Raw genomic sequence first — 56,339 nt, 5'->3', positions numbered from 1 at the left:
GTCCCAGGTTTCCTTGCGGATTTCCGGGTCGGGGGCCAGGGCCACTTGCAGCAGGCGGATGTACCAGGGCCCCTGCATCGCCTGGTACTGCTTGTCCAGGGCCAGCTGGCGGCTGAGCAAGCCGCTCAGGCTCTCGGCATCGCTGCGAAACACCGGATCGTCGCTGGCCCGGTAATGGGCCACCAGGGCGTTCATGTCGCCCTTGAAGAATTGCTGCGCGGTGCCCTGGAAGCCCTGCAGGCTGTGCTGCGACTCGATCAGATGCGCCTCGACGCGCTTGGCGTAATCACTGATGAAACCCGGCACTTGCACACCGATCAACAGGCCGGCGGCGAACAGCACCAGCCGCAGATAACTGAGCAACATAGGGATGTCCTTATTCGGTCTGGCCATGGCTCACGCATTCACCGCGCCGCCACAGGCTCCACTGGCCCGGCTGGTAGCGGGTCCAGGTTTCGTTTTCGGTCAAGGGTTCAGTGGCGATCACCGTGACCACGTCGTTGGGCGTGGTTTCGGCCTGGAAGTCGACGATCACATCCACATCCTTCAGCCGCGCCGGGCCGAATGGGGCGCGCCGGGTGATCTGCGCCAGTTTGGTCGAGCAATAGCAGAACAGCCAGTCACCGTCGCTGAGCAGGCCATTGAACACACCCTTGCTGCGGTATTCGCTGCAGGCCTGGATCAGGGTCGGCAGCAGTTCCTCGATTTCCACCGGCTCGGGAAAGGCGGCCCGCACCCGGTTCAGCAGGTCACAGAAAGCCGCTTCGCTGTCGGTATCGCCTACCGGGCGGTAGAAGCTGGCCTGGGGCTGGAAATCCGCCAACTGGCCATTGTGCGCAAAGCACCAGTTGCGGCCCCACAGCTCGCGGACAAAAGGATGAGTGTTGGCCAGGCAGACCTTACCGACGTTGGCCTGGCGGATATGGCCGATCACCACTTCGCTCTTGATCGGGTAACGCTGAACCAGGTTGGCCACTTCCGACTCGCTGCTGGCCGCCGGGTCCTGGAACAGGCGCAGGCCGCGGCCTTCATAGAAAGCGATGCCCCAGCCGTCGCGATGGGGGCCGGTGCGGCCGCCGCGCTGCATCAGCCCGGTAAAGCTGAAGACGATATCGGTCGGTACATTGGCGCTCATGCCCAACAACTCACACATGCTCGGACTCTCGCTTCAATGCCGGGGGCAGCGTTACAAACGCGGTTCGACCCGCGTATTCAGGGGGGTGCCGGCTGCAGGCTGGCGGCCGTAACGGTCATTGCCGGCGCCACCGAAGGGCTGGTCATCCTCCACTTCGGCAGCCTTGGCGGCAGCTTTCGCCGCTTCGTTGCGTTCCCGGCGCTCCCTGGCCGCGCGCTCAATGGGCCAGCGGATCAGCACGAACAGCAGGTAGACGCCAAAGGCGATCATGCCGTACATGAACAGGTCGGATACCGCACGCCAGGCGTTGTTGCCGACCTTGAAGGCTATATCCAGGGCGGTGATGGCCACGGCCGGGGCAAATTTTTCCTTGACCGGGTCGATGATGGTCGGGCTGAACAGCAGCACCGCCACCAGCACTCGCAGCGGTTCGCGCAGCCAGCGCCACATCCAGCGGGTCAGGCGCATCCACACCAGCAGGCAGCCCAAGGCGGCGAAGGCATAGAGCCCCCAGGCGATCAGATAGTCGTTCTCGGTCATGGTGTCCATGGCAAGGCAGGCAAAGAGGCGCTTATGATAACGACTTTTGCCGTGTCAGGCTGCACCGCCGTCTGCCCAGCCCTCATTTGTCATCGCCCGAGAGCCACCCATGCCCTTAACCGCCAACGACAGCAACGCCCCGATTGCCCACAAGGCCGAAGGCGCTGACCCGTATGCCTGGCTGCAGGAACGCGACACCGACGCGGTGCTCGATTACCTGAAGGCTGAAAACAGCTACCTGGACGCCCAGTTGGCGCATCAGGGGCCCCTGCGTGAAACGCTGTTCCAGGAGATCAAGGGGCGGATCCTCGAAACCGACCTGTCCCTGCCCTCGCCCTGGGGCCCGTACCTGTACTACACCCGCACCACCGCCGGCGACGAATACGCCCGCCACTATCGCTGCCCGCGCCCGGCGGACGACAGCCTGACGGTGGACGAAAGCCGCGAGCAACTGCTGCTGGACCCCAACGCCCTGGCCAATGGCGGCTTCTTCTCCCTCGGGGCCTTCAGCATCAGCCCCGACCACCAGCGCCTGGCCTACAGCCTCGACACCACTGGGGAGGAAATCTACACCCTGTTCGTCAAGGAACTGGCCAGCGACAAAGTCAGCGAGCTGTCCTTCGACAACTGCGACGGCAGCATGACCTGGGCCAACGACAGCCTGACCCTGTTCTTCGGCGAGCTGGACGATACCCACCGCCCGCACAAGCTGTTGCGCTACCGGCTGGATGGCACCGCCGCCGAGGAAGTGTTCCACGAGCCGGACGGACGCTTCTTCCTGCATTGCTACCGTTCCAGCTCCGAACGCCAACTGCTGCTGTCCCTGGGCAGCAAGACCACCGGCGAGACCTGGGCCCTGGACGCCACGCAGCCACAGCTGCCGTTCACTTGCCTGGCGCCGCGGGTCGAAGGCCATGAATACGATGTCGACCACGGCCTGCTGGACGGCCAATGGACCTGGTTCATCCGCAGCAACCGCGACGGCATCAACTTCGCCCTCTACCAGGCCGCGGACAACGGCGCGATCCCCGAGCAGGACGACTGGCAACTGCTGGTGCCGCACAACCCCGAGGTAATGCTCGACGGTGTAACCCTCAACGCCGCAGCCATGACCCTGAGCCTGCGCGAAGGCGGCCTGCCGATCATCGAAGTGCACCCCCGGGACCTGCCGGTGTACCGCGTGCAACTGCCGGATGCGGCCTACAGCCTGCACGTGCAGAACAGCCTGGAGTTTTCCAGCGAGCGCATCCGCCTGCGCTACGAGGCCCTGAACCGCCCGGCCCAGGTGCGCCAGCTGCAACTGGCCGACGGCCAGCAGCAGGTGCTGAAGGAAACCCCGGTACTGGGCCCGTTCGACCCCGAGGCCTACGTCAGCCAGCGCCTCTGGGCCACCGCCGCCGACGGCACCCAAGTGCCCATCAGCCTGGTGGTCAAGCGCGACTGCCTGGGCCAGCCGACGCCGCTGTACCTCTACGGCTACGGTGCCTACGGCGAAAGCCTCGACCCCTGGTTCTCCCACGCCCGCCTGAGCCTGCTCGATCGCGGCGTGGCCTTTGCCATCGCCCACGTGCGCGGCGGCGGCGAGCTGGGTGAGGCCTGGTACCGCGCCGGCAAGCAGGAACACAAGCAGAACACCTTCAGCGACTTCATCGCCTGCGCCGAACACCTGATCGCCCAGGGCCTGACCAGCGCCCAGCAGTTGGCCATCAGTGGCGGCAGCGCCGGCGGCCTGCTGATCGGCGCGGTACTCAACCAGCGCCCCGAGCTGTTCAAGGTCGCCATCGCCGAAGTGCCTTTCGTCGATGTGCTCAACACCATGCTCGACCCGGAACTGCCGCTGACCGTCACCGAATACGACGAATGGGGCAACCCCGAGGAGCCCGAGGTCTACGCACGGATCAAGGCCTACGCGCCCTACGAGAACGTGCGCGCCCAGGCCTACCCGGCAACCCTGGTGATCGCCGGCTACAACGACAGCCGCGTGCAGTACTGGGAGGCGGCCAAATGGGTGGCCAGGTTGCGGGCCACCAGGACCGACGACAACCCGCTGCTGCTCAAGACCGAACTGGGGGCCGGCCATGGCGGCATGAGCGGGCGTTACCAGGGATTACGTGACGTAGCCCTCGAATACGCCTTTATCCTGAACATTCTGGGCCTGGCCTGAGGAACTCCCGGCGGCGTACCTGTCTTAACCCAGAACGCCGCCGGCAACCGCCGGACCGGGCCTGCGCCCGTGCAACAGACACAAGAAAAAGACCGTGATCCCATGTCCGAACCCACCTTACTGAACAACGAGATCCGCGACTGGCTGATGGACTGCGGCCTGTTCGACCAGTTGTTGCCCGCCGACTTCAACGCTGCGGCCGGCTACTTCAGCATCAGCAGCATCGCCGAGGGCGAAGCGATCTTTCATGAGGGCGATGCCGGCAGCTTCATGTGCATCATCCACAGCGGCCAGGTGGCGGTGCAAAAGCGCAACCACGACGGCCAGCCGCTGACCATCGCTACCCTGCGCAGCGGCCGGGCCTTTGGCGAAATGGCGGTGCTCGATGGCGAGCGACGTTCGGCTACCTGCGTGGCCGCCAGCCATTGCCAGTTGCTCAACCTGGGCAAGGACTCCCTGGAGAAGATGCTCAACGATGCGCCAAAGATCGCCGCCAAGATCATCCGCGCCCTGGCCGTGTCGCTGTCAAAGCGGCTGCGCATGGCCGACGGCCAGTTGCTCGCGCAGCAGATCTGAGCCCCGGGGTACCCTCGCCCGCTACATCCATCAACCCTGAACCTTGGGTTTGCTGTCGTTCTGCTCCAGCCCTGGCAGGGTCTGGTCCTTGGGCGGCTTGGGCATGTCGATCGGCGGCAGCAGGGGCGCGCTGCCACTGCTGCCGGCTTTCGGCGTGCTGGGCGGGGTGACTTGCGGATAAGGCGTAGGGGTCGCGGTGCCCGGGGTGCCGAGGGTCGGCGCCGGGGTCACCACCGGGGCACTTTGCGGCTCGTCGGCCAAAGCCGGGCCGGCACCAAGCGCCAGGGCAGCGGTGAGGGCGAGCGCCGCTTGGGCAATCACCGTTAGAATAGTGCGCTTCATCAATGGCTCCATTGCTATTGTCTGGCGTCAGGCTACTCCCAACCGGGGCGTTTTGCCTTCCTCAATGAGATCTCCATGAAACGTTTCGTACTGCTGGACACTACTGCGATTCCTGAAAACGGCGGTGCCTTGTGCCTGTTCGAATACGGTGAGGATTTCGTCATCAAGATCCAGGGCGGCGACGGCGGCCAGTTGATGAACACACGCATGCACGGTTCCGAGGACGCCCTGGCGCAGATCCCTTGCAGCAAGGTCGCCGGGCGCCCGAACTCGCGGGTGCTGATCGGCGGCCTGGGCATGGGTTTCACCCTCGCCGCGGCTCTCAAGCACCTGGGCAAGAGCGCCGAGGTGGTGGTCGCCGAGCTGGTGCCCGGGGTGGTGGAATGGAACCGTGGCCCGCTCGGCGAAAAGTCCGGCCGGCCGCTGCTGGACCCGCGCACGGTGATCCGCCTGGAAGACGTGGCCAAGGTCCTGCAGGCCGAGCCCCAGGGCTTCGACGCGATCATGCTCGACGTCGACAACGGCCCCGAAGGCCTGACCCAGAAAGCCAACAGCTGGCTCTACTCCAGCGCCGGCCTGGCCGCCTGCGCCCGGGCCCTGCGGCCCAAGGGCATTCTTGCGGTGTGGTCGGCCAGCGCCGACCGGCAGTTCTCCGAGCGCCTGCGCAAGGCCGGCTTCAAGGCCGAGGAAGTGCAGGTCTTCGCCCATGGCAATCGCGGCACCCGGCACACCATCTGGATTGCCGAGAAGCTCAAGGCCTGAGCTAAACTTTGTCCATTACCGTCATTAGTCCTTCTACAAAGGTGAACCCATGAGTTCGTCCACTCCTCCGTCCAACACCGCCAAGCTGGACCGTATCCTTGCCGACGCCCAGCGCGACCGGGAAATGGGCTACCGCGACAAGGCGCTGAAAATGTACCCCCATGTCTGCGGCCGCTGCGCCCGGGAGTTCTCCGGCAAGCGCCTGAGCGAGCTGACCGTGCACCACCGCGATCACAACCACGACAACAACCCCCAGGACGGTTCCAACTGGGAACTCTTGTGCCTGTACTGCCACGATAACGAGCACTCGCGCTACACCGACCAGCAGTACTTCGGCGAAGGCTCCCTGAGCACCCCGAAAGTCGCCAAGGCGACCCACAACCCGTTCGCCGCCCTGGCCGGGTTGATGAAGAAAGACCCGGAGTAAGCACCAGCCGCCGGGCATATTGTGGCCAGCGAGCGTGCTCCCGTTCGGCGGCAAGGCAGCCGTAAACCCTGTGTCCCCGGCCGGCCCGCTACACTGCATTGGCCGGCGTCGGGAGCAAGCTCCCTCGCCACAACAAGCCACCGAGCCGTGGGCAATCCCCGTATAATCGCGCTCTTTTCCCCCAAGGCGCTTTGTTCGTGGCAAACAAAAGGTACAGTTGCATCGGTTTGTATAACCCCAAGTCACCGGAGAACGTCGGTTCGGTGATGCGCGCCGCCGGCTGCTATGGCGTCGCCTCGGTGTTCTACACCGGCAAGCGCTATGAGCGGGCCCGCGACTTCGTCACCGACACCAAGAAGGTCCACCAGGACATTCCGCTGATCGGCATCGACGACCTGAAGAAAATCCTCCCCCTGGGCTGCATTCCGGTGGCCGTGGAACTGGTCGAGGGTGCCCGCCCACTGCCCGAGTACACCCACCCGGATCGCGCCCTGTACATCTTCGGCCCGGAAGACGGCTCCCTCGACAAGGAGATCCGCGACTGGTGCGAGGACGTGGTCTACATCCCCACCACCGGTTGCATGAACCTGGCAGCGACAGTCAACGTGGTGCTCTACGATCGCCTGGCCAAGGGCAACAACACCCGCTCCGGTCCCAAGTTCTGAGCACACGCCGGTCATTGCCCGGGAACCTGTGACGCCTTCGTGCAGTCAGCCTTGTATCCCTTACCGCCCTTGGAGACAGATCATGAGCGAGCGCAAACAGCTGCAAACCATCGAATCGACCCCGTTCCAGAGCCAGCCCACCCAGAATGTCCAGGGCTGGGAGCGCATCGGCTCGCTGGCCGGCGGCGTGGTGATGATGGGCAAGGGCCTGCGCCGTGGCGGCGTATTCGGCCTGATCCAGGTAGCCATCGGCGGCGTGGCCCTGGCCCGGGGCATCACCGGGCACAGCTCGGCGAAAAGCCTGCTGGAGAAAAGCCGCCAGGACATGAACAACGTGCGCAACAAGATCGAACGCGCTGCAGAAGAGCTGCGCAACCTGAAAGCCGATGCCGAAGCCGCCGGCCGCAACGCCAAGGCCGCCAGCAATGATGAAGTGAAGGTGCCCAAGGCCTGAAGCCGGGGCGTCCTCATGGACGCCTGGGGCCAACCGCGCCGGGTCAGCGCAGCAGGCTGGTGTCGAGGACCCTGGAGGACTCGCCCAGCACGCTTTCACTGAGCTGGATGAATTCGGCGGTGCTGACGCTTTCCAGGCGCATCGCCGCTTGCAGGACATCGTCCAGGGAACGCTTGTTGCGGGTCTTGAGGCGAATCTCCCGATCCAGCTCCTGCAATAGCAACACCGCCTTGGCCACTGTGGCGCTGTCCACCTGTTCGCCGCGCAGGCTGGTGACCTTGTGGCCGTCCCGGGCCAGGCGCTTCTCCAGCACCTGGTAACGTTCATCGCTGATGCCACCGGCACGGCGCAGCAGCTCGATGGCGTAGTACTGCGCCAGCCCTTCACTGATCCAGTCGCTGCGCTGGCTGTCGTTGATCCGTGCCAGAGATTGCACCAGCTCCCGCAGCAAGGGGCTGGCGCCGCTCTCGCTGACCAGCGGCAGGCGGCTGTGCAGGAACAGTGAATCGCGCCCGGCCAGGCTGCCGCGCCACATCGGATCGGCCGCGCCGACGATCAACAGCTTGCTCGGCTGGCGGGGAAACACCGCCTGCACCTGCGGCCAGACAAAGGTCAGCAGGGTCAGCACATCCATGCGCCGCATGCCCTGGCCCAGTGGCGAGACCACGCTGACGTCGGTTTCCCCCAGGCGCGTGCGGCGGCTGCCCAGGGTGCCGGCGAGCATCCAGCCGGCGGGACGGTCGAACAGCCGCGAGGGGTTGTCGATGCGAAAACGGTGCTTGCCGATCCGCGGCCAGGCGGTCTCGATGCTCTTCCAGCCGGCGGGCAGTTCGAAATCCAGGCGCGCCACCAGCTCGATGCCGTCCTGCTGGTCCAGGTGCGCCGGCGGCACCAGGGTTTCGCCGCGCAGCAGGGCCCAGTTGGCAGTACTGCGGCTGTCATAGCTGCCCTTCTTGATGCTGTGGTTCAGGCGTACCCGGTAGCTCAGGCTGGCCTTGCCGCTGGCCGGGCGCCAGACCCCACGCTGACCGCCGGCACCGGCGGGGGCGGCCTGCCATTGGCCGTCGGCCTTGAAGTCGCTGTAGTCGCCGGTCGAGCCCAGATCGAAATCCAGGCTGCGCAGCGCCGCGCCGTCGGCCAGGGTCAGGCGCACTTCGGCCTGATCGCTCTGGGGCAGGAAGCGCACGTGATAATCCAGATCGACCTTCTTCGCCGCAAACGCCGATGCACTCAATGCCAGCATCGCAGCGGCCAGCGCCAGCTTCGCCCCCACCCTCATACCCTCTCCTTGCTATTGAAACCTCGAAGCCGGCGCGGCGAACCCTCAGCCTGCGCGGAAAATCAGATGATCCTCCCAGTCCTCTTCCGCCACGCTGCCTTCGGCGAGCATGCGGCCGGACTGGGAAATACGTTCGTGGTGCACCGCATCGCGGTCGCCGCACACCAGGTGGTGCCACAGGGGCAGGTCCTTGCCCTCGCTCACCAGGCGGTAGCCGCAGGTGGGGGGCAGCCACTTGAATTCGTCGGCCTTGCCCGGGGTCAGCTGGATGCAGTCGGGCACCGAGTCGCGGCGGTTGGGGTAATCGCTGCACTGGCAGGTCTTGAGGTCCAAAAGCTTGCAGGCGATGCGCGTGTAATAGACGCTGTTGTCGTCCTCGTCTTCAAGCTTTTGCAGGCAGCACAGACCGCAGCCATCGCACAACGACTCCCATTCGTCCTGGTCGAGTTGTTCGAGGGTTTTGCGTATCCAGAAAGGTTCGACTTTGGCGGCCATGGCTCAAGCATCAATATCCGAGGGTGAAAAGGCCGCCAGTCTAGTGCCGAAGAACCGGCGGGCCAAGCGCTGGCGACTGTCGGTAGGCCGGGACTTGTCAGCGGGCCATGGGCACAGTAGCTTTGCCCCTCGGACCGACCCGCGTCCGTGTGCCATTAACGCTTGACCGCGTTGCACCCGGCAAACCGCACGGGGTCAGGAATACCCCTTCGCTCAGCTCATCTGCGCTTGCCGGTTTATTCCACTCATCTCACATGCTGCCAGGAGTTTTTCCATGAGCGCCAACACTCGCGTTGCCGACTACGCCATCCACCCGCAGTTCACCCAGCGCTGGTCGCCCCGGGCCTTCACCGGCGAAAGCATCCCCGAAGAAACCCTGCTGAGCTTCTTCGAAGCCGCACGCTGGGCGCCTTCGGCCTACAACTCGCAGCCCTGGCGCTTCCTCTATGCCCGCCGCGACACGCCGAACTGGGAACGCTTCCTCGGCCTGCTCAACGAATTCAACCGTGGCTGGGCGCAACACGCTTCGGCCCTGGTGATCGTGATTTCCAAGACCACCTTCACCGTGCCCGGCGCCAGCGAGGAAACCCCGGCCCTGTGGCACACCTTCGACACCGGTTCGGCCTGGGGCCACCTGGCCCTGCAAGCCAGCCTCAGTGGCTGGCACACCCACGGCATGGCCGGTTTCGACCAGGAACTGACCCGCAAGGAACTGAAGATCCCCGAAGGCTATGCCGTGCACGCCGCCGTGGCCGTGGGCAAGCTGGGAGACAAGTCGACCCTGGCCGACTACCTCCAGGCCCGGGAAGAGCCAAGCCCGCGTCGCCCCCTGAGCGAAACCGTGGCCGAAGGCGATTTCAGCCTCTAAAGCCGCGATCGCCTCTGTAGGAGCGAGCTTGCTCGCGAAGCCCTGAAGGCTGCCGCGCTTGCCTGGCAAGCGCGGCTTTCGCGAGCAAGCTCGCTCCTGCGATCAGGTCCGTTTCAATAGCCCCGGGCGAAATCCACTTCGCCGCGCAGGGCCTGCCCAGCCTGATAAGCCCGCAGGTTGTCGACGAACAACTGCACCATCAATTCCGGCGAGGTCGGCGCCGAACTGTGGCCCGTCAGCAGCAAGCCCCAGGCGGTCCAGAACGGATGCCGTTGCGGCAAGGGCTCCTGGCGGCAGACATCGATCACCGCCCCCGCCAGATGCCCATCCTTGAGGGCCTGCACCAGGTCCGCATCGACCACCGCCACGCCCCGGCCAACATTGATGAACAACCCCGTGGGCTTGAACTGCTTGAACAGCGCCGCGTCGTACAGGTCGTGAGTGCTCGGGGTGTTGGGCAGCAGGTTGACCACGTAGTCCACCTCCCCCACCAGGCGCCCCAGGTCTTGCAGGCCGGCCACTTCGATAAAGGGCGCCTGCTCCCGGGGCTGGCTGGCGATGCCGTACAGCTTCACGCCAAACGGCAGGAGGAACTGCGCCACGCTCTGGCCGATGTCGCCGGTGCCGACGATCAGCACCTTGCGCCCCACCAGGCTCTGGCCCAGGCGGTTGTCCCACTTGCGCTCGACCTGGCTCACCAGGCGCGCCAGCACCTCGCGCTCATGGCCCAGGATGTAGGTCAGCACGTACTCGGCCATCACCTGGCCGAAGATGCCCACGGCCCGGGTCAGGCGGTAGTGCCGCGGCAGGCCGTCGGCCAGCAGCGGGGTAATGCCGGCCCAGGTGGATTGCAGCCACTGGGGCTGGTGCCCCTGGCGCAGCAGGGTGGCCAGCAGGTCCGGCTGCCCCAGCCAGACCGGACAATCCGCCGCCAACCGTGCCAGCTCGGCGGAGTCGCCACTGGTCAGCACTTCCAGCTCCGGGGCCGCCTGACGCAACAGGCGGGCATAAACAGCGTGATCGTGTTCGGCAATCAGAACGCGCATGGCTCAAACCTTAAAAAACGGTGCAGGCAGCCGCCGACGGAGAATCGCTCCATCGATCAAGGCGGCTGCCAGGTCAGTCAGTTGCACTTACAAGGACGCCCGGGACCGGGCGCCTACAGGTCAGACCGGATCATTGCGACGCAGCAGCTCTTCGGGCAAGTGCTCGATATACTCGTCTTCTGCCGGTGGCATCTGCAGGTGGTAGCCCTGCTTGTCGAGGTTTTCCAGCACCTGGTGGATGTCCTCGCGGGACAGCTTGCGCTCCGGGCTCAGCACCAGGTCGAAGGCATGTTGCGGCTTGCCGAAGGCCAGCAGCAGGTTTTCCGGCACGCGTTCCAGAGCCTCGCTTTTGAGCACGTAGAGGTACATCTCGTTCTTGCGCGGGCTTTTGTAGATGGAGCAGATACGTTTCAAGGCTGTTCTCCGGCGGTGGCCAGGCTGTCCAGCAGCGCCTGGCCCATCAATTCGCGGCGCCAGCCACGCAACGAATCAGGCAATTGGTAAGGCCCGTTGGGGAAGCCGCTCTTGAGCAGGCTCTCCAGGGTTTTCTTGCGCAGCATCACTTCCGGGGCGATCCCCAGGCGCTCGGCCTGGGCCTGGCCCACGGCCTTGAGGCGCTTGAGCAGGGCCGCGGCTTCGATCGGCAGGGGTTCGGGCACGGCCGGCGGCCATTGATCCGGGCCGACGCTGGCGGTGCGCTTGATCAGGTCGAGGAGGAACTCGCCGTCCTGGCGCACGGTACGCGGGTGCATGTCTTCGATCTTGGCCAGCGCCGACAGGTTGTCCGGCTGGGTCTTGGCCAGGGGCCACAGGGCATGCTCGCGCACGATACGGTTGCGCGGCAGGTTGCGGGCACGGGCCTCGCGCTCGCGCCAGGCACACAGTTCACGCAAGACCGCCAGCTGGGCGCGGGACAGTTTCCAGGCCAGCTTGGCTTCGCGGTAGACCTCGTAGGGGTCCACTTCGCGGCGCAGGTTGGCCACCAGCTCGGCGCCGTCTTCCAGCACCCAGCGGTACTTGTCCTCGGACAACCTGGGCCGCAGTTCGGTGAACACCTGGGCCAGGTGCACGGCGTCTTCGGCGGCGTAGCTGACCTGGGTTTCCGACAGCGGGCGCTGCAGCCAGTCGGAACGGGTCTCGCCCTTGGGCAGGTCGATGCCCAGGACTTCCTGCACCAGGCGCGAATAGCCCATGGAGAAACCCAGGTTCAGGTAGGCGGCCGCCAGTTGCGTGTCGAACAACGGCGCCGGCAGGCTGCCAGTCAGGCGCAGCAGGACTTCAAGGTCCTCGCTGCAGGCGTGCACCACCTTGACCACTGCCGGATTCTCCAGCAGGGCCGCCAGTGGCTGCCAGTTGTCGATGGTCAAAGGGTCAATCAGGTAGGCGCGCTGCCCATCGCCAATCTGCAATAGGGCGGCAATGGGATAGAAAGTGTCGACCCGCATGAATTCGGTGTCGAGGGCGACGAATGGCAACTGCTGCCACTGGGCGCAAAGCTGACCGAGGCTATCGTTGTCGCGAATCCAATGTATATCGATGGCCACACGGCTCTCCCTTGAAGAATGGCGCGCAGTATATATCGCCTCCGGCGATTTCCGAGCATTCACCCGACAAGAGCAAGTGAGAAACCATCTGCCGGAGGGCAAGAATAGTCCGAGACTCTGGGCTAACCCTGTTTTCTCAGCACATAGACCCGCGAAGGCGCCCAACCGGGCAGCAGGTCCCGATGGTCGAGCACTTCAAAACCGGCTTCGCGGAACTCCGCTTCCAGCTGCACCTTGCTGGCCAGCGGCAGCATGCCGGAGCTGGCAGAAGCGGGTCTGGCGATCTGCAACAGCGGTTCGATCCGCGTGGCCAGGATCACCGTGTCCCGGCTGACCCGGTAGAACTCGCGCAGCAGGGCCAGGCGATCCTCGCCCCGGGTCACGTGGGCAAAGAGTTGCATGCAGATGATGCAGTCCACCGCATTGGCCGACAGGCCGATATTGAACGCCGAGCTGTGAAAGGTCTTGACCCGTTTCAGCAGGCTGGCCGGGTGGTGGGTCTGGGCATGGTTCAACATGTCCTGGGAAGGGTCCGCCGCCAGAATCACCCGGTTGCCGTGCTCGCCCAGCACCGGCCAGTAGCGCCCGGCGCCGCAGGCCACATCCAGGATCAGCCCCGGCTCGCCGGCTTCCTTCAGGGCGTGACGTACCAGGCGCGCCGTGCGCCAGGCGGCCAGGCGCGCGCCGATCCCGGCTGGCCGGGGCTCGCGGCAGACGCGCGCGTGCTCCTGGTCGTAGCGCCGAGCGAACTCAAGTTCGATGGACGGTGGGGGATGGGACGACATGAACGGCGAACTCTTTTTGGAATCCAGGGGCCACAGGTTAACGTGCCATTCGTGAAAAAAAGGTCGAAAGCCCGCATCGCCTTCCAGCACCGGTACTTGCCTTGCCTGGCCGGCGGCTGGCGCCAATAATGCTCCGCCCCCCTGCCCCTCAAGGAACGATTCCATGCTCCCGCGCCTGCTGTTGTGTACCCTGCTGGGCCTCAGCGCCCCAGCCCTGAGCTTCGCCCAGGAGCCCACCTCGCACCTGGACCAGGTGATCGAGCGCGGCCATCTGACGGTCTGCACCACCGGCGACTACAAGCCCTACAGCTACCTGCGCGACGACGGCCACTACGAAGGCATCGACATCAGCCTGGCCGAATCCCTGGCTGAGAGCCTCGGGGTGCGGGTGAAGTGGGTCAACACCACCTGGAAGGGCCTGATGGCGGACTTCCAGAGCCAACAGTGCGACATCGCCGTCGGCGGTATTTCGGTGTCACTGGAGCGGCAGAAAAAAGCCTTCTTCAGCCAGCCCCTGGGCATCGACGGCAAGATCCCCCTGGTGCGCTGCCAGGATCTCAAGCGCTACCAGACCCTGGAACAGATCAACCAGCCCGAGGTGCGCCTGATCGAGCCACCGGGCGGCACCAACGAAATCTTCGCCCGGGCCCACCTGCCCAAGGCCAGCCTGACCCTGTTCGCCGACAACGTGACGATCTTCGATCAGTTGCTGACCCACCGCGCCGACGTGATGATCACCGACGCCTCGGAGGCGCGCTTCCAGCAACGGCACAAGCCGGGGCTGTGCGCAGTCAACCCCGAGCGCTATCTGCAATACAGCGAGAAGGCCTTTCTCCTGCCTCGGGACGATGTGGCCTGGAAAAGCTACGTCGACCAATGGCTGCACCTGAGCAAGGCCACCGGCGCCTACGACCGGGTGGTCAATCAGTGGCTGGCCGCGCCCTCGTCCTGATCCAGCAGCAACTGCCGGAAAGCCTGGCAGGCGGCGCTGCGATAGGCGCCCTTGCGCCCCAGCAGCACCACGCTGCGCGGCGCCGGTGGTGACTGCAAGGCCAGGGTGCGCAGCCCCGGCTGCTCCCGGGCAATGGAGCTGGGCAGGATGGTCGCCAGTTGCCCGCGCCGGACCATCTCGACAATCGCACTGACCGAATTGGCCTCGGCGGCGATCGGCGGGGCAATGCCCTGCTGCCGGCAATACAGGTCGATGTGCCGGCGGGTGGCGAAGTCGGCGCTGAGCAGCACCAGGGGCTGGCGGCCCAGGGCCTCGGCACTCAAGGGCAGGCGCTCGGGCTGCGGATACTGCGGGCCGACCATCAGGCTCAGGGTCTCGATGAACAGCGCCTGACTCTCGATCTCCGCCAGGTGCTCGCCGGCGAAGGCGATACCCAGGTCCAGGCGGTCTTCGGCCAGGGCCGCCTCCAGGCGGTCCTGGGTCATTTCCTCGATGCTCAGGCCGATTCCCGGGTGCTGCCGGTAAAAGCGGCTGAGCAAGGGCCCGGCCAGGTAGGCGGTAAAGGTCGGGGTCAGTGCCAGGCGCAGCGAGCCGCGGCTCAGGTCCTGCACATCGTGGATCGCCCGCCTGGCCGCCTCCAGGTCCTGCAGGGCGCGGCGGGCATAGGCGACATAGGCCTGGCCGGCATCGGTGAGGCGCACGCTGCGCCCGGAACGGTCGAACAGCGGCGCCCCCAGGCCCTCCTCCAACTGCTTGATCTGTTGCGACAGGGTCGGCTGGGACACATGCAGCGCCTCGGCAGCCCGGGTGAAGTTGCAATGCTCGGCCACGGCCAGCAGGTAACGGATGTGACGCAACAGCATGGGGAATTCCAACTATAGGCTGTACTTATGGAAAGCATAATAAGCCGGTCTTGGACGCTATAGCTGAAAACTTCCATCCTTGCCCCATCAGCGACGCAAGGAGAACCCCATGCAGAACATCATCGACGGCTTCCTCAAGTTCCAGCGCGAAGCCTTTCCCCAACGCAGTGAACTGTTCAAGCAACTGGCCAGCACCCAGAACCCCGGCACCCTGTTCGTCACCTGCTCCGACAGCCGGGTGGTGCCCGAACTGCTGACCCAGCAAGAGCCCGGCGACCTGTTCGTGATCCGCAACGCCGGCAACATCGTGCCCAGCTATGGCCCCGAGCCGGGCGGCGTATCGGCCACCGTGGAATACGCGGTGGCAGTGCTGGGGGTGAGCGACATCGTCATCTGCGGCCACTCCGACTGCGGCGCGATGACCGCCATTTCCACCTGCAAGTGCCTCGACCACCTGCCCGCCGTGGCCAACTGGCTGCGCCATGCCGAGTCGGCCAAGGTGATCAATGCCGCCCGCCAGCACGCCTCGCCCGCCGAGCACCTGGACGCCCTGGTGCGCGACAACGTGATCGCCCAACTGGCCAACCTCAAGACCCATCCTTCGGTGGCCCTGGCCCTGGAACAGGGCCGGCTCAACCTGCATGGCTGGGTCTATGACATCGAGAGCGGCGCCATCGTCGCCCTCGACGGCAACACCCAGCGTTTCGTCTCCCTGGCCGAGTACCCGCACACCTGTGCCCTGGCCAGCCAAGCTTCCAGCGCTGCCTGAGCAGCCCCCGTTTCGTCACTCAAGAGGAGTCACCCCATGCTGCAATCCCAATTCGCCCAAGCTCCACGCCTGGCCCTGGCCGACACCATCATCGACGCCAAGGCGCGCAAGAACCTGTCGTGGCAGGACCTCACCGACGGCACCGGGCTGAGCCTGGCTTTCGTCACCGCCGCCCTGCTGGGCCAGCACGCCCTGCCGGCCACCGCCGCCGACCTGGTGTGCGACAAGCTGGGCCTGGACCAGGACGCCAGCCGCCTGCTGCAGAGCATTCCCCTGCGCGGCAGCATCGCCGGCGGCATCCCCACCGACCCGACCGTGTATCGCTTCTATGAAATGCTCCAGGTCTACGGTTCGACCCTCAAGGCCCTGGTCCACGAGCAGTTCGGCGACGGCATCATCAGCGCCATCAACTTCAAGCTGGACATCAAGAAGGTCGAAGATCCGGAAGGCGGTTCCCGCGCAGTGATCACCCTGGACGGCAAGTACCTGCCGACCAAGCCGTTCTGACCCCGGGTTGCAGGTTGCTTCAGCGGTAGGTGCCTGCCGGGCGTGCGTATCGTCCGGTTTGCGGCCCTGCGGCCCGGATCGCAGCCTGCGGCAGCGGCTACAGGTCCGCGGTGTTATTTAGTTTTTAAATAACACCGCGGACTTTCTGATTTGCCCCCACTCCAGACCGAGCCGCCTAATCGGGTCCTTGTTTGTTGAAGGTCCGACCATGGAAAACGTTCGTGCAACTTCCCGCCCCGCACTCTGGCTGATGGTCAGTGTGATTCTGGTGGCGCTCAATCTGCGTCCGTCGATGGCCGCCGTCGGCCCGCTGCTGTCGGGCATTCGTGGCGATATCCCCTTGAGCTTCAGCCTGGCTTCCCTGCTGACCATGCTGCCGGTCATGGCCATGGGCCTGGCGATGTTCTTCGGCATGGGCATCAGCCAGCGCCTGGGCGAGCACCGCACCGTGGTCCTGTCGCTGCTGGTCATCGGCCTGGCCACGGTCTCGCGGCTGTTCATGGACTCGGCGGCCGAGCTGATTCTCAGCGCGGTGCTGGCCGGCATCGGCATCGCCCTGATCCAGGCACTGCTGCCGGCGCTGATCAAGTCGCGCTTTGCCGACAATGTCTCGTTGTTCATGGGCCTGTACGTCACCTCGATCATGGGCGGTGCAGCGCTGGCCGCGTCGTTCTCGCCCCTGGTGATGAACCACAGTGGCAGTTGGCGCCTGGCCCTGGCGATCTGGGCCGCCCTGGCGCTGCTGGCCCTGGTGTTCTGGTACGCCCAGCGCGCGGCCCTGCCCAGGCTGCCGGGCAAAGGTGGAGCACGGGAGTCCTTTGCCGGTAATCGCCGGGCCTGGCTGCTGGCGGTGTTCTTCGGCCTCGGCACCGCTTCCTACACCTGCGTGCTGGCATGGCTGGCGCCCTACTACGTGGAGAACGGCTGGAGCGAGCAGAACGCGGGCCTGTTACTGGGCTTTCTCACCGCCATGGAAGTGATTTCCGGGCTGGTCACCCCGGCCATCGCCAACCGCAGCCAGGACCGGCGCCTGGTGCTGGTGGCCCTGCTGGTACTGATCATCGCCGGCTTCTGCGGCCTGATCCTCAGCCCCAAACACCTCAGCCTGCTGTGGCCGTGCCTGCTGGGCCTGGGAATCGGCGGGCTGTTTCCCATGAGCCTGATCGTCTCCCTGGACCACCTCAGCGACCCGCGCCGCGCCGGTGGCCTGACCGCTTTCGTGCAGGGCATCGGCTACCTGATTGCCGGGATGTCGCCGTTGCTGGCGGGCATGATCCGCGACCAGCTGGGCAGCTTCGAATGGGCCTGGTGGTCACTGGCCGCGGTGATGCTGGTGATGATCCTCATGGTGCTGCGCTTCGATCCGAAGCATTACCGCCAGCACATCCGCTGAGCCGGGAGAGGCCATCATGAACCCAGTGAACTTCACCCAGGCCAACCTCGGCATGCTGCTGTGGGCGGTGCTGATTGCCGCTTCATTCTTTGCCGCCGCCGAGGTCAGCCAGGCCATCGACCCGGTGCTGCTGACCGCCCTGCGCCTGTTGTTCTCGGCGCTGATGTTCGTGCCTCTGTTGTGGCTCAAGGGTTCGGCGCCCATGACCCTGGCCGGCTTGCGCGCCCATGGGCTGCTGGGCCTGCTGCTGGCGCTGTATTTCGGTTCGCTGTTCGAAGCCCTGCGCTATACCTCGGCGGTCAACACCGGGACCCTGTTCACCCTGGTGCCGCTCCTGACCCTGGTGTTCGAAGCCTGGCTGCTGCCTGGCAGCGGCCAGCGGCGCCGCCTGCTGCCGATGCTGGTGGCGGGGGCCGGGGCGCTGCTGCTGATCCTCAAGGGCGGCGCGCCAGGGCAATTGCCGTCGCTGTACGCCATGGGTATCTACGCCCTGGGCTGCCTGGCCATGGCCGCCTACTCGCCGCTGAGCCAGCGCTTCAAGGCCGGCAGCCTGCAAGGGCGCAGCCCGGCGGCCATGACCTTCTGGAACATGCTGTTCGGATCGCTGTTCCTGTTTGTCGCCAGCCTGGCCAGTGGCGGCTGGCGCAGTGCCGCGCTACTGCGCGGCAACGACCTGCTGTGGCTGCTGTACCTGGCGCTGTTCGCCACCCTGGCAACCTTCTGGCTGCTGCATCGGGCCATCGGCGTCATCGCCCCGTCCACGGTGATTTCCTACATCTACCTGAGCACCCTGTTCCTCACGCTGTTCCACTGGTTGTGGCTGGGCCAGGGGCCACAGTTGACAGAAATGCTCGGTGCCCTGCTGGTGGCCCTGGGCATGCTCGGCCTGGTGCGCGGCAGCCGCCCGACAGCCGCGGCGGCCTGAAATTTACCCGGGACAAGCACCATTGCAGTGCGCGAAACTGCGCAGGTCGTGTTATCGGACATTTATGTCCCGATGCTGTCCGCGAATCCCCGCCCCGGGCATTTAATTAGGACGATCGTTCCGCTAGCATCGATCCGGTTTGCGCGCCACCGGCGCCAGGTGCTCAGCGGGATGGAACGGATGCTCATCAGCAATGTGCTCAGAAAACTCGACATGCAGGACCTCATGGTCTTTATCGCGGTGTACGAGCAAAGCAGTGTCACCGGGGTTTCGGAAACCCTCTGCGTCAGCCAGTCGACCGTCAGCTACTGCCTGAAGAAACTGCGCAACGGCTTCGAGGACGAACTGTTCATCAACACCCGCACCGGCATGCGCCCGACCTACAAGGCCACCAGCATGTACAACCACGTGCTGAGGATCCTGGAGAGCATCAACCTGTGCCACAGCGGTGTGCCGGCCTTCGACCCGACCCGCCAGGCCGTGACCTTCAACCTCTGTGCCCCGGAATACTTCGAGCTGTTGATCCTGCCGCGCCTGCTCAAGGGCTTCGACTACGCCGACCTGCCGGTGACAGTCAACGTGCAGAAGCTGGAAAGTGATATTCCCGCCGAGGACCTGCGCGATGGCAGCGTCGACCTGGTGATCTGTTTCGGGCCCGACTTCCATCGCCGCCACGCCGACTTCAAGTCGCAGATGCTGCTGGAGGACGACCTGGTGTGTGTCTTCGACAAGCGTGCGACCCCGCCCAGGGAACCGCGCTTCAGCCTGCAGTCGTTCATCGAGCGGCGGCACGTGTTTCCCACGCCCTGGACGTCGGACAGCAACATGGTGGACGGCTGGCTGGCGCGCCAGGCCCACAAGCGGCAGATCGTCGCCCGCTCCAACAGCTACAGCGCAGCGCTGAAGATGATCACCGGCACCGACTTCCTCCTCACCCTGCCCCGGCGCATCCAGGCACTGCTGGCCAACGAGGCAGTGTTCAACCATTGCGAGGCCCCCAGCGGCCTGCCGGGATTCAGCCTGGACATGCAGTGGAGCCAGCACACCGATCAGGACAGCGCGCAGACCTGGTTCCGTGAACAGATAGTCAAGGTCTGCGCCGAGCAGGGGCTGGCCTGATCCTCAGCGGCCGACGGCGGCCTTGCTGTAGGACGCGCGGTCGATATCGACGATCTCCACGCACAGTTGCACCTGGACATCCGCCGGCCATGGCGCCAGATCCTGCAACACCGCCAGCAGGCTCTCGGACAACTGCTTCTTGACCTCTGGCGAACGGCCGCTGAGCAAGGCCAGCTTGACGTGGACAAAGCCGCGCTCGCCAATCCCGGTGCCGACCCGGAACGCTTCGACCTTGACTGCGCGGCTCTTGATGTCGAACTCGTCGGAGAACTGCCCGGACGCCACCAGCCCATGATTGAGTCGCAGCAGCGCCTTGTCGACGTCCAGTTGCGGCAGGTTGGCGGTGTATTCCATATGCAGGTGCGGCATGGCAAAGCTCCCGGTCAGTCAGGGGTAAAAAGGCGCTCCATACTACACAACCCGCCCCACGCCGCCGCAGTAGCCGTTAGCCTCATTGCCTGGACGCCGCCCTTTCCCGCAGGGCCAGGGTTTCCCAGGCCGCCACCAGCAGCATCACCAGGGTGGTCAGGCTGCCCAGCGCCAGGGCGGAAAACCACTGGTTCCAGGCCGCAGGCAACAACAGCAGCAAGGCCGCGAGCCCGGCCAGGTGCGACAGCGGCGGCAACGGCCGCTCGTTCATCACCCACTTGAACAGCGCGCAACCGAGCAGGAACAGCCAGGGGCCGCCGACGATCACCAGCACCGCGGCCTGGCTGGCATGCTGCGGGTGCACCAGCACCAGTTCGTCGGCCACCGCACTGACGATGATCCCGGCGACGATCAGCACATGCAGGTAGGTGTAGGCAATACGCGCCTGGCGCCCCGGGTCGCTGGAGTGGGCGATGCGGTGGTGGGCACGCTCGGCGCCGCTGTCGAAATACACCCACCACATGGCAATGCTGCCCAGCACCGCCACCACGAAAGCCAGTACCCCTTCGGCACTGGTGGCCAGCTCGGCGAAGGTGGCGCCGGTGACCAGCAGGGATTCACCCAGGGCGATGATCACGAACAGAGCGCAGCGCTCGGCCATGTGGTTGCCTTCGACATTCCAGTCTTCCAGGGTCGAGCGGCCGAGCCCCGGCACCCAGAAATACAGCGACGGCGACAGCACCTCGATGGCCAGGGCCAGCCCCCAGCACGCCAGGCGCTGCGGGCCTTCGAGCAGGCCACCGGTGATCCAGAAAACGCCCGAGAACATCAGCCACAAGAGGATCCGCTGGAAGTTGCGGGTCATGTTCAGCGGCTCGCCGCGCACTGCCCACAGTGAATAGGCGGTACGCCCCACCTGCATGAACACATAGGCGCCGGCGAACAGCAGCCCACGCTCGCCGAAGGCCTGGGGAATCGACGACGACAGCAGCAACCCGGCCACCATCAGCACGAACAGGCCGAGACGGATCGGCAGGGCTTCCGGGTCCAGCCAGTTGGTGATCCACGAGGTGAAGATCCACACCCACCACACCGCCACCATCAGCAACGCCACCTGCAGCGCTCCGCCCAGGGACAGATGAGCCAGCAGGGAGTGGGACAGTTGGGTCACGGCAAACACGAACACCAGGTCGAAGAACAGCTCGACCATGCCAACCTTGCCGCTGTCGTGGCTGCCACGCCCACGCAACAGGGAACGGGAACGACTCATGGGCACACTCCACCGATCAATGTTTCAACAGACGATCCACACAGCAAAGCAGCCGCCTGTGCCTATGCCAAGCTGGCGGCCTCCGTTCACTGCGCCGCTGTAGCCGCTGCCGCAGGCTGCGACCCGGTCCGCAGGACTGGCAAGGCCCCCACCCGATCCGCCAGGCATACCGCATGGGCAGGTTTGGGTCCCGCTGCGCGGTCCATCGCAGCCTGCGGCAGCGGCTGCAAGGCACGATTAGCTCGCGAGGGGCGCCCGCTCGCTCATGAAGGCTTCCAGCCGCGAGCGCAGCCAGCGTTCGGCGGGGTCGGTGTCCACATGGCTGAGCCAGACCATGGACAGGTCCAGGGTCGGGGTCTTGAACGGAAACGGCTCGCAGCACAGCTGCCCCGAGGCGGCCATGGCGGCGGCGGCATAGTCGGGCAGGCTGGCAATCAGCTTGGTGCCGGCGAGCAGGGCCGGCAGCGAGCTGTACTGGGGCACCGACAACACGACCTGGCGGGTGCGGCCGATCTCCGCCAGCCACTCATCGGCGAAGCCGGCGACATTGGCGGTGTGGGACACCAGCACATGGGGCCGCGCGCAGTACTCATCGAGGGTCAGCGGTGTATCGCTGGCATCGGCCCGCAGCACGCTGGGCTGGATATGCCGCAGCAGCTTGCGCTTGGCGTTGGCCGGCAGGCCGCGGGTCTGGCTGATGCCCACGGTGATATCGCCGGACGCCAGCAGGTCGGGAATCCGCCAGTAGTCCACGTGCTGCACCACGACCACCACTTGCGGCGCTTCCTGGCGCAGGGCCCGCAGCAGGGGGGGCAGCAGGCCGAACTCGACGTCGTCGGACAGGCCGATGCGAAAGGTCATGGTGCTGCTGGCGGGATCGAAATCGTGGGTCAGGCTCAGGGCCGAGGACAGCGCGTCCAGGGCCGGCGACAGGTGCTGGATGATCTGCTCGGCACGAGCCGTGGGCTCCATGCGATGGCCGACGCGAATGAACAGCGGGTCGTTGAACATCGCCCGCAGGCGGTTGAGCGCGGAACTGATGGTGGGCTGGCCGAGGAACAGCTTCTCCGCCACCCGGGTGACATTGCGCTCGAGCATCAGCGCCTCGAACACCACCATCAGGTTGATATCGGCCTTGCGCAGTTCATTGCGATTCATTGATGTTGCCCCCGGTCCCCAGACGGGAAGCAGTGTAGAAAGGCCGGAGGGCTGGCGTCCAGGCAAGATCTGCCAAGCGACGCCAACCCCGGGCAGACCTCAGGCGGAGTTTCTCGCCAGCCCACTCGCCCTTTGCTCACAGCGGTCCTCCTGGCCCTGGCGCAAACGCAGGGCCGCCAATGCCGCCACCAGCAGCACCAGGGCAATCACCTTGAGGCCATTCATGGCATTGCCGGTGCTCATCTCGATCGCGCCCATCACCGAAGGGCCGACAAAACCGCCCAGCAGCCCGCAGGAATTGACGAAGCCCAGGCCACCCGCCAACGCCGCGCCTTTGAGCCGTGAAGCCGGGTACAGGAAGATGATCGACTGCACCACGAAGAACATCAGCGCCGCCACGCAGAACCCCAGCAGGCTGAACACCGGCCCGGAAAACGCCGCGATCGACAGCCCCGCCGCCATCACCAGCAAGCCACAGACCAGCAGGCGCCGCGAGCGTTGCGGGCTGTTGGCCAGCCGGGGCAAGGCGATAGCCCCGACGGCTGCGGCGATCCAGGGCAGCGAGGTCAAAAGGCCAACGCTCATGATGCTCAGGTTGCCGTACTTGCCGATGATGCTGGGGAGGAAAAAGATCACGGTGTAGATGGTGATCTGATGGCAGAAGTAGACAAAGATCGCCAGCAGGATCTGTGGCGTGAAGCATTGCCGGAACGAGTGCCCGCCCTGCCCCGCGCCCTCGTCGGCTTCCCGGGCCAGGCGCTGTTCGATGGCCGCCGCTTCCTCGGCGCTCAGCCAGGGAGCACGGCTCGGGCGGTCCGGCAGGCGCCGCCATACCACCCAGGCGAAGAACACCGCCGGCAGGCCTTCGAGCAGGAACATCCACTGCCAGCCGTGCCAGCCCAAAAGGCCGTCCATCTTCATCAGCGCCGCGCCCAGCGGGCCGCCAATGATATTGGCCAGGCACACCCCCAGCAGGAAATAGCCGGTGGCCCGGGCCCGCTGCTGGCGGTCGAACCAGTAGGTCAGGTACAGCATGACCCCGGGAAACAGCCCGGCCTCGGCGATCCCCAGCAGCAGGCGCAGCACATAGAAGGAGGTCTCGCCCTGGACGAAAGCCATGGCGGCGGAGATCAGCCCCCAGGTCACCATGATCCGGGCGATCCAGAAGCGCGCGCCGACCTTGTGCATGATCAGGTTGCTCGGCACTTCGGACAGCGCATAGGTGAGGAAGAACAATCCGGCCCCCAGCCCGTAGGCCGCAGCGGAAATCCCCAGGTCCACATCCAGCTGATGCTTGGCCAGGGCGATATTGGTGCGGTCGAGAAAACTCAGGACATAGGCCGCGATCAGCAGCGGCATCAGCTTGAGGAACATCAGCCGGGTCAGTTGTTGCGGGTCCCGGGGCGGCGCGGCGGTTGCAGTGTTCATGGGCATATCCCTTTGTAATTGTTATGCGGGATCGCCAGCGCCCGGAAGGCGCCGGCAGCGGGCCTGCGGGGCTTAGAACGCGACCTGATCGCGCCCCTTGAGCCCGAGCAGGGTGCGGGCTTCGTCCGCCGTCGCCACCCGGCCGCCCAGGGCCTCGATGACGCTGCGGATGCGTCGTACCTGGTCGGCGTTGCTCGCCGCCAGCTTGCCGGGGCCGTCCCACAGCGAGTCCTCCAGGCCGACCCGGGCATGGCTGCCCATGGCCAGGCCCATGGTCGCCAGGGGAATCTGGTTGCGCCCGGCGCCGAGGATCGACCAGTGATAGGCATCGCCGAACAGCCGGTCAGCGGTGCGGCGCATGTGTGCCAGGTCCTCGGGGTGGCCGCCGATGCCGCCCCGCAGGCCGAACACCGACTGGATGAACAGCGGCGCCTTGAGCAGGCCGCGCTCCAGGAAATGCGCAGCGGTGTAGAGGTGGCCGATGTCGTAGCACTCGATCTCGAAGCGCGTGCGGTTCTCGGCACAGGCACTGAGGATATGGGCGATATCGCGGAAGGTATTGCGGAAAATCCGGTCGTCGCTTTCCTCCAGGTACGGCCGCTCCCAGTCGTGCTTGAACTCGGTGAAGCGGTTGAGCATTTCGTACAGGCCGAAGTTCATCGAGCCCATGTTCAGCGAGGCCAGTTCCGGCTTGAACTCCAGCACCGGTTGCAGGCGCTCCTCGACACCCATGGTCGGCGCGCCGCCGGTGGTGAGGTTGATCACCACGTCGCAGGCGGCCTTGATCTGCGGCAGGAAGCGCCGGAACAGCTCGGGGTCCTGGCTCGGCCGGCCGTCCTCCGGGTCCCGGGCGTGCAGGTGGACGATGGCCGCCCCGGCCTCCGCGGCGGCGATGGCCTCGGCGGCGATCTCCCCGGCCGTGACCGGCAGGTGGGGTGACATGGACGGGGTATGAATGGCACCGGTAACGGCGCAAGTGATGATGACGGGTGTTTTTCCAGGCATGACGGTACTCCGACTTTTATTCTTGATGAAAAAAATCCCAGGGTGTCGCTACAGGTTTCAGCGCCGGCGGTCCTCGCCGGCGCGGCCGGCCGGCGGGAGCTAGAGGTATTCGACGTTGCCGTCGACGCTGATCGCCTGGCCGGTGACGTTGCATGCCGCCGGCGAACAGAGGAACAGCGCCATGGCCGCCACGTCTTCGGCACTGACCATGCGCTTGAGGGAGATCTTCTCCAGGTACTGCTCGCGCATCTGCGCCACCGGTACCCCGGTCTGTTCGGCCCGGGCCTGGATCACCGCCTCCATCCGCGGCCCCTCGACTATCCCCGGCAACAGCGCGTTGACCCGGATATCGCTGGCACCCAGCTCCGCCGCCAAAGACTTCATCAACCCGACAATCGCCCATTTGGTAGCGGCATAGGGCGTGCGCCAGGCGTAGCCCAGGCGCCCGGCCACGGAGGCGATGTGCAGCAGGTGGGCCTTGTCCGAGGCCTTGAGCAGGGGCACCGCGTGGTGGGCGAAGCGGTATTGCGCGGTCAGGTTGATATCGATGGTGCGCTGCCAGTCGGCATCGCTGACGGCATCGATGCCCGCGGTCGGCCCGGCAATGCCGGCGTTGTTGACCAGCACATCGAGGCCACCGAAGTGCTGCACCTGAAGCTTGAACAAGGCTTCGATCTGTGCCGGGTCGGCGACATCGGTACGGGTTGCCAGGGCCTCGGGGTAGCGATCGCGAAAGGCCGCCAGGGCCGCTTCACTGACATCGCACACATGCACCTGGGCGCCGGCTTCAAGGTAGGCAGCGGCCAGCACTTCACCGATGCCCGCCGCGCCACCGGAAATCATCACCCGCAAGCCCGGATAAGGCTGCAAACGCTGAAGGATGCTCATGCCCGGCCTCCTTTACGCTGTGCTGCACCGTCGCTCTTGGCCAGCAGGCGGCCCAGGGAATCCGCCGCCTGCATGATGTCGTCGGTGACCGCTGCTCGCGCCGCCGGGCCATCGCCGGCGACCAGGGCCTCGACGATTCGGTTGTGGGCTTCCATGGAACGTTGCAGGTGGGCCTTGTCCGGCGCCACCAGGGCGAAGCAGGGGCCCATGTGCAGCCAGAAGTTCTCCACGGCGGCCATGGTCAGTTCGGCCCGGGCCACCGCATAGATGCGCCGGTGGAAAGCGAAGTTGGTCCACAGGTAGCGGGAGACATCCACCTCGTCGGCGGCCTTTTGCATCTGCCGGCAGAGATCGGCGATCTCCTGCATATCGGCCTTGTGCAGATGCTGCACGGCCTTTTCCGCCAGCAGCCCCTCCAGGGCCACCCGTGCATCACGGATTTCCCGCAGGCGCTCCACCGTCATCATGCGTACCCGCAGGCGGGAGGTTTCCGTGACCTCGAAGGCATTTTCCGCACTCAAGCGCTGCAGGGCTTCGCGCACCGGCATCGGGCTGGAACCCAGGGCTTCGGCCAGGCCACGAATGGTCAGTTTCTGGCCGGGCTGGAATCGGCCACTCATCAAGGCTTCGCGAATCTGTCGATACACCTGTTCCTGCAAGGTATCGCGAGAAACCTGACGCAAGGTAGGCAGGGGGATAGGACCTTCGGACATGGGGGGGACACCTGTGTTGTGATTCTTGTGGGCAGCAATATGTGATCACAAATCAAATATGTCAAATATTCATCCTCACGTCTCTGAAGCAATCAAGGGCTTAAATCAAGTAAAAAGAATCTTTTTATTCCGCACTGCGAAATATCATTCCGTATTGACCCACTAATTTATTGATGACAGGATTATTTTCACCAGCCGATTCAAACAGCGGAATCCAATCCTGATTTCCGTTCAGCGCCCGGAGCCCCCTGGGCAACCATCGGCCTCACGCTGCCCTTTCCTCCGGAGACTGCTGCAATGAGTCGCGACACCGCCCAGCCCTCTGTGGCATCCGCCCTGCACGGCAACATCCTGGTCCTTACCCTCGACAACCCGCCGGTGAACGCCCTTGGCGTGGAGGTCAGGCGCGGGCTGCTGGCCGCCATGGACAGCGCCGCCGACGATCCGACGGTGGCCGCCATCCTGCTGGTCGGCGCCGGGCGCCACTTCTGTGGCGGCGCCGATATTCGCGAATTCGGCCAGGCGCCCCAGGCCCCGGCATTGCCAGCGGTGGTCAAGCGCATCGAGGACAGCGCCAAACCGGTGGTGGCGGCCATCCAGGGCGTGGCACTGGGAGGCGGCCTGGAAGTGGCCCTGGCGGCCCACTACCGCCTGGCCCTGGGCAGCGCCCGCCTCGGCCTGCCGGAAGTGCTGCTCGGCCTGCTGCCCGGGGCCGGTGGCACTCAGCGCCTGCCACGCCTGATCGGTGCCCGGGCGGCCCTGGAACTGATGCTCAGCGGCCGTCACCTGAATGCCCGGGAGGCCCTCGACCTGGGGGTGGTGGACCGCCTGGCGGAGGGTGAGGATGCCCTGGCTGCCGGCCTGGCCTATGCCCGCGAGCTGGTGGACAGCCATGCCGGCGTGCGGCGCACCCGGGACGCCCGGGCCCTGGGCGATCAGCATCTGCAACGCGAACAGATCAACGCCGCCCGCGAACAGCTCACGCACAAGGCCAAGGGCCTGCTGTCGCCGCAGAACATCATTCGTGCGGTCGAGGCGGCCCTTGACCGGCCCTTCGATCAAGGCCTGGAGGAAGAACGCCGGCTGTTCCAGGAATGCCTCGACAGCCCGCAGCGTGCCGGGCTGGTACACGCCTTTTTCGCCGAGCGCGAAGTGCTCAAGGCCCCGGAAACCCGCATCGCCCAGCCTCGCCCCATCGAACAGGTGGCCGTGGTCGGCGGCGGCACCATGGGCGCCGGCATCGCTGTCTCGGCCCTCGACGCCGGCCTGCAGGTCACCATGATCGAGCGCGACCAGCAGGCCCTGGACCGCGGCCGGGGCAACGTCGAGAAGGTCTATGACGGGCTGATCGAAAAAGGCCGCCTGGATGCCGCCGGCAAGGCCGCGACCCTGGCCCGCTTCCGCGCCAGCCTGGACTACCAGGACCTGGCCCGGGCCGACCTGGTGATCGAGGCGGTGTTCGAGGACATGGCCGCCAAGCAGGCGGTGTTCAAGGAACTGGACCGGGTGTGCAAACCTGGCGCGGTACTGGCCAGCAACACCTCCTACCTGGACCTCAACGCCATCGCCGACAGCGTCTCGCGGCCTGCCGATGTCATCGGGCTGCACTTCTTCTCCCCCGCCAACATCATGAAGCTGCTGGAGATCGTGGTCCCGGCCAAGGTCGCACCGGACGTGGTGGCCACGGCCTTCGAACTGGCGAAGAAACTGCGCAAGGTGCCGGTGCGTGCCGGGGTCTGCGATGGTTTCATCGGCAACCGGATCCTCGCGGTCTACCGCCAGGCGGCGGACTACATGATGGAGGACGGCGCTTCGCCCTATCAGATCGACCAGGCCCTGCGCGACTTCGGCTTCCCCATGGGGCCCTTCCAGGTGGCCGACCTGGCCGGCGGCGACATCGGCTGGGCGACGCGCAAACGCAAGGCCGCCACCCGCAATCCCGACGCGCGCTACGTGCAGATTGCCGACCGCCTGTGCGAGCGCGGCTGGTTCGGACACAAGACCGGCCGTGGCTACTACCTCTATGCCCAGGGCCCGCGCAACGCCACCCAGGACCCGGAAGTCCTGGCCATCATCGACGCCGAGCGGGCCCGGGCCGGCATCACGCCCCGCCCCTTCGGCAACCCGGAGATCCTGCGGCGCTACATGGCGGCGATGATCAACGAAGGCGCCAACGTGGTGCACGAAGGCATCGCCCTGCGCCCCCTGGATGTGGACATCACCTTTATCCATGGCTACGGCTTCCCGCGCTATCGCGGTGGCCCGCTCAAGTACGCCGACCAGTACGGCCTGCCCCAGGTGCTGGCGGACATCCGCGAATTCGCCGAACAAGACCCGCTGTTCTGGAAAGCCTCGCCACTGCTGGAGCAGTTGGTGGAGCGCGGCGAGAACTTCGACAGCCTCAACCACAGCCATTGACTCAAGGAGCACGCGCCATGCGCGAAGCCGTCATCGTATCCACCGCACGCACGCCCCTGACGAAGGCCCACCGCGGCGAATTCAACATCACTCCCGGCCCGACCCTCGCCGCTTTCGCGGTACGCGCCGCCGTGGAACGGGCCGGCATCGACCCGGGGCTGATCGAGGACGCCATCCTCGGTTGTGGCTACGGCGAAGGCACCACCGGGCGCAACGTCGCGCGCCTGGCGGTGGTCCGCGCCGGCCTGCCCATCGGCATCGCCGGCACCACGGTGAACCGCTTCTGCGCCTCCGGCTTGCAGGCCATCGCCATGGCCGCCGGGCGTATCGTGGTCGATGGCGCCCCCGCCATCATTGCCGGTGGCGTGGAAAGCATCTCGCAGATCCGCGGCCGCGGCAGCGACGACCCGGACCTCGATCCCTGGCTTGTGCAGCACAAGCCGGAGCTGTTCCTGCCGATGATCGAGACCGCGGACATCGTCGCCGCGCGCTACGGCATCAGCCGCGAGGCCCAGGACCGTTTCTCGCTGCGCAGCCAGCACAAGACCGAAGCGGCGCAACGGGCCGGGCACTACCGCGAGGAAATCATTCCCTGCACCACCACCATGGCCGTGACCGACAAGCAGAGCGGCGAGGTCAGCCAGCACCAGGTCACGGTGGACGCCGACACCTGCAACCGCCCGGGGAGCACTTACGAGGCCCTGGCCAAACTGGAACCGGTGCTGGGCCCACAGCGCTTCATCAGCGCCGGCAACGCCTCGCAACTGTCCGACGGCGCCTCGGCCTGCGTACTGATGGAGGCCCGTGAAGCGGCCCGCGCCAACCTGCAACCGCTGGGCGTGTTCCGTGGCATGGCGGTGGCCGGTTGCGAACCCGACGAAATGGGCATCGGCCCGGTGTTCGCCGTACCCCGGCTGCTGGCCCGGCACGGCCTCAAGGTGGACGACATCGGCCTCTGGGAACTCAACGAAGCCTTCGCCTCCCAGGCGCTCTATTGCCAGCAGCGGCTGGGCATCGCCGATGAATGCCTGAACGTCAACGGCGGGGCCATCGCCCTCGGCCACCCGTTCGGCATGACTGGTGCGCGCCTGGCCGGCCATGTGCTGCTCGAAGGTCGGCGCCGCGGGGTCAAGTACGCCGTGGTCAGCATGTGCATTGCCGGCGGCATGGGCGCCGCCGCGCTGTTCGAAATCTATTGAGGACGCCGACATGGACCTGAGTTTCACCCCCCAAGAAGAAGCCTTCCGCAATCAGGTGCAGGCCTTCCTCGCCGAACACTTGCCCAGCGAACTGAGTGACAAGGTGGCCAATGGCGAACGCCTGTCCAAGGCCGACATGGAGCATTGGCATTCGACCCTCAACACCCGCGGCTGGCTGGCCAACCACTGGCCCGAGGCCTTTGGCGGGCCGGGCTGGAGCGCCGTGGAGAAATTCATCTTCGAACTCGAATGCGGCCTGGCCAACGCGCCGCGCATCGTGCCGTTCGGGGTCAACATGCTGGGCCCGGTGCTGATCAAGTACGGCACCCCACAGCAGCAGGACTACTGGCTGCCGCGCATCCTCGACGGCCGCCACTGGTGGTGCCAGGGCTATTCGGAACCCGGTGCCGGCTCGGACCTGGCGGCGGTCAAGACCACGGCGGTGCGCGACGGCGATCACTATGTGGTCAACGGCCAGAAGACCTGGACCACCCTGGGCCAGCACGCCAACATGATTTTCTGCCTGGTGCGCACCGACCGCGAGGCCAAGCCCCAGGAAGGCATCAGCTTCCTGCTGATCGACATGGCCAGCCCCGGGGTCGAGGTGCGTCCGATCATCACCCTGGAAGGCGACCACGAGATCAACGAGGTGTTTTTCACCGACGTGCGGGTGCCGGTGGCCAACCTGGTGGGCGAGGAAAACAAGGGCTGGACCTGTGCCAAGTACCTGTTGACCTACGAGCGCACCAACATTGCCGGGGTCGGCTTGTCCATGGCCGCGCTGCAACGCCTCAAGCGCGTGGCAGCACAGCGCACCCGCAATGGCCGGCCGCTGCTGGAAGACCCGCAGTTCGCTGCACGCCTGGCCCGGGTCGAGATCGACCTTGAGAACATGAAGACCACCAACCTGCGGGTGATCGCAGCGGTGGCCGGTGGCGGCGCGCCCGGCGCGGAAAGCTCGATGCTGAAGATCTGCGGCACGGAAATCCGCCAGGAGCTCACCGCTCTGCTGCGCCGGGCCATGGGCCCCGCCGCCCGGGTCATGCAGGACGCAGGCGACACCGGGGCGATGGATCTGGGCCCGGCCTTCGCCAGTAGCGCGGCGGCGCAGTACTTCAACAATCGCAAGCTGTCGATCTTCGGCGGCTCCAATGAAATCCAGAAAAACATCATTTCGAAAATGATTCTCGGGCTCTGAGGGGGCGCACATGAATTTCGAACACAGCGCAGAACGGCGCATGCTCGGCGACAGCTTGAACCGCTTTATCGCCCAGCACTACAACCTGGAAAAACGCCAGCAGAGCCTGCAGTCAGGCCAGGGTTTCAACTCCGGGATCTGGCAGCAGCTGGCAGAGATGGGGGTGATCGGCGCCCTGTTCAGCGAAGCCGACGGTGGCTACGGCGGCGGTGGCTTCGACCTGGCCCTGGTCTTCGAGGCCGTGGGCCGCGGGCTGCTGGTGGAACCGCTGCTGGGCAGCGCGGTGCTGGCCGGGGACGCCATCGCCAGCGCCGGTAGCGAAACGCAGAAGATCGAGCTGGCGCAGATCATCGACGGCAGCCTGATCGCCGCCCTGGCCCATGACGAACCCGACAGCCACTACGAACTCAACCGGGTCGCCTGCCGCGCCGAACCCCAGGCCGGGGGCTGGTGCCTGGATGGCACCAAGAGCCTGGTGCTGCACGGCGAGCAGGCCGGGTTGCTGGTGGTGTCGGCCCGCACCGCCGGAGCCATTGACGACAGCCAGGGCATTTCGCTGTTCCTGGTGCCCAGGGACACCCCGGGCCTGGAGATCCGCAGCAGCGCCACCCTCGATGGCGGCCCCGTGGCGCAGGTGCGCCTGAACCAGCTGCTTGTGCCGGGCTCTGCCCTGCTGGGCACCTTGCACCAGGGCCATGCCACCCTGGAGCGGGCCATTGGCCGCGGCGTGCTGGCGTTGTGCGCCGAAGCCCTGGGCGCCATGGAAGTGGCCAAAGTGGCCACCCTGGATTACCTGCGCACCCGCCAGCAGTTCGGCCGCCCGATCGGCAGTTTCCAGGCACTGCAACATCGCATGGCGGTGCTGCTGCTGGAGATCGAACAAGCGCGCTCGGCGGTGATCAATGCCGCCTCGGCCCTGGAGGCCGATCGCCTGGACCGCGAGCGCGCGCTGTCAGCGGCCAAGGTCAGCATCGGCCGCATCGGCACCCTGGTGGCGCAAGAATGCATCCAGTTGCACGGCGGCATCGGCATGACCTGGGAGCTGCCCCTGGCCCATTACGCCAAGCGGCTGGTGATGATCGACCATCAGTTGGGGGACGAGGATCACCACCTGCAACGCTACATCGCCCTCGGCAAGCAATAGGCCCCATGAATCGCGGCCCGGGCGGCCACCTGGGCCTGTCGCAAGGGCAGCAGGTGTCGCCGCCTTCCTTGCCCGGTGCGCAGCGCGCTGCCCGACGCTGCGCTCAATCCCCCCTGCTGAACCCAAGCCAAGCCTGGCGCCGCATCAGCGCGGCGCCAGGCAAGGGCGTGGCCGAGGTCGACAACCGCTACCTGGAGGTCATGGAGAACCTGGCCTACCGCGGCCACGCCCTGAGCCTCATCCACAAGATCTGGTAGATCGCGAAAACGACGCTGCCGGCCATTGCCGGCAGCCTCCCCTTCCCACTTGCGCGTTACAGCAATCGGGTGCGCAGCTCCTGGCAGGCCTGCTGATACTCCCTGCCCAGGCGCGCCACCAAGTCTCCGGCGCTCGGTACGCCGTCAACCACGCCAATCCCCTGGCCGCAGCCCCAAATCTCCTTCCAGGCCTTGGGCTTGTGCCTGTCTGCGCCGAAGTTCATCTGCGAGGGATCGCTGCTGGGCAGGTCATCGGGGTCCAGCCCCGCAGCCACCAGCGAGGCCTTCAGGTAATTGCCGTGCACCCCGGTGATCAGGTTGGTGTAGACGATATCCTCGGCCGCCGACTGGCTGATCATCTGCTTGTAGCCCGTCACCGCGTTGGCCTCCTGGGTGGCGATAAAGGCCGAGCCGATGTAGGCCAGGTCCGCCCCCAGGGCCTGGGCCGCGAGGATCGAACGCCCCGAGGCAATGGCCCCGGAAAGCAGCAGCGGGCCATCGAACCATTGGCGGATTTCCTGCACCAGGGCAAACGGCGACTGGGTGCCCGCATGCCCTCCGGCGCCGGCCGCCACGGCAATCAGGCCGTCGGCGCCCTTGTCGATGGCCTTGCGCGCGAAACGGTTGTTGATCACGTCGTGCAGCACGATGCCGCCGTAGCTGTGCACCGCCTGGTTGATCTCGGGGCGCGCGCCCAGGGAGGTGATGATGATCGGCACCTTGTGCTGCACGCAGACCGCCATGTCCTGCTCCAGCCGGTCATTGGAGCGGTGGACGATCTGGTTCACCGCAAACGGCGCGGCGGGCCGCTGCGGGTGCAGCCGGTCGTGCTCGGCCAGGGCCTGGGTGATCTGCTCGATCCACTCCCCCAGGCGCTCGGCCGGCCGTGCGTTCAACGCCGGAAAGGAACCGACGATCCCGGCCTTGCACTGGGCGATCACCAGCTCGGGAGTGGAAATGATGAACAGCGGCGCGGCCACCACTGGCAGGCGCAAATGCTGGGTGAAAATCTTCGGCAGGCTCATGTTCGGGCTCCTGGGCAATCCAATGGGTAGTTCATGATTCGGCGACGACCGCAGCGACCTTGGGCACCCGGGCGATGCGCGCGGTCACCAGTACCAGCCCGCCCGCCAGCAGGTACATGACAATCCCCAGGTACATGCTCGACACATGGCCGCCGGTATGGCTGTTGATCACCCCGTTGAGCCAGGGTGTGACCGCCGGGCCGAGGTTGCCCAGGCTGCTGATGAAGGCAATGCCCCCGGCGGTGGCCGCCACCGACAGGTACTCGCTGACCAGGGCGAAGAAGATCGGCGTGCCGGCCTTGATCCCCACGTACGCAAAACCCAGGGCCGTAACCGACAGCAGCAGGTGGCCGTTGAGCAAGGTGGTGACCGCCAGGCCGAACACCGCGATGGCCATGCAGCCGACGAAGTGCCAGCGCCGCTCCCGGTGCTTGTCGGAGTGCTGCCCGATCAGCACCATGCCGACGATCCCGACGATATTGGGGATCGCGGTGATCAGCCCGACCTGCAACAGGTCCTTGCTGCCCCAGCCCTGGATCAGGCTCGGCATCCAGAACACCAGCATGTAGGTGGCGCCCAGGAACATGAAATAGGCCGTGGACAGCAGGTAGATCCTGGGGTCGCGAAACATCTGCGCCAGGCTGTCCTGGGATTTGTCCCGGGCGTTCGCCAGATCCCGGGCCATGTCGGCGTCCAGCAGGCGCTGTTCCCCGGGGCTGAGCCAGCGGGCCCGGGCCGGGCTGTCCTGCAGATAGAAAAAAGCCACCACCCCCAGGACACTGGCCGGCAGCCCCTGGATCATGAACATCCATTGCCAGCCGTGCAGGCCGACCGTGCCATCCAGGTACTTGAGGATGCTGCCCGAGACCGGCCCGGCAATCAGCCCGGCGACCGCGGCGGCGGTCATGAAGATGGCGATCACCTGCCCCCGGCGCGGCGCCGGGAACCAGTAGGTGAAATACAGGATCACCCCGGGGAAGAACCCGGCCTCGAAGGCCCCCAAAAGAAAACGCAGAACGTAGAACTGCATCGGGGTGCTGACGAACATCATCGCCGCGGCCACCAGGCCCCAGCAGAACATGATCCGCAACAGGGTCTTGCGCACGCCGCTGCGCTTGAGCATCAGGTTGCTGGGCACTTCGAAGATGAAGTAGCCGATGAAGAAGATCCCCGCCCCCAGGCCATACACCGCATCGCCGAACGGCAGGGTCTGCTTCATCTGCAACTGGGCGTAGCCGATGTTCACCCGGTCCAGAAAGGCCACCATGTAGCACAGCATCAACAGCGGCAGCAGGCGCCAGCGGATCCTGGCGTACAGCGTGTCGAGCTGCCGGGCATGCTCGGGTGAGGCGTGGGGATCCTGGACCGTTATTGTTGTTGTAGTCATTGTCGTCTCCGACGCAGTCGCGGGTTGGCCCGCCTGGGAAATCACTCTTCAGCTATGGGTCGCCTCGCGATCCTGGAGCACGCGCCACATCACCTTGCCGGAGCCGGACTTGGGCAGGCTGTCGACGAACTCCAGCACCCGCGGCACCTTGTAGGCGGCCATGTGCTCGCGCGCCCAGGCGATGATCTCTTCGCTGGCGGTGTGGCCCCGGGCCTCGCTGCGCAGCACCACCAGGGCCTTGACGCTTTCCCCGCGGTAGGCGTCCCGGGTGGCGATGACACAGGCTTCGTGCACCGCCGGGTGCTTGAACAGCAGCGCCTCCACTTCCGCCGGCCAGACCTTGAAGCCGCTGCTGTTGATCATTCGCTTGAGGCGGTCGGTGAGAAAGAAATAGCCCTCCTCATCCATGTGCCCCAGATCGCCGGTACGCAGGAAACGCTTGCCCTCGAACTCGACGAACGCCGCCTCGGTAGCTTCAGGGTTGCGCCAGTAGCCTTTGAACAGCATCGGGCCAAAGGTGATGATTTCCCCCACCTCGCCGGGTGCAAGTTCCTCCAGGGTGCGCGGGTCCACGACCCGTGAATCGACGCCAAAGAACGGCATGCCCAGGCATTGCAGCTTGGCCCGCTCAGGGGGGTTGCCATGGCTGGCGGCGGCGGTTTCGGTGAGGCCGTAGCCTTCGAGAAAAGTCAGGCCGAACTCCTGGCGCAGGCGCTGCGCCACCGCCTCGGGCATCGCCGCCCCGCCACCGTTGATATGCACCAGGCTCGACAGTTCGAAGTCCTGGTAATGGGGGCTGGCGAACAGGTCGATGACCATGGTCGGGATGCAGGTCCAGTGGGTCACCCGGTACCGCGAGATCAGCCGCCCGGCCAGTTCCCGATCCCAGCGCGGCATGATCACCGTACTGGTGGCGTCGAACACCGCCCGCAGGACAAAGCACACCAGGCCGGTGATGTGGAAGAACGGCACGACCCCAAGGCCCACCGACTCCACGGTGGATTGGGTCCAGCTACCGCTGACCGCGTTGCTCATCAGGCTGCGATGGGTGTGCATGCAGCCCTTGGGATGGCCGGTGGTGCCCGAGGTGTATTGCAGCAGCGCCAGGTCATCGGCCTGGGCAGTGTGCGGGCCGGGGCAACGTGCCTGGGCCAGGGCCTGGTTCCAGCGCTGGTAGCCTTCGGGCAGCGCTGGCTCGCTGCGCAGCCAGGCATCGATCTCGGCGCTGGCGACCTCCGCCGGGTGCATGTCCGCCGATGCCGGCATGGCATCGCTGTAGCGGGTCACCAAGACCCGGTGCAGTCGCTGCTCGGGTTCGAGGCTGGCATTCGCCGCCTGGGCGATGGGCGCCAGGTCCGCGGCGCAGATCAGTACCCGCGCCTGGGCATCGCCGAGCTGGTAGCTCAGCTCTTGCACCTTGTTCATCGGGTTGATCGGCACCAGCACCGCATTGGCCCGCAGGATGGCGTAGCAGGCGATGATGAATTGCGGGCAGTTCTGCAGGTACAGCGCCACCCGGTCACCGGGCTCGACCCCTTCGCCCTGCAACCAGCCGGCCAGCGCCAGGGCCTCGGCCTGCAACTGGGCAAAGCTCAGCGTGTGGCCGAAAAACCGGTAGGCGACCTTGTCCGGGTAACGCCGGGCCGCCACCTCCAGGTTGAACCAGAGCGAGGTGGCCGGCACCGACAAGGCCAGGGGCAGGCGCTTGGGCCAGACACGGTGATGGGGGCGCTGGGTACGAGCGGTGGACATGGAAGACTCCTTCAAGCCCGGGAATGATCGAGGGAACAGCCATGGACAGCGTCATCCGGTGCCGGCTGGCCAGCCAGGCCGCACGTTGATGGGCCACCGCCCCGGATCGATCCTGCCCCATGCGAGGCGTGATTTTCAACCACTTATATTCCGCTGTGCGAAATAACATTCCATATTGACCAGTAGAATATTCGCTGACATCCTGCATTTCAACGAACTATCTGCCCTGCGAAACACAATCAGAACAATCACTGCTGCCTGGCCACGGGGAACACCTGCCCTCCAGGAAACCCGACCGGGACTGACCCAAGAGCCATCGCCCATGAGTGCCGTACCCGAAGTTTCGATGCTGCAAGGCCTGTTCAGCGGATTCGCGGCCCATCTCGGGTTGAACCTGCGGGAATACCAGCAGGCGCAAACCGTCATCGCGGTCACCGTCCAACCTCATCACCTCAACCAGGCCGGCAATCTGCACGGCGGTGTCATCGCCTCCCTGGCCGACACCGCCATGGGCATGAGCGGCACCTGGCATGCCGACCCCGCCCAGTGGCGGCTGGCCCTGACCCTGTCCCTGAACATCAACTACATGGCCGCGATCCCACCGGCCACCGAGGTCCGGGCCGTGGCCCGCCTGCGCGGCGGCGGGGCCAAGATCTTCATGGCCAGCTGCGACCTGCTGGATGCCCAGGACCGCCTGCTGGCCAGCGCCGAAGGGGTGTTCAAGCGCGGCCGCCTGCGCGCGGCAGCCACTGAGGTTATGGCGTGCCCTTGATTGGCCGGTGATGGCGTCAGGAACGGAATCGGGTTTCGTCAGGGAATCGCAGATTTCAATTGCGGCGGTTCCGGGATAACATTTTTCCTTTGTTTCCACGAATCCGCTGCGTGGTCAACCGGCATTGCGCCCGGCACCAGCCCCTACCGGAAGACCCCATGCAAGACCCGAACGACTCCCCGGAACAAGCGCCCAAAGACCGTAAGTTCGTCGAAGCCCTGGCCCGAGGCCTGGAGGTCCTGCGGGCCTTTACCCACGGTCACGCGGTACGCGGCAACCAGGACATCGCGCGCATCACCGGCCTGCCCAAGCCCACGGTGTCGCGCCTGACCTACACCCTGACGCAGCTGGGCTACCTCAAGTACAACCAGGACCTGGAGAAGTACCAGCTGGATTCAGCGGTACTGGCCCTGGGCTACGCCTACTCCGCCAGCCTGCGGGTGCGCCAGCTGGGCAAGCCGTTCATGGACGAGTTCTCGCGCCGCACCAACACCACCGTCAGCCTGACTTGCCGCGATCGCCTGTCGATGATCCACGTCGACAGCAGCCGCCCGCCGGAAGTCGCCAGCCTGCGCATGGAGCCTGGGCTGCGCCTGCCCCTGGCCACCAGCGCCGCCGGGCGCGCCTACCTGGCCGCCACGCCGAAAATCGAGCGTGACCACCTGTTGGGGGAAGTGGCGAAAAAACTCGGGGATGAATGGCCTGCCCTGGAAAAATCCCTGGAAGACTCCTTCCGTGAATACGAAGAGTTCGGCTTCTGCCTGTCACTGGGCGAGTGGGACCGCAACGTCAACGGTGCCGGCGTGCCACTGCGCCTGGCCGACGGCAGCATCATGGCCCTGACCTGCGGCGCCCCGAGCTTCCAGCTGTCCAGCGAAAAACTCGAAAGCTCCCTGGCCCACCAACTGGTGATGCTGGCGCGGGACCTGGAAAGCCTGGGCGTCTGAGGCAGGCCATAAAAAAACCCTGATCCGCGATGGATGCAGGTTTTTTTCATCAAAAGCGTCAAGACAGGGAGCCCCCCTGAGCTCCGGAAAACCGACGGCGTCCTGACGCACGACCTTCTGTCGATGCAGAAGTTACGGGTACACACTGTGTTGGCAAGGTGTATCCGCAGTCTGCAAGCTCTCGTATCAGCCGTCAGCAGCAACGGCTGACTGCCGCCAGCCGCCAGAAAAGAGAACAGGATAAAGAACGCCACGCCGCTTTCTCGTACAGAGAAAGCGGCGTTATTCCTTGAACAGGGCGGGGCCTGTTGGTCGATAACAGCGTTGAAGCTGCAGATGCCAGGGAAGTCGGGGATGGGTCTGACGCTCCTGGAACCTGCACATACTCGGTACTAGCGGGGACTCCTAATCAGTTGCCCGCCACGCTCTTGATGTTGCCGTAGGAGGAAGACAGACGTATTTCTCCCCCGTCGACCCCCGCCAAACCACCAAGGACCGCATAGCTACCACCACTTACGTGGCTGCTGGTGATGGAGTTGACGACCCGGGATTGGTTTTCTCCAACCAGGCCACCCACCTTGCTACGCACGCCGCCATAGACGCTCCCTTTGGCCGATGCAGTATCGATGAGACCACTGGCATGAGTACCCACCAGACCGCCGACAGCACTGTTACACTCGCCCCGGACGCTTCCGCTGGCCGAGACCGAGCGCAGATCACCCGCGTTGTAGCCGACCAGACCGCCAACATGGCTGTTGGAGCCGCCGTATACATCGCCTTGTGCCTCGGCGTATTGGGTAATACCGCCAGTGTTGTGCCCAATGAGTCCGCCAACATGGGTGGAATCCACGGCAGCTAACATGCCCGAGGCTTCGGCACCGCTGATTTCACTGTCCACGTTCTTGCCGACCAGGCCGCCGACGTTAAAGCTCTTTTGTCCATAGTTCTCACCGCTGGCCTTGACGTTGTGCAGAACGCTGTTCTGATTGAGCCCCACCAGCCCCCCAGAGGTGTTCAGCACTAGACCAATCACCAATCCGCTGGCTGACGAGTCAGTGATCCGGCTGGAGTTGTTGAAACCAACCAACCCCCCCACGTTGTTGCCAGCGCCCCCAAATACCATGCCCGAGGCGTGGGAGCCCACTATGGTGCCGTCCTGGTTGATACCCACCAGGCCACCCAGGTTCCGGTAGGCGTAGTCACGACTGCCACCCAACCCAATCTCTCCCGAACTTGAAGAGTCAGTGATCGAGCCGCTCTGGTTGATACCCACCAACCCGCCTATACCCACCAGAGCATGGCTGTTCATGGTGCCCCTGACATCGACACCGGCGCTGCTCTGGATCACTGAGCCCGTGTTCAGGCCCACCAGGCCACCGGCTGCCGAAGTTAAGGTGTTGCCAAGCACCACACCGGTGACTGAGGCAGTATCGATGGAGCCACCGGCGTTGCTGCCCACCAGGCCGCCGACCAGGTTGTCCTGCCGGCCCTTGGCATTCACCCGCAGTTTGCTGGCACTGACGTTGGCGATTTTCCCGCTGTTGCGCCCCACCAGGCCACCGACGGCACTGCTACCGGTGGTGGACGTGGCGCCGTTGATGGTCATCGAGGCCAGCTTGAGGTTGCCGATGCTGCCGGACGAACTGGCGAACAGCCCGCCGTCGGTGCCGTTGCTGTTGACCGTCAAACCGCTGAGGGTGTTACCCAGGCCCTCGAAGACGCCGCTGAAGGTTTGCTGCCCACCGATGGAGGTCAGGCGTGCACTGCTGTCGATGGAGTTGCCCAGCACGTAGCGGCCCGCCAGATCCTGGTCGATCGCCTGCAACTGCGTGGCGTTTTGAATCACGCTGTAAGCTTCGCCGTTGGCATCGAAGCGGGCGCCGTTGCCGGACAGGGTGACGCCGCCATTCTGGCCCAGCGCAAAGTTGCCGCCATGGTTCAGCCCGAGGCTGCTGTTGCTGCCGCTCAGCGTCAGCTGACGATTGAGCTTGATGTCCCCCTGGGCGTTGAGTTCCACCCGGGCATTGGCGCCACCGGCAAACAGGCTGTCATCCAGGCGGATGTCCTTGGCCGAAGAGAGGGTCAACTGGTTGCCACTGAACCAGAAGAGCCCGTTTTCCACCGCCACGTCGCCCTTGCCACTGGCCAGTTCGATATGAGTGGTTGCCAGGTTGCGCGACAAGGTGTCGGCATGGGCAGTGTTGCTCTTGGCGGTGAGGAAGGAGCCCACCTTGACTTCGTTGCTGGCGATCTTCCAGGTGCCCGTCTGGCCATCCCTGGCCTGGGTGTCGACCTTGGTCGTCAGTTGCACCCGAGTGTTGGCGCCCCGGGTCTCGATCACCCCGCCATCGCCCTTGCCGTCCAGCGCACTGGCGCGCAGCGAGCCATCAACGCTGACCACGCCCACGTCGCCGCCATCCAGGGTAATGCGCCCGGCCTTCTGCGACAGGGTGTTGGCTTCGACGGTGCCCTGGTTGTTGACCACCGTCTGCAGCACGGAGCCCGCGCTCTTGGCGGTCATCAGCACCTGCCCGCCATCGGCCTTGAGCAGGCCGGTGCCGGTGTTGTGCACCAGCGCGTCGAGCGCTGCGCTGTCGACATGCAGGTCCAGCAGTTGGTTGTCATCGAAGCTGACGGTGAAGCCATCGCCTGCGGCCAACGCCACACGGCCGTTCTGCGCCTTGATGGTGCCCTGGTTGGTCACCCTGGCCCCGAGCAGCGCCACGCCACCGCCGTCAGCGGCAGTGATGGAGCCCTGGTTGACCACCTCGGCTGCCGAGGTGCCGGCGAACTTGTAGTTGCCGGCCTTGAAATCGGCATCGCTGATATCCCGGGTCGAAGCCACCAGACCACCGACATTCACCTGAGCGCCCTGGCCGAACACCACGCCGTTGGGGTTGATCAGGAACACCCGGCCATTGGCATTGATCTGCCCGTGAATCTGGCTGCCATTGACACCCACGACCCGGTTCAGGGCGATCGAAGTGCTGGTGGGCTGGTTGAAGGTCACCGACTGACCGTTCTGCACGTTGAAATCCTTCCACTGAGTGACCAGCTTGTCCGTCTGCTGATTGATGGACATGTGCTGGCCCTGGGTATGGAAATCGGCACTGCCGGACACCACCTCCCCTCCCGTGGGCAAGGCAAACGCCGAAGGCAACCCGGTCAATGCCAACAGACTGGCAACTGCCACCACCAGGCCCTTGCCGGAGCCGGCACGCCGACGCCGGGCGCCTTCGTGAGTGACGTTCCAGCAGCCCTGGGCCTGGTTCCATACCAATGCATAGATCTTGTTCATGAAAACTCCATATCGATTTATCTACGTACTGCAAACCTTTGCAGCACGGCACTGCCGCTGAAGTGCGCGCTAGGCCTTCAAACTGGACGACGGTGTTGGGTAGAACTTGCCCACGGACGGCCCGGCTCAATGAGCGGTCGCGATCATGGGAAGGTAAAAGTGAACTCTGCAGCCCCGTTGGCAGCCCCTCCGGCGTGAACCTCCTGGTCATTGCCGATGCGGATGTAGCTGGCTCGCAGGGGAATGCTTGCGCCATCGCCGATGCGCTGCATCTCGTAGCTCTGGCCGCTGTACTCGATGCGCTCCGAGGTCAGCCCATTGGTCATGACAATGCCGAACCCGCGGGTGGTGGAATCGATCAGGCCCAGCACGCCCTTGACCGCAGAGCCCCCTGACTTGTCGATAAAGCTGATGCGAGGCCGGGCCTGCATCGAACAGCGGCTCAACCCGATGCTGAAGGGAACCTCGGGCGAGGTGGCATTGACCTGGGGAAAGTCCGCCAGGGAGAAGCGCCCCAGGCGCACGCCGATCTCCTTGTAGGCTTCCACCACACAGGTCTTGGGCAGCTCGATGTCCATGTTGAAGTCCAGGCCGCCCATGACCAGGCTCTTGCGGCAGCTGTAGGTCAGCGGCGGGCTGAGCTTGCCCAATTGGGATCCCAGGGTTGATTCGTTTTTTTCCAGGTCGTACGCATACAACTGCAGGTAGGACGAGCCTGTTACCTGGGTCACTTTGAGAGTGCCCGTGGGCAACTGATCCGGCGGTACGGTCAGGATCAGCGATTGAATAATCTGGGTGACCATGGTCTGAGCGGGTAAACCGCTCTCGTAGATCAGGTCATCATTTTTTTCCAGGACAATGGGAGAAGTGACCTGGGTCACCCGTATTCTCTCCCGCCCTTGCGGAACTACGTCCAGTCGCAGGCCAATGCCGGCGACATCGGTAGGCGCGGCGTCATCGGTCTGCGGCGTACCGGGGCTCCAATGTCCGGCGGTCACCAGCTCCCGCGGTTTCCCGGAGATCGCCAGGTTGAAACTGGTATGCAAGGTCACCGTACGCTCCCACAACACGGTTCCCACCGGGGTATTGGTGTTCAACGGGTTGACCAGCCTCCAGGGAGAACCGGCCTTGCTGCTGAGGTTGCAGTCCCTGGCATAACCGTTCAACGAGGCCGCTTGCGCCTCTGCGCCGCCCCAGCCGCAAAGCACCCCTGCGAGCATGACGCCATGAACCCACAGGGGCAGCGGTCTGCAATCGGCTACAAGCCTCAGCCATTGGCGAATCATCTGTCTTTCTCCCTGTCTGCGCCTTGGTGATACCGCCCATGACAAGGGCAGCGTTCTGCACAAACGAGATGGATTACCCAACAGTGGCCGGCTGCTCGCGGCCACCCTTAAAAAAGATCATCAAGGAACGAGACAAGCAGGTACCCGCCAGCAGCCGGAACCCGGTGCGCCAGGCGCACCGGGGGCAACTGCCATTCCTCGGATCAGTGGTTGTGGATCATCAGTTGCGAATGTCGCCCTGGTTCAGGCCGACCGCGGGTACCTGAGTCGCCAGGCCCAGCGCCGTGTTGTAGCGCATGTCGCCGTAGTTGACCCCGACCAGGCCGCCGTAGGTCTGGGCGTAGTTCGACACGAACTTGACGTTGCCGTAGGCCACGGAGTTGCGCAGATCGCCCATGTTCAAGCCGACCAGGCCACCCAGGCGGGCATAGGTGCCGCCGCTCACCTGACCATTGGCCAGGGAGTTGGTGATGAACGAATTGTTCTGGCCGACCAGGCCACCCACCGAACTCTGGCTACCGCCCACCACATTGCCTTTGGCCGAGGCACTGTTGATCCGGTGATCGACAAAGTCGCCGTTGGTCCCCACCAGCCCGCCGACAAAGCTGTTGGCGCCGCCGCTGACGTCACCGCTGGCCTCGGCCGAACTCAGGTCACCGTCGTTGTAGCCCACCAGGCCGCCGACGTAGCTGAGGTTGCCGCCGCTGACCTTGCCACGGGCCACGACATATTCGGTGTTGCCACCAAAGTTGTGCCCGATCAGGCCACCGATGTTGCCGCTGGCTCCGCCGACCACATCACCTGTCACTTCAGCCGTGTGAATCCGACTGTTGTCGTTCTTGCCCACCAGCCCGCCGACGTTGGCACCGGTCGAATCGCTGACCTTGCCTGTGGCCTTGACGTTATTGAGCTCGCTGTTCTGGTTCCAGCCCACCAGGCCACCGGCAGCCACGGAGCCCGCACCGACCACCGCGCCACTGGCGCTGGAGTCGACGATAGCGCCGTTGTTGTTGAAGCCCACCAGGCCGCCGATACGGCTGGCGGTGTACCCCCAGACGCCGACCGAGGAGCTGGCGCGTTCGATCCTGCCACCCTGGTTGTAACCCACCAGGCCACCCAGGTTCGGGTCCTGGACGTAACGGTTGAACCCGGTACCGACGGTGCCAGCACTCGAAGAGTCGCTAATCAGGCCGCCCTTGTTGACGCCTACCAGGCCGCCCATGCCGCCATTGGTGGTGACCTGCATGGTGCCCAGCACCCGCACGTCGGTGGTGCTGTTGGTAATGGTGCCGAGGCCAGTCGAAGCGACGTTGTTTTCCCCCGCCAGCCCACCGACGGCGGAGGTGTTGGCATTACCGGTCACCGTACCGGCCATCGAGCCACGATCGATGGTGCCGCCGGCGTTGACACCGACCAGGCCGCCGACAATGTTGTTCTGGTTGCTGTTGGCGAAGACGTTGAGGTTGGTGCCACTGACGTTTTCGATGCGGCCGGTGTTTACGCCGACCAGACCACCGATTTTGCCGAAGCCTGCGTTGGAGGTGGCACCGTAGATGTTCATCGACGCCAGCTTGAGGTTGCTGATGGTGCCGGACGAGCGGCCGAACAGACCGCCGTAAGGGCCGTCGGTATTGACCGTGAAACCACTGATGGTATTGCCCAGGCCGTCGAAGACCCCGTTGAACTCTCGGCTGCCACCAATGGACTTGATGCTGCCGGTGCCCTTGATGTCGTTGCCCAGCACATACAGGCCGTCGAGGCTGGTACCGATCGCCTGCAATTGCGCGGCGTTCTGGATCACCTTGTACAGGTCGCCATTGGCGTCGAACCAGGCGCCACTGCCGGACAGGGTGACCTGGCCCTTCGGCCCCAGGGCGTAGCTGTTGCCGTAGTCCAGGCCCAGGCTGCTGTTGACCCCGGTCAGCGCTACTGCACCATTGATCTTGATGTCCCGATTGGCATTGAGTTCGATACGGGCGCCCGCACCGCTGCTCTTGAGGTTCTTGTTGAGGCTGATGTCCTGGGCCGAGGCCACGCTCAATTGATTGCCGCTGGCCCAGGCGATATCACCATCGATCGACACGTTGCCGGCCTTGCTGTTCAACTCGATGTTGGTGGTAGCCAGGTTGTGCGACAGGGTATCGGCATACACCGTGGTTTCACCGGGCGTGGAGGTCGGATTGACCGTGACGTCCGAAGAGCTGATCTTCCAGGTCCCGGCCCGGCCATTGTTGGCCAGGGTGTTGACCCGGGCGGCCAGTTGCACCTTGGTGGTGGCGCCCTTGGTTTCCACCACGCCGCCATCGCCGATGGCAGTCAGTGCGTTGGCGCTCAGCGAGCCGCCGACGTTGACCACGCCGACGTCACCGCCGTCCAGGGTGATCTTGCCGGCCTTGCGCGACAGGGTGTTGGCTTCGATGGCGCCCTGGTTGTTGACCACGGTCTGCAGCATCGAGCCTGCGCTCTTGGCGGTCATCAATACCTGCCCGCCGTCGGCCTTGAGCAGCCCGCCGTTGCTGACCAGCGCATCGATCGCCGCGGCATCGACTTTCAGGTCCAGCAGGTTGTTGCTGTCGAAGCTGACGGTGAACTCGTTGCCGCCACCCAGGGCCACGCTGCCCTTCTGCGCCTTGATGTCACCTTCGTTGCGCACAGTCTTGCCGATCAGCGCCACGCCGCCGCCATCGGTGGCGGTAATCATGCCGTTGTTGACGACTTCAGCCTGCGAGGTCCCGGCGAATTTGTAGTTGCCGGCGGTGAAGTTGGCATCGGTGATGTTCTGGGTCGAGGCCACCAGGCCACCGACGTTGACCTGGGCGTTGTTGCCGAATACCACCCCGTTGGGGTTGATCAGGAACACCTGGCCGTTGGCATTGATCTGCCCCTGGATGTTACTGCCATTGACGCCAATCACCCGGTTCAGGGCCACCGAGGTCTTGGTCGGCTGGCTGAAGGTCACCGTCTGGCCACGGTTCACGCTGAAGTCGTTCCAGTTGGTGATCAGCTTGTCAGTGTGCTGGTTGATCGACATCTGCTTGCCATTGTCGAACGTCAGGATGTCCGCCGTGCCGGAGACCACCGTGCCTCCCGTCGGCAACGCGAAGGCCACAGGCAGAACACCAATGCCCAGCAGCCCGGCCACCATCACCACCAGGCCCTTGCGTGTTCCGGAGCGGCGACGACGGCGTGCGCCCTCGTCGGTCACACTCCAGCAGCCCTGGGCCTGATTCCACACCAATGCATAAACCTTATTCACGTTGACTCCTTATCTACTTATTAACGCCCTGCAACCTATGCAGGACGGCACCACCTCCGAAGCACACGCCGGCCTTCAGAAATACTGTGTCGCGCTGGCCCAGATCCGCGGCGTGCGCTCGGGCCCGCTGCCTTCCTGGTTGTTGTCCAGGGCCCAGGCACTGGTCACGCTGATCTGTTGCGAAGGACCGCTCCAACTGGCACCCACACCGGCGCCCGACAACTGGCGGCGGTTCTCGTCGTGGATCCAGGGGCTCTTGTTGACCTGCACCGCGCCGTGATCGACAAACGCCTTGAGCTGCCAGCGCGGGGCCAGGAGAAAGCGCAGTTCCAGGCTGGTCTGCCAGCCCTGGTCGCCACTGCTGGTCCCCTGGGGATAGGCGCGCACATCGAAGGGGCCGCCGATGCCGAATTTTTCCGAGCTGTCCAGGTTGGTCGAGGACCATTGGCCGTTGAACTGGCCATAGAGCTGAAAGCGCGGGCTCAGGTACTGCAGGCGCGCGGCATTGAGGTTGAGCTTCTGAAAGCCACCGTTGGTGCCGGCCGTGAAATGGTCGCGCCACTGGTCCATCGGGTCGTCGATGCTCAACCGGCCACTGCCGTAGGTGAGGTAGAAGAAGTTCTGCCCGCCGCCGAGCAGGCTGTCCTGGGAGTTGCCGTTGAGGCTCAGGCTCCACAGTTCCACATGCTTCTGGCTGCTGACTTCGAACAGGTCGATGTCGTCGCGCAGGCGCTTGTCCTCGTACTGCAACTGGGCGCTGAGATCGAAGGTGCGGCTGCGGATCAGCGGCTGAGTGATGAAGACACTGCCGATGCTCGCCTGGCCGTGGGCCTCCAGCACCTCGAAGTCCCGGCTCAACTCGTAGTTCATCCGCGAATAGGCCACGCCCACACTGGTGGACCAGGGGCCCAGGGGAAGCTTGTAGGCGGCGCGGTAGTAACGCTGGTCCTCATCGCTGCCGAGCAGGCGCAGGTTGAACTGATCGCCCAGGCGCAAGGGGTTGTTGAGGTTGAGGCTGCCCCCGAGGCGGTATTCGCCGGTGTAGTAGCCGCCGAAGTTGTCGGCTTCCAGGGTGCCGCTGGCCCAGGGCCCGGGCTGCGCATTGACCAGCAGGTCGGTGGTGCCGCGCTGCTCGCCGGCACTGAGAGTGCCCTTGACCCGGACCCCGGGAAGGTCGCTCAACAGCAGCAGGCTGCGTTCAAGATCTTCACTGCGGACCGCGGTATCGCTGTGCAGTGACGACAGCGGGCCTGTGATCACCGAATTCAGGGCCCGGGACTGGTTGTTCACTTGAATACGACCGTAGCGACCTTCCATGACCTCGATACGCACCACGCCGTCCTCGATGTCCTGGGCCGGCAGGAAGGCCCGGGCCAGCATGTAGCCCTGGTTCTGGTAATAGGTCGTCAGGCGCTCGGCGGCCGCGCGCAGCTGGTTCAGGTCCAGCTCCTGGCCCTTGAGGTCCGCCAGCAGGGCTTGCAGCGTCTCGTTGCTGAACACCTGGTTGCCGACGATCACGAAGTCGTTGACCTGCAAGCGGATGCCGGAGGTGTCCGGAGCCTGGGCAGGGGCGCTCGGCGGCTTCGCCGGCAGGTCCAGCTCCGGTGCCGGCTGCTCCGGCAAGGCCGGTTGCGTGGCCTGGATGTCGCGCATCGCCTGCCCGGCGTTGGGCACATACACCGCGGCAGCCGCCACTGCGGGCAACATCAGCAGCAAGCCCAGGCAGCCCCCGGACAATCGCTGCCAGCGCCGTTCAAGGCCCCCCGCAAGCAGGCTGTTCGATGACTTGCCCAAGGCAACTTCAGTCTTGTATCCGCGCACTTCCACTCAGCGTCTCCCCGCTGTCAGTTGCCACTTGGTAATGAACCACCGCCTGATCCGGGGTAATTCCCTGCATATCGGGCAGGGCGATCCGCGTCGAGCCGAAGGGCTCCACGGTGATCCCCTGCAATGTGATTGATCGATTGCCGCTGCCCAGCGCCACCTCAGCGAAGGACACGTAGTACGGGGTCGGGTTGCCGGCCAGCAGCGCAGCGCCAGCCTGCCCCGGCGCCACAAGGCTCCAGCGCAACTGGCGGACCGCTTCGTCAGCCTTGCCGGACAAGCCCTGGGGGCGGTACAGCAGCTTCATGCGCATGCGCGATGCCAGCCGCAGCAAGTCGTCCTTCGCGGCCGCCAGGGGCGGTACTTCGAGAAAGTTGATCCAGAACACCGACTCCCGATCGCCGGGCAATGGCTCGCCGCTGTAGCGCAGGACCAGGGCTGCGTTCTGCCTTGGCTCGAGCCGGGAGATGGGTGGCGACAGCACGAACGGCACCACCAGGGCGCTGGGGTCGACCTCGGCGTCGCCCTTGTCCAGCCAGGCCTGCAACAGGATCGGCGCACGGCCGCTATTGCCGACCCGGATGCTGATGGCCGGCTTGTCGGCGGGATAGATGAACCGTGTGCCGACAATCGACAGGTCGGCCTGGGCCCAGCCGCTGGACAAGGCCAGCAGCCCCAGCAGCCACCGGCAACCACGCAGGGAGCAAAGACGGCGATATCCGCCTTGATGGCCCATCAAGGCCGCTCCTCTACGGAACCTGCCGGCATCGCCCGGCAGGGGCGCTGAAGCACCACATAGCCCGTGGCGGAGGCCGTATCGCGGGGCGGCAACTGGTAGTCGATCAGGCACTGCTGATCCGGCTCCTGGCCCCATTCCACGCGAATCGTGCCCTGGTCCTGCTCGGTACGCAGCACCAGGCGGCTGCCCTGGCCCACCGCCCCCAGCTCGGCACCGTCCTGGGCATCGACGGCCACGGCAGCAAACGGCAACTGCTGGCCATCGGGCTGCTGGCTGTCGATCAGCACCGCACGCGCCCTGCGGGTCGGGTACGAAAGCATCACCACCGCCCCCGCCACCGGCGCCACATGGCGCGAGCTGAGCAGCAGCTCGACGTCGTCGGCAACGCCAGTGGGGTCGATGTCCACGGTGTTCAATTGATAGGGGCTCAGGCTGGAGACCACGGCATAGCCGCTTCCATCCACCCGCGTATCGGCATAGCCGACCCGGGCGCCCTTGGCATCGGGAGCATGCACCAGGCCCGTGGTTTCACTCAGGGTCTGGGCGAAGGTCAAGCCACCCGAATGCAGCACCATGCCCCCGGAAGCCCCCAGAGACTGCTGGCGATAGTCGCGGCCCTGGGAAAAGCTCGAACTCAGGGAAACCTCGGGCAGGAAATAGTTGAGGCTGGCGTTGGTCGAGGTTTCGCCCTGGCGCTGGTCATGGGCGGCGGACAACGCATAGGTGGCGTCGCCATCCTTGTCCAGTACGCCGGAAATGCCGCTGGTGTAGTGCGCGCCAGAACGCTTGTCATGGCTGGCGTAGCTGTTGATCGTGGTACCCCGGCGCCCTTCCCGCCCCAGGGGAATCGACAGGCTGAAGCTGAAAAACGTGTTGTCCGCCCCCGCGCCTGCCCGCGAACCACTGCTGGAAGCACGCATGCGCTGAGCCATGAAGGAGTAGCTGTTACCGCGCCACTGGTTGCTGTAGCCCATGGCGAAGTTCAGGGTCTGGCCCTGGCGATTCCAGTACTGGAGGCTGGAGCCCGTGGCATAGAGCTGCCCTGCGCCGTCGCCCAGTTGCTGGTTGATGTTGATATCCAGGCGGTCACGGACCCGGGCGAACGAGTCGACGCTCTCGCCCTGGTTGACGTGGTCCTGCAGGCTGATGGCGTCATGCAGGCCCAGGTAACCGCTGGTGGAATAGCGGTAGGCCAGCAATGAGAAGTTGGTCCCGCTGTTGGGCAGGTTCTTGCTGTAGGACAGGCGCACGCTTTGGCCCTGCATGCTGCCGCCCCGGGGCAGCTCGGTTCGGGCCTGGGTCAGGTCCAGGCCAAAAGCCCCGAGGGAAGTATTCAGTGCGCTGCCGATCAACGCCGACATGTAGCTGCCGGTGAGTGCCGTGCCGGCATAACCGGTCAATTGGTTATCCAGGCCGTAGTGCAGGGTGCCCTGGGCCACATATTGCTCGCTGCCACCGAGCCCGGGGTTCGCCACCTTGCCCGCCGTCAGGCTGTAGCGTGAGGTGCCGGGGCGCAGGGTTTGCACGGTGGTGGCAAAAGGTACGGTAAAGCGGCTGGTCTGGCCGTTGGCCTCGGTGACCGTCACGTCCAGATCACCACCAAAGCTTGCCGCTTGCAGATCGGAAATCTCGAACGGCCCCGGTGCAACGGAGGTTTCATAGATCATGTAGCCGCGCTGATAGACCGAGACCTTGGCATTGGTGCTGGCCGTGCCGCGGATCTGCGGTGCGTAGTAGCGCTGGCTCTCGGGCAACATGCGCGGGTCGCTGGCCAGCCGGACACCGCGAAACGATACCGAGTCGAACAGATCGGCTTCGGTCACGCTCTCTCCCACCAGCAACTGCGAGTGCCAGGCCGGCAGGTCGGTCTGGGCATAGATGTAACCGCGCTGATAATGGCCGCCCACCTCCGGCGACCAGGTGGCGGTACCGCTGTGACGCAGACGCCAGTCACCCAGGTTGAGCCCCAGGTTGAGCCCGGCATAGCCATCGGTCTGGCTTCGCCCATTGCTCTGGGAACTGAACAGGCTGGTGTTGTAGTTGAGCGTGGCCGCGGACACGCCGTAATCCCAGCTCGCCGGATCGACATAGGTTTTCGACAGGTTCTGCTGCAGGAAAAGCTGCGGCACCGACAACTCGATCTTCTGTTCCGCAATTTTGACGCGGGTGGTCGCGCCAGGGATGTAGCTGCCCAGGTCGCCGCAAAACAGCCCATCGCCCATGAGAGGGTGAGAGGAATGGGTGCCCAGGCTCGCATCGGTCTTTTTCAAGTCGATACCCAACTGCTGCAACAACGAACGGTCGTAGCACGGCTGGCTGCCCTGGGGGTCATCGCTGGCGCGGAACTGGATTTCCTGCAACGCCCGCCACTGACTGCTCACCAGCACATCAAGCAAGTATGTGCCGGGCGCGACATAGCCCAATTGTTGAAAGCGCGAGGTATCGATGGGAGTGCCCTTACCTTGAAATAGCATCTGGCTGTCGAACAACACATCCTGGCTGGAGCCCGTATCCGCAGCCTCTGCCGTCGCCGGCGCGATGCCGTCCTGGTCGGCCACCAGCACCATGGAATTGCTCATCAGCACCGCCGCCAGACACAGTGACTGCGTCGCCGGAACCCGTCTGCGGCCGGATGAAGGCCCAGAACAGCTCGCACGCAAATGCCGATGGCACGGAATACGCGACATAACGAGATCCCTGCCCCTCAAGAAAACCAAGCCACTGAAAAGCCCGCAGAAGTGATGAGGTACCCCGTCAAAGAAGCGACTTTTTCAGCAGGCCTCGGCCGCCGAAATCATCGATCACCTCATATTCGATTGATGCCTTGGTCGGCTGTGACGGAGCGCTCGCTGGCCAGGGGAAAGACTCATATCCGAAGGGTGCGACCATGCCTGGCTTCAAATCGATTCGACGGCCTGACACAGCAACTTCCATGCGTCCGAAGGACACGTAATAAGGTGTTGGGTTAAACACTTTGATAACCGGAACTTGCGAAGCGCCTGCTCGACTTAATTCCCACTTGAGCTTTTCGCCAGCCATGCCCGCATTGCCAATCAAGTTGTCAGGGCGGAAGAAAATCTTGATCCGAGTCCTGAATGCAAACTGCAACACGTTCTCGTCCTGTTTTCGCCGTGGTGGCGTTTCCAGTACATTCAGCCAGAACAACGATTCGCGATCTTTTGCCAAGGGTTCTTTTGAATAAGACACACGCAATATTGCCGAGCCTCCCGCTTCCACCCGGCTGACTGCTGGGGCCAGAAGAAAGGGAACCTTGATTTCCTCAGGAGACTTGTTGGCATCGCCTTCGTCGATCCAACTTTGCGCCAACAAGGCCACAGAGCCGGTGTTACTCAACTTCAATGTAACTTCACGAGCCTCTGCTGGATAAACCAGGCGCGTACCTTCCAGTACTATCCCGGCATGCGCGACCCCCGACAGTATCCCCAGGAACATGACACCGATAACGAGAGAATGAACAAAACGCGCAGTCGGCGTCATGACCTGCCCCTTAATAACTAACTGCTGTTATTGGTATGCAAGGGTGTAGCGGATGTAGGACACGCCCGAACCCGCACCGACGGAGGCTTCAGTAGATACGTAAGCGGCCTGGTACTTCAGGGTTGCAGTCTTTTCAGTGGAGATCGTAGCGACCTGGGGTGCGGCTTCCGCCTGACCCAGGACGATCTTCGCCGGAGTACTGCCGTGGTCGTTGTAGATCTGGATCTGCACGCCCCTTGCAGGCTTGCTACCGATCAGCTTGAGGTTGCCGGAGGCAGGGTCGACGTTGCCGAGTTGATCGAACTCGATGGAAACGCTCTTACCAGCAGTACAGCTGGCACCCGAAAGCTGTAGTACGAACGGTTTCAGCGTAGAAGTCTTGCCGATCTCGCTAAATACAGACGGGTTGATAGTACCGAGTTCAACGTTAGTCTCGTTACCTTCGCCCGGTGCCTTGCCGTTGATATCGCAGGTGGTGTCAGAGATGCTGCCACTGAACTTCACCACGCCATCGGTAGCCTGGGCAAAGGATGGAATCAATGCTGCCAGCATCAACCCGGAAGTTGCCATGGACAAGAGAGTCTTGCGTTTCATCTGATTTCCTTTTCCAAATGATTATAAGGAAGCAACAACAAAACACTTCCCTCCGAAAGCAACCGACAATAATACTGCCGCCAGCTTGGAAGAACGGATTTGCCTGACCTTATAAAAGTTAATTAATGCTGCTTGTTCCCGGCATCCCGGCCGGCTTGAACTACAAGTTCGGATCGGGTCTGCCAGCAGCGACCAAGCATATAGAAGAGTCGATTTATTTGGATCAAGATCACTACAGCATGATTTCCGGGAATGCTCCCGCAGAGAAACAGGAAATTTCTCGGAATGGGAAACCAACTTAAACAGCAGACAAACTAAAGTTATTCGCTAATAACAACTTCCTGGAATATCAATCCAATAGCCGATAACAGCATCAAGTATTGTGGACTATTGATATTTGGCCAAGCACCGCCGAATCGACCGGGCGCAGGACGCAGGACGCACTGATTCCGCCGGCGCTAACAGTTCGGCAGAAGGCGTTGCTGGAAAACGAGGGGGGGCGCACGGCCCGGGGCGGCCGATTGCGAGCAACAAAAAAGCCCCGGAAATCGATGATTTCCGGGGCTTTCATTTGTATGGCGGAGAGATAGGGATTCGAACCCTAGGTACCGGTGAAGGTACAACGGATTTCGAATCCGTCCCATTCGGCCACTCTGGCATCTCTCCAACGGCGCGCATCATAACAGCACCTTTGCTCGAAGCGAAGCCCCCCGAGCAAATTTTTTCCGTGCTATCAGATGCTTGCGTCGATTACAGCGGTACGCCGAGGCGCTGGGCCACTTCTTCGTAGGCTTCGATCACATCGCCCAGGCCCTGGCGGAAGCGGTCCTTGTCCATCTTCTTCTTGGTGTCCTTGTCCCACAGACGGCAACCGTCCGGGCTGAACTCGTCGCCCAGGACGATGGAGCCGTCGCTGAACACGCCGAACTCCAGCTTGAAGTCCACCAGCAGCAGGCCGGCGTCATCGAACAGCTTGCTCAGCACTTCGTTGACCTTGAGCGACAACTCTTTCATGCGCGCCAGTTGCTCGGCAGTACCCCAGCCGAATGCCACCACGTGGGATTCGTTGATGAACGGGTCGCCCTTGGCGTCGTCCTTGAGGAACAGCTCGAAGGTGTAGGGGTTGAGCTTCATGCCCTCTTCCACGCCCAGGCGCTTGACCAGGCTGCCGGCGGCGTAGTTGCGCACCACGCACTCCACCGGAATCATGTCGAGCTTCTTCACCAGGCATTCGTTGTCACCCAGCAGCTTGTCGAACTGGGTCGGCACGCCGGCGGCTTCGAGTTTCTGCATGATGAAGGCGTTGAACTTGTTGTTCACCATCCCCTTGCGGTCCAGCTGCTCGATGCGCTTGCCGTCGAACGCCGAGGTGTCGTTGCGAAACAGCAGGATCAAGCGGTCGGCGTCGTCGGTCTTGTAAACCGATTTGGCTTTGCCGCGGTAGAGTTCTTCACGTTTTTCCATGATGGGCTCCGCTTGCTAAGTAGGTGGGCTAGGCGATGTGGCGCCAGTCGAGCCCTGAATCTTGATCGGCCAGTTGCAGCCAGTCCGGGTCGCACCCGAGGGTGTCGACAAAACATTGCCGGGCCAGCTGCGGCAGGTTGTTCTTGCTGCTCAGATGAGCCAGGACCAGGTGCTGCAGGTCCTGCCATCCCAATTCGGCCACCAGGCTTGCGGCCTGATGGTTGTTCAAATGTCCCAGGTCGCCGCCAACCCGCTGCTTGAGAAAGTACGGGTAATAACCCCGTGCCAGCCGATCCCGGCAATGGTTGGCCTCGATCATCAAGGCATCCAGGCCACGGTAGCCGTCCAGCACCCCGGCGCAGTAGGAGCCGAGGTCGGTCAGCAGGCCGAAGCGCCGCCGGCCATCACTGAAGACAAATTGCGTAGGTTCCTGGGCGTCGTGGGCCACGGCAATCACGTCGATGCGCAAGGCGCCGATCTGCAGCGACTCGCCACCGCGGACAAAACCCGCGACCTCCACCGGTTTGCGCATCCCGCGCAAGGTGCCCTGGCTGAGGTAGACCGGTAGATTGTAGCGCCGAGACAGCAAACCCACGCCATGCACGTGGTCGGCATGTTCGTGGGTTACCAGGATGGCGCTCAACTGCGCGGGATCGACTCCCAGACGCAGCAGGCGCCGCTCGGTTTCCCGCAGGGAGAAACCACAATCCACCAGAACGCAGGTGTCGGCACTGACGATCAGCGTGCCATTCCCTTGGCTACCACTGCCGAGAACGGCAAAACGCATCGGATCAGCCCAGGTTGTCCTGAATCACGCCCAACACTTTGCGTGCCACATCGGCCGGCGCCACGGTGTTGATGTTCTTCTCGACGGTGACCTGGACGTTCTCGCCTACCTTGCTCAGGCGAACCTGATAGCGCTCGGCACGGGCTTCGATCTCTTCCTTGGCCGGCTTGCTGCCGAACAACTTGCCGAAGAAGCCCGGCTCGTCGTCTTTCTTCTCGGCTTTTTCCGCCAGGTTGATGTAGTACAGGCCCAGGCTGCGGTTGATGTCCTCAACCCGCCATTCACCCTGTTCCAGGGCACGGCCAACGCTGGACCAGGCGCGATCGAGGTCGGCGCCCAGGTTCAGCACCGGGTTGCCGCTGCCATCCTCGCTGAGGCTGACTCGGCTCGGGGTATCGAAATCGCGGGCCGCCAGCAGAGACACCGAACCGCCCTTCTCGGAGGTGCGGCTCATGCTTGCCAGCATGTCGTCCACCAGCGCTGCGTCCAGGCCGGTGTTGACCGAACGGTTGGTGAATTCCACGTCGGCAGTGCTGCCGGCGGGACGCTCGGCACTGACCACATAGACTTCACTGGTGTTGCGCTGCACGCCCGGCTCGATACGGACCCGTACGCGGGTTTCGCTGTCGGCGGCGACGCCGGCACTGCTCAGGCGCTTGGCCACGGCAGCGGAAAGTTCGTCGGAACGCTGCCAGCCGGTGGTGAACTCACCGGTTTGCGGGCGCTGCTGATCCAGGCGGAAACCGTTGTCCTGGAAGAACTGCACCGCCACTGGCCAGACTTCGGCCGGTGGATGCTGGGCCATGACCCAACGCGAATCGCCGCTCTTTTGCAGGGTGTAGTCGCTGGCATCGGCAATGGCCGACAGCGGCTGGGGACGAGGCACTTCGTACTCGCCCTTGACGTTGTCGTCGGCCACGTTGCGCGGAATCGGCAGCAGAGGGTCCAGACGCTTGGCGGTCTGTACATCCGGCGGCAATTGCATCGGTGCTGTTTGTTGCGCTTGCAGGTAATCGCTACCCCGGTCACGGAAGTAGCCTTCCGGGCCCCAGA

The 56,339-nt window shown here is 64.5% G+C and carries 52 protein-coding genes and 1 tRNA gene (2 of these 53 cut by a window edge); 20 read left to right on the top strand and 33 right to left on the bottom strand.

Annotated elements, in window-relative coordinates; genetic code table 11:
- The 3 genes in view from BM382_RS15985 to BM382_RS15975 are tightly spaced (at most 33 nt apart) and all read right to left on the bottom strand, a layout consistent with a single transcriptional unit that may run on beyond the window.
- Positions 1-366, bottom strand: the 5' portion of a protein-coding gene (locus tag BM382_RS15985; RefSeq protein WP_011059848.1) for a DUF2937 family protein. Its footprint begins 177 nt before the window's first position; 366 of the gene's 543 nt are visible here — the first part of the coding sequence; its start codon is at positions 364-366; its stop codon lies off the left edge, out of view.
- A gap of 10 nt (positions 367-376) precedes the next feature.
- On the bottom strand, positions 377-1,153 hold the full coding sequence (locus BM382_RS15980; protein ID WP_011059847.1) for a class II glutamine amidotransferase: 777 nt from the start codon (positions 1,151-1,153) through the stop codon (positions 377-379).
- A gap of 33 nt (positions 1,154-1,186) precedes the next feature.
- Complete coding sequence (locus tag BM382_RS15975) at positions 1,187-1,684, bottom strand: hypothetical protein (RefSeq protein WP_011059846.1); 498 nt, start codon at positions 1,682-1,684, stop codon at positions 1,187-1,189.
- 100 nt (positions 1,685-1,784) lie between these two features.
- Between BM382_RS15975 and BM382_RS15970 the strand changes: the two genes are divergently transcribed.
- Both BM382_RS15970 and BM382_RS15965 read left to right on the top strand, forming a co-directional pair.
- On the top strand, positions 1,785-3,839 hold the full coding sequence (locus BM382_RS15970; protein WP_072443279.1) for a S9 family peptidase: 2,055 nt from the start codon (positions 1,785-1,787) through the stop codon (positions 3,837-3,839).
- Between the two features lie 102 nt (positions 3,840-3,941).
- Positions 3,942-4,415, top strand: a complete 474-nt coding sequence (locus BM382_RS15965) for a cyclic nucleotide-binding domain-containing protein (RefSeq protein ID WP_011059844.1) — start codon at positions 3,942-3,944, stop codon at positions 4,413-4,415.
- Positions 4,416-4,445: 30 nt separating this feature from the next.
- On the opposite strand, the gene BM382_RS15960 is transcribed toward BM382_RS15965, so the two are convergent.
- Positions 4,446-4,757: a hypothetical protein gene (locus BM382_RS15960; RefSeq protein ID WP_011059843.1), complete on the bottom strand. Its 312-nt coding sequence runs from the start codon at positions 4,755-4,757 to the stop codon at positions 4,446-4,448.
- A gap of 75 nt (positions 4,758-4,832) precedes the next feature.
- On the opposite strand from BM382_RS15960, the gene BM382_RS15955 reads away from it, so the two are divergent.
- The 4 genes from BM382_RS15955 to BM382_RS15940 all read left to right on the top strand — a co-directional run bounded on the left by BM382_RS15955 (position 4,833) and on the right by BM382_RS15940 (position 7,065).
- A complete protein-coding gene (locus BM382_RS15955) occupies positions 4,833-5,519 on the top strand; it encodes a spermidine synthase (protein ID WP_015634551.1) in 687 nt (228 codons plus the stop codon).
- Between the two features lie 49 nt (positions 5,520-5,568).
- Complete coding sequence (locus BM382_RS15950; RefSeq protein WP_011059841.1) at positions 5,569-5,946, top strand: YajD family HNH nuclease; 378 nt, start codon at positions 5,569-5,571, stop codon at positions 5,944-5,946.
- Positions 5,947-6,143: 197 nt separating this feature from the next.
- Positions 6,144-6,611, top strand: a complete 468-nt coding sequence (locus BM382_RS15945; protein ID WP_011059840.1) for an RNA methyltransferase — start codon at positions 6,144-6,146, stop codon at positions 6,609-6,611.
- Between the two features lie 82 nt (positions 6,612-6,693).
- On the top strand, positions 6,694-7,065 hold the full coding sequence (locus tag BM382_RS15940) for a YgaP family membrane protein (RefSeq protein ID WP_011059839.1): 372 nt from the start codon (positions 6,694-6,696) through the stop codon (positions 7,063-7,065).
- A gap of 43 nt (positions 7,066-7,108) precedes the next feature.
- Here BM382_RS15940 and BM382_RS15935 read toward each other — a convergent pair whose 3' ends face one another.
- Together BM382_RS15935 and BM382_RS15930 are read right to left on the bottom strand one after the other, a co-directional pair.
- The gene (locus tag BM382_RS15935; RefSeq protein WP_019093313.1) at positions 7,109-8,344 is read right to left on the bottom strand and encodes a hypothetical protein; all 1,236 of its coding nucleotides are present in this window, start codon (positions 8,342-8,344) and stop codon (positions 7,109-7,111) included.
- Positions 8,345-8,389: 45 nt separating this feature from the next.
- Entirely contained in the window at positions 8,390-8,839 is a 450-nt protein-coding gene (locus BM382_RS15930) for a YcgN family cysteine cluster protein (RefSeq protein ID WP_015634549.1), read from the bottom strand.
- Between the two features lie 274 nt (positions 8,840-9,113).
- On the opposite strand from BM382_RS15930, the gene BM382_RS15925 reads away from it, so the two are divergent.
- Positions 9,114-9,707 (top strand): nitroreductase family protein, encoded by a 594-nt coding sequence (locus BM382_RS15925; RefSeq protein ID WP_011059836.1) that lies wholly within the window; start codon positions 9,114-9,116, stop codon positions 9,705-9,707.
- A 113-nt stretch (positions 9,708-9,820) separates the two neighbouring features.
- Here the strand turns inward: BM382_RS15925 and BM382_RS15920 are convergent, their stop codons facing one another.
- From BM382_RS15920 to BM382_RS15905, 4 genes are all read right to left on the bottom strand, one after another.
- Positions 9,821-10,753, bottom strand: coding sequence for a D-2-hydroxyacid dehydrogenase (locus BM382_RS15920; RefSeq protein ID WP_011059835.1), 933 nt, complete (start codon positions 10,751-10,753; stop codon positions 9,821-9,823).
- A gap of 120 nt (positions 10,754-10,873) precedes the next feature.
- A complete protein-coding gene (locus BM382_RS15915) occupies positions 10,874-11,167 on the bottom strand; it encodes a YcgL domain-containing protein (protein WP_011059834.1) in 294 nt (97 codons plus the stop codon).
- Entirely contained in the window at positions 11,164-12,297 is a 1,134-nt protein-coding gene (gene rnd / locus BM382_RS15910) for a ribonuclease D (RefSeq protein WP_011059833.1), read from the bottom strand. Before rnd ends, BM382_RS15915 begins: the two co-directional genes overlap by 4 nt.
- A gap of 122 nt (positions 12,298-12,419) precedes the next feature.
- Positions 12,420-13,082: a class I SAM-dependent methyltransferase gene (locus BM382_RS15905; RefSeq protein ID WP_072443303.1), complete on the bottom strand. Its 663-nt coding sequence runs from the start codon at positions 13,080-13,082 to the stop codon at positions 12,420-12,422.
- 163 nt (positions 13,083-13,245) lie between these two features.
- Here BM382_RS15905 and BM382_RS15900 point away from each other — a divergent pair, with 163 nt between their 5' ends.
- A complete protein-coding gene (locus tag BM382_RS15900; protein ID WP_019093311.1) occupies positions 13,246-14,034 on the top strand; it encodes a transporter substrate-binding domain-containing protein in 789 nt (262 codons plus the stop codon).
- Here BM382_RS15900 and cynR read toward each other — a convergent pair.
- Entirely contained in the window at positions 14,007-14,897 is an 891-nt protein-coding gene (gene cynR, locus BM382_RS15895; RefSeq protein ID WP_011059830.1) for a transcriptional regulator CynR, read from the bottom strand. The two genes, BM382_RS15900 and cynR, sit on opposite strands and share 28 nt — an antisense overlap.
- 109 nt (positions 14,898-15,006) lie before the next feature.
- On the opposite strand from cynR, the gene BM382_RS15890 reads away from it, so the two are divergent.
- From BM382_RS15890 to BM382_RS15870, 5 genes are all read left to right on the top strand, one after another.
- A complete protein-coding gene (locus BM382_RS15890; RefSeq protein WP_011059829.1) occupies positions 15,007-15,666 on the top strand; it encodes a carbonic anhydrase in 660 nt (219 codons plus the stop codon).
- A 36-nt stretch (positions 15,667-15,702) separates the two neighbouring features.
- Positions 15,703-16,173 carry a cyanase gene (cynS, locus tag BM382_RS15885; protein WP_011059828.1) on the top strand — a complete coding sequence of 157 codons (471 nt, stop codon included), beginning with the start codon at positions 15,703-15,705 and terminating at the stop codon, positions 16,171-16,173.
- A gap of 208 nt (positions 16,174-16,381) precedes the next feature.
- A complete protein-coding gene (locus BM382_RS15880) occupies positions 16,382-17,566 on the top strand; it encodes a cyanate transporter (protein WP_072443277.1) in 1,185 nt (394 codons plus the stop codon).
- Positions 17,567-17,582: 16 nt separating this feature from the next.
- The gene (locus BM382_RS15875) at positions 17,583-18,491 is read left to right on the top strand and encodes a DMT family transporter (protein WP_072443275.1); all 909 of its coding nucleotides are present in this window, start codon (positions 17,583-17,585) and stop codon (positions 18,489-18,491) included.
- A 180-nt stretch (positions 18,492-18,671) separates the two neighbouring features.
- Positions 18,672-19,610 carry a LysR family transcriptional regulator gene (locus tag BM382_RS15870; protein WP_041752006.1) on the top strand — a complete coding sequence of 313 codons (939 nt, stop codon included), beginning with the start codon at positions 18,672-18,674 and terminating at the stop codon, positions 19,608-19,610.
- Positions 19,611-19,613: 3 nt separating this feature from the next.
- Here BM382_RS15870 and BM382_RS15865 read toward each other — a convergent pair whose 3' ends face one another.
- The 7 genes from BM382_RS15865 to BM382_RS15835 all read right to left on the bottom strand — a co-directional run bounded on the left by BM382_RS15865 (position 19,614) and on the right by BM382_RS15835 (position 26,441).
- On the bottom strand, positions 19,614-19,979 hold the full coding sequence (locus BM382_RS15865; RefSeq protein ID WP_011059824.1) for a 5-carboxymethyl-2-hydroxymuconate Delta-isomerase: 366 nt from the start codon (positions 19,977-19,979) through the stop codon (positions 19,614-19,616).
- Between the two features lie 82 nt (positions 19,980-20,061).
- Positions 20,062-21,249, bottom strand: a complete 1,188-nt coding sequence (locus BM382_RS15860) for a low temperature requirement protein A (RefSeq protein WP_015634542.1) — start codon at positions 21,247-21,249, stop codon at positions 20,062-20,064.
- A 237-nt stretch (positions 21,250-21,486) separates the two neighbouring features.
- Complete coding sequence (locus BM382_RS15855) at positions 21,487-22,407, bottom strand: LysR substrate-binding domain-containing protein (RefSeq protein WP_072443273.1); 921 nt, start codon at positions 22,405-22,407, stop codon at positions 21,487-21,489.
- Positions 22,408-22,506: 99 nt separating this feature from the next.
- Positions 22,507-23,841, bottom strand: coding sequence for an MFS transporter (locus tag BM382_RS15850; RefSeq protein ID WP_041752004.1), 1,335 nt, complete (start codon positions 23,839-23,841; stop codon positions 22,507-22,509).
- 66 nt (positions 23,842-23,907) lie between these two features.
- Positions 23,908-24,840, bottom strand: coding sequence for a 3,5-dioxohexanoate:acetyl-CoA acetone transferase (locus BM382_RS15845; RefSeq protein ID WP_011059820.1), 933 nt, complete (start codon positions 24,838-24,840; stop codon positions 23,908-23,910).
- A gap of 99 nt (positions 24,841-24,939) precedes the next feature.
- Positions 24,940-25,728: an SDR family oxidoreductase gene (locus tag BM382_RS15840; RefSeq protein WP_011059819.1), complete on the bottom strand. Its 789-nt coding sequence runs from the start codon at positions 25,726-25,728 to the stop codon at positions 24,940-24,942.
- Positions 25,725-26,441: a GntR family transcriptional regulator gene (locus tag BM382_RS15835; RefSeq protein ID WP_011059818.1), complete on the bottom strand. Its 717-nt coding sequence runs from the start codon at positions 26,439-26,441 to the stop codon at positions 25,725-25,727. Before BM382_RS15835 ends, BM382_RS15840 begins: the two co-directional genes overlap by 4 nt.
- Before the next feature lie 297 nt (positions 26,442-26,738).
- Between BM382_RS15835 and BM382_RS15830 the strand changes: the two genes are divergently transcribed.
- The 5 genes from BM382_RS15830 to BM382_RS15810 are packed head-to-tail and all read left to right on the top strand — an operon-like array spanning position 26,739 to position 32,657.
- Positions 26,739-28,859, top strand: a complete 2,121-nt coding sequence (locus BM382_RS15830) for a 3-hydroxyacyl-CoA dehydrogenase NAD-binding domain-containing protein (RefSeq protein ID WP_072443270.1) — start codon at positions 26,739-26,741, stop codon at positions 28,857-28,859.
- 17 nt (positions 28,860-28,876) lie between these two features.
- The gene (locus BM382_RS15825; RefSeq protein WP_015634539.1) at positions 28,877-30,058 is read left to right on the top strand and encodes an acetyl-CoA C-acyltransferase; all 1,182 of its coding nucleotides are present in this window, start codon (positions 28,877-28,879) and stop codon (positions 30,056-30,058) included.
- 10 nt (positions 30,059-30,068) lie between these two features.
- Positions 30,069-31,256, top strand: coding sequence for an acyl-CoA dehydrogenase family protein (locus BM382_RS15820; RefSeq protein WP_011059815.1), 1,188 nt, complete (start codon positions 30,069-30,071; stop codon positions 31,254-31,256).
- Positions 31,257-31,266: 10 nt separating this feature from the next.
- Entirely contained in the window at positions 31,267-32,400 is a 1,134-nt protein-coding gene (locus BM382_RS15815) for an acyl-CoA dehydrogenase family protein (protein WP_011059814.1), read from the top strand.
- Positions 32,401-32,405: 5 nt separating this feature from the next.
- Entirely contained in the window at positions 32,406-32,657 is a 252-nt protein-coding gene (locus BM382_RS15810; RefSeq protein ID WP_011059813.1) for a hypothetical protein, read from the top strand.
- Positions 32,658-32,713: 56 nt separating this feature from the next.
- On the opposite strand, the gene BM382_RS15805 is transcribed toward BM382_RS15810, so the two are convergent.
- From BM382_RS15805 to BM382_RS15795, 3 genes are read right to left on the bottom strand one after another with little or no spacing between them, the layout of a single operon-like run.
- Positions 32,714-33,682 (bottom strand): NAD(P)H-dependent flavin oxidoreductase, encoded by a 969-nt coding sequence (locus BM382_RS15805; protein WP_011059812.1) that lies wholly within the window; start codon positions 33,680-33,682, stop codon positions 32,714-32,716.
- A gap of 31 nt (positions 33,683-33,713) precedes the next feature.
- A complete protein-coding gene (locus BM382_RS15800) occupies positions 33,714-35,069 on the bottom strand; it encodes an MFS transporter (protein WP_011059811.1) in 1,356 nt (451 codons plus the stop codon).
- 48 nt (positions 35,070-35,117) lie between these two features.
- Positions 35,118-36,821: a long-chain fatty acid--CoA ligase gene (locus tag BM382_RS15795; protein WP_011059810.1), complete on the bottom strand. Its 1,704-nt coding sequence runs from the start codon at positions 36,819-36,821 to the stop codon at positions 35,118-35,120.
- 322 nt (positions 36,822-37,143) lie between these two features.
- Between BM382_RS15795 and BM382_RS15790 the strand changes: the two genes are divergently transcribed.
- Both BM382_RS15790 and BM382_RS15785 read left to right on the top strand, forming a co-directional pair.
- On the top strand, positions 37,144-37,593 hold the full coding sequence (locus tag BM382_RS15790; RefSeq protein ID WP_019093300.1) for a PaaI family thioesterase: 450 nt from the start codon (positions 37,144-37,146) through the stop codon (positions 37,591-37,593).
- Positions 37,594-37,751: 158 nt separating this feature from the next.
- On the top strand, positions 37,752-38,540 hold the full coding sequence (locus BM382_RS15785; protein ID WP_015634531.1) for an IclR family transcriptional regulator: 789 nt from the start codon (positions 37,752-37,754) through the stop codon (positions 38,538-38,540).
- 409 nt (positions 38,541-38,949) lie between these two features.
- Here BM382_RS15785 and BM382_RS15780 read toward each other — a convergent pair whose 3' ends face one another.
- From BM382_RS15780 to bamC, 12 genes are all read right to left on the bottom strand, one after another.
- The gene (locus BM382_RS15780) at positions 38,950-41,838 is read right to left on the bottom strand and encodes a two-partner secretion domain-containing protein (RefSeq protein WP_072443268.1); all 2,889 of its coding nucleotides are present in this window, start codon (positions 41,836-41,838) and stop codon (positions 38,950-38,952) included.
- Between the two features lie 143 nt (positions 41,839-41,981).
- The gene (locus BM382_RS15775; protein ID WP_011059806.1) at positions 41,982-43,124 is read right to left on the bottom strand and encodes a fimbrial protein; all 1,143 of its coding nucleotides are present in this window, start codon (positions 43,122-43,124) and stop codon (positions 41,982-41,984) included.
- A 220-nt stretch (positions 43,125-43,344) separates the two neighbouring features.
- Complete coding sequence (locus BM382_RS15770; protein ID WP_011059805.1) at positions 43,345-46,380, bottom strand: two-partner secretion domain-containing protein; 3,036 nt, start codon at positions 46,378-46,380, stop codon at positions 43,345-43,347.
- 75 nt (positions 46,381-46,455) lie between these two features.
- Positions 46,456-48,207 (bottom strand): ShlB/FhaC/HecB family hemolysin secretion/activation protein, encoded by a 1,752-nt coding sequence (locus BM382_RS15765; protein ID WP_072443266.1) that lies wholly within the window; start codon positions 48,205-48,207, stop codon positions 46,456-46,458.
- Positions 48,182-48,940, bottom strand: coding sequence for a fimbria/pilus periplasmic chaperone (locus BM382_RS15760; RefSeq protein WP_011059803.1), 759 nt, complete (start codon positions 48,938-48,940; stop codon positions 48,182-48,184). The genes BM382_RS15765 and BM382_RS15760 overlap by 26 nt, the downstream gene beginning before the upstream one ends.
- Entirely contained in the window at positions 48,940-51,522 is a 2,583-nt protein-coding gene (locus BM382_RS15755; protein WP_019095804.1) for a fimbria/pilus outer membrane usher protein, read from the bottom strand. Before BM382_RS15755 ends, BM382_RS15760 begins: the two co-directional genes overlap by 1 nt.
- A 175-nt stretch (positions 51,523-51,697) precedes the next feature.
- A complete protein-coding gene (locus BM382_RS15750; RefSeq protein WP_011059801.1) occupies positions 51,698-52,441 on the bottom strand; it encodes a fimbrial biogenesis chaperone in 744 nt (247 codons plus the stop codon).
- 27 nt (positions 52,442-52,468) lie between these two features.
- Entirely contained in the window at positions 52,469-53,035 is a 567-nt protein-coding gene (locus tag BM382_RS15745; protein WP_011059800.1) for a fimbrial protein, read from the bottom strand.
- A 576-nt stretch (positions 53,036-53,611) separates the two neighbouring features.
- Positions 53,612-53,701, bottom strand: a tRNA-Ser gene (locus BM382_RS15740).
- 84 nt (positions 53,702-53,785) lie between these two features.
- Positions 53,786-54,499, bottom strand: coding sequence for a phosphoribosylaminoimidazolesuccinocarboxamide synthase (purC, locus tag BM382_RS15735; protein ID WP_011059799.1), 714 nt, complete (start codon positions 54,497-54,499; stop codon positions 53,786-53,788).
- A 28-nt stretch (positions 54,500-54,527) separates the two neighbouring features.
- Positions 54,528-55,286, bottom strand: a complete 759-nt coding sequence (locus BM382_RS15730; protein WP_072443264.1) for an MBL fold metallo-hydrolase — start codon at positions 55,284-55,286, stop codon at positions 54,528-54,530.
- A 4-nt stretch (positions 55,287-55,290) separates the two neighbouring features.
- Positions 55,291-56,339, bottom strand: partial view of an outer membrane protein assembly factor BamC gene (gene bamC / locus BM382_RS15725; RefSeq protein ID WP_011059797.1) — the 3' portion only. It continues 67 nt past the right edge of the window; 1,049 of the gene's 1,116 nt are visible here — the last part of the coding sequence; the start codon falls outside the window, past its right edge — the gene reads right to left on this strand; its stop codon occupies positions 55,291-55,293.

The organism is Pseudomonas sp. NFPP25 (assembly GCF_900116505.1).
Lineage (GTDB): Bacteria > Pseudomonadota > Gammaproteobacteria > Pseudomonadales > Pseudomonadaceae > Aquipseudomonas > Aquipseudomonas protegens.
The sequence above is the reverse complement of the archived record's forward strand: the minus strand, read 5'-3'. Positions and strand labels throughout refer to the sequence as shown.

Bases quoted from the DNA above. Each gene is read 5' to 3' on its own strand.
- BM382_RS15815 (WP_011059814.1), top strand. From the start codon at position 31,267: ATGAATTTCGAACACAGCGCAGAACGGCGCATGCTCGGCGACAGCTTG.
- BM382_RS15825 (WP_015634539.1), top strand. From the start codon at position 28,877: ATGCGCGAAGCCGTCATCGTATCCACCGCACGCACGCCCCTGACGAAG.
- BM382_RS15920 (WP_011059835.1), bottom strand. From the start codon at position 10,753: ATGCGCGTTCTGATTGCCGAACACGATCACGCTGTTTATGCCCGCCTG.
- BM382_RS15730 (WP_072443264.1), bottom strand. From the start codon at position 55,286: ATGCGTTTTGCCGTTCTCGGCAGTGGTAGCCAAGGGAATGGCACGCTG.
- BM382_RS15800 (WP_011059811.1), bottom strand. From the start codon at position 35,069: ATGACTACAACAACAATAACGGTCCAGGATCCCCACGCCTCACCCGAG.
- BM382_RS15935 (WP_019093313.1), bottom strand. From the start codon at position 8,344: ATGAGGGTGGGGGCGAAGCTGGCGCTGGCCGCTGCGATGCTGGCATTG.
- BM382_RS15875 (WP_072443275.1), top strand. From the start codon at position 17,583: ATGAACCCAGTGAACTTCACCCAGGCCAACCTCGGCATGCTGCTGTGG.
- BM382_RS15785 (WP_015634531.1), top strand. From the start codon at position 37,752: ATGCAAGACCCGAACGACTCCCCGGAACAAGCGCCCAAAGACCGTAAG.
- BM382_RS15775 (WP_011059806.1), bottom strand. From the start codon at position 43,124: ATGATTCGCCAATGGCTGAGGCTTGTAGCCGATTGCAGACCGCTGCCC.
- BM382_RS15890 (WP_011059829.1), top strand. From the start codon at position 15,007: ATGCAGAACATCATCGACGGCTTCCTCAAGTTCCAGCGCGAAGCCTTT.
- BM382_RS15900 (WP_019093311.1), top strand. From the start codon at position 13,246: ATGCTCCCGCGCCTGCTGTTGTGTACCCTGCTGGGCCTCAGCGCCCCA.
- BM382_RS15940 (WP_011059839.1), top strand. From the start codon at position 6,694: ATGAGCGAGCGCAAACAGCTGCAAACCATCGAATCGACCCCGTTCCAG.
- BM382_RS15975 (WP_011059846.1), bottom strand. From the start codon at position 1,684: ATGGACACCATGACCGAGAACGACTATCTGATCGCCTGGGGGCTCTAT.
- BM382_RS15830 (WP_072443270.1), top strand. From the start codon at position 26,739: ATGAGTCGCGACACCGCCCAGCCCTCTGTGGCATCCGCCCTGCACGGC.
- BM382_RS15980 (WP_011059847.1), bottom strand. From the start codon at position 1,153: ATGTGTGAGTTGTTGGGCATGAGCGCCAATGTACCGACCGATATCGTC.
- BM382_RS15780 (WP_072443268.1), bottom strand. From the start codon at position 41,838: ATGAACAAGATCTATGCATTGGTATGGAACCAGGCCCAGGGCTGCTGG.
- purC (WP_011059799.1), bottom strand. From the start codon at position 54,499: ATGGAAAAACGTGAAGAACTCTACCGCGGCAAAGCCAAATCGGTTTAC.
- BM382_RS15870 (WP_041752006.1), top strand. From the start codon at position 18,672: ATGCTCATCAGCAATGTGCTCAGAAAACTCGACATGCAGGACCTCATG.
- BM382_RS15820 (WP_011059815.1), top strand. From the start codon at position 30,069: ATGGACCTGAGTTTCACCCCCCAAGAAGAAGCCTTCCGCAATCAGGTG.
- cynR (WP_011059830.1), bottom strand. From the start codon at position 14,897: ATGCTGTTGCGTCACATCCGTTACCTGCTGGCCGTGGCCGAGCATTGC.
- BM382_RS15905 (WP_072443303.1), bottom strand. From the start codon at position 13,082: ATGTCGTCCCATCCCCCACCGTCCATCGAACTTGAGTTCGCTCGGCGC.
- BM382_RS15835 (WP_011059818.1), bottom strand. From the start codon at position 26,441: ATGTCCGAAGGTCCTATCCCCCTGCCTACCTTGCGTCAGGTTTCTCGC.
- BM382_RS15840 (WP_011059819.1), bottom strand. From the start codon at position 25,728: ATGAGCATCCTTCAGCGTTTGCAGCCTTATCCGGGCTTGCGGGTGATG.
- BM382_RS15745 (WP_011059800.1), bottom strand. From the start codon at position 53,035: ATGAAACGCAAGACTCTCTTGTCCATGGCAACTTCCGGGTTGATGCTG.
- BM382_RS15930 (WP_015634549.1), bottom strand. From the start codon at position 8,839: ATGGCCGCCAAAGTCGAACCTTTCTGGATACGCAAAACCCTCGAACAA.
- BM382_RS15850 (WP_041752004.1), bottom strand. From the start codon at position 23,841: ATGCCCATGAACACTGCAACCGCCGCGCCGCCCCGGGACCCGCAACAA.
- BM382_RS15810 (WP_011059813.1), top strand. From the start codon at position 32,406: ATGAATCGCGGCCCGGGCGGCCACCTGGGCCTGTCGCAAGGGCAGCAG.
- BM382_RS15970 (WP_072443279.1), top strand. From the start codon at position 1,785: ATGCCCTTAACCGCCAACGACAGCAACGCCCCGATTGCCCACAAGGCC.
- BM382_RS15845 (WP_011059820.1), bottom strand. From the start codon at position 24,840: ATGCCTGGAAAAACACCCGTCATCATCACTTGCGCCGTTACCGGTGCC.
- BM382_RS15880 (WP_072443277.1), top strand. From the start codon at position 16,382: ATGGAAAACGTTCGTGCAACTTCCCGCCCCGCACTCTGGCTGATGGTC.
- BM382_RS15750 (WP_011059801.1), bottom strand. From the start codon at position 52,441: ATGACGCCGACTGCGCGTTTTGTTCATTCTCTCGTTATCGGTGTCATG.
- cynS (WP_011059828.1), top strand. From the start codon at position 15,703: ATGCTGCAATCCCAATTCGCCCAAGCTCCACGCCTGGCCCTGGCCGAC.
- BM382_RS15760 (WP_011059803.1), bottom strand. From the start codon at position 48,940: ATGGGCCATCAAGGCGGATATCGCCGTCTTTGCTCCCTGCGTGGTTGC.
- BM382_RS15950 (WP_011059841.1), top strand. From the start codon at position 5,569: ATGAGTTCGTCCACTCCTCCGTCCAACACCGCCAAGCTGGACCGTATC.
- BM382_RS15965 (WP_011059844.1), top strand. From the start codon at position 3,942: ATGTCCGAACCCACCTTACTGAACAACGAGATCCGCGACTGGCTGATG.
- BM382_RS15795 (WP_011059810.1), bottom strand. From the start codon at position 36,821: ATGTCCACCGCTCGTACCCAGCGCCCCCATCACCGTGTCTGGCCCAAG.
- BM382_RS15955 (WP_015634551.1), top strand. From the start codon at position 4,833: ATGAAACGTTTCGTACTGCTGGACACTACTGCGATTCCTGAAAACGGC.
- BM382_RS15865 (WP_011059824.1), bottom strand. From the start codon at position 19,979: ATGCCGCACCTGCATATGGAATACACCGCCAACCTGCCGCAACTGGAC.
- BM382_RS15960 (WP_011059843.1), bottom strand. From the start codon at position 4,757: ATGAAGCGCACTATTCTAACGGTGATTGCCCAAGCGGCGCTCGCCCTC.
- BM382_RS15755 (WP_019095804.1), bottom strand. From the start codon at position 51,522: ATGAGCAATTCCATGGTGCTGGTGGCCGACCAGGACGGCATCGCGCCG.
- BM382_RS15925 (WP_011059836.1), top strand. From the start codon at position 9,114: ATGAGCGCCAACACTCGCGTTGCCGACTACGCCATCCACCCGCAGTTC.
- BM382_RS15790 (WP_019093300.1), top strand. From the start codon at position 37,144: ATGAGTGCCGTACCCGAAGTTTCGATGCTGCAAGGCCTGTTCAGCGGA.
- BM382_RS15860 (WP_015634542.1), bottom strand. From the start codon at position 21,249: ATGAGTCGTTCCCGTTCCCTGTTGCGTGGGCGTGGCAGCCACGACAGC.
- BM382_RS15805 (WP_011059812.1), bottom strand. From the start codon at position 33,682: ATGAGCCTGCCGAAGATTTTCACCCAGCATTTGCGCCTGCCAGTGGTG.
- BM382_RS15855 (WP_072443273.1), bottom strand. From the start codon at position 22,407: ATGAATCGCAATGAACTGCGCAAGGCCGATATCAACCTGATGGTGGTG.